Source organism: Dendronalium sp. ChiSLP03b, from assembly GCF_034531165.2.
In the GTDB taxonomy this organism is placed as follows: domain Bacteria; phylum Cyanobacteriota; class Cyanobacteriia; order Cyanobacteriales; family Nostocaceae; genus Dendronalium; species Dendronalium minutum.
Genome location: NZ_JAVRBR020000019.1, coordinates 1 through 44,797, shown reverse-complemented (window position 1 = coordinate 44,797; position 44,797 = coordinate 1). Strand labels below are relative to the sequence as shown.

The window sequence follows — 44,797 nt, the reverse complement described above, 5'->3', positions numbered from 1 at the left end:
CGCAACTGTACCGCCAGTAAAGTAATTTGGCGTTTTACTACTGAAGACGCGCGTGTCAAACTTAAACATCTTTATCCAATTTTTGAAACCGATGAAACAGGCGATTCTAATGCAACATTTTAGCCTTGACACGCCACTACTTTAAGTAGCGCGAGTACGTTCTTATTTATCGCCTATTGTATTAGGAATCCATCTCAGCTAATTCTAACCAACGTTCGGTTGCCACATCGATTGCTTGCTTAAGCTTTTCCACTTGTTCGTAGAGTTTTTGCACTTGGGTGTAATTTCCAGGAGAGACATTTGTTAGTGCTTTTTCTGTTTCTGCTTTCTCATCTTCTAACTGAACAATTTTACCTTCCAATTGCTCGAATTCCTGCTTTTCCCAATTGGATAGTCTGCGTCGCTTTTTATTTTCGGTATTTTGCGGTGAAGACGTAGCTTTTTGAGCTTCTACATCTTTTAATTTTTCCTTAGTGTTTGCAGCAAGCTGCTGTTCTTCTTCGGCTTTTTTGTAATCGAGATAAACTGAGTAATTACCTGGATATTGCCGCAAATTTCCACCTTCTTCTAAGGCAAAAATTGTGTCTACAGTGCGGTCGAGAAAGTAGCGGTCGTGAGAAACTGCAATTACACAGCCAGAAAAGTCTTCTAAATAATCTTCTAAGACTGCTAATGTCTGGACATCTAAATCATTTGTCGGTTCGTCTAAAATCAAGACATTAGGCGCACTAATAAGAATACGCAATAAAAATAACCGCCGTTTTTCTCCTCCTGAGAGTTTATGAATAGGAGCATATTGCTGATTTCCTGGAAACAGAAACCGCTCTAACATTTGAGATGCGGTAATTTTAGTACCGTCGGCTATTTTGACAAATTCTCCTTCTTCTTTGATGTAGTCAATTACCCGCTGATTTTCATCTAAGGCTGTGAGTAATTCTTCAGAATGTTGGTCAAAATAACCGATGTGAATGGTAGCGCCAATTTCTACACTACCTGAGTCTGGTTGAACGCGCCCAGTAATGATATCCATAAGGGTGGATTTACCCGCACCGTTACCGCCAATAATCCCAATGCGGTCTTCTGGACTAAATTCGTAAGTAAAATTATTAATTAGAGTGCGATCGCTATAAGCTTTCGATATATTATTCAGTTCAATAACTTTCTTGCCAATACGACGACTAACTGTAGAAATATCAACTTTACCTTGAGCTTGTTTAAACTCAGTTTCTCGCATCGCATGAATGCGCTCAATTCTGGCTTTTTGTTTCGTACTCCGAGCTTTTGGGCCGCGTTTTAGCCATTCGAGTTCGCGCCGCAACACACCTTGATGTTTGCGTTGACTGCTAATAGCAGATTCTTCCGCTAAAGCTTTCTTTTCTAGATAATATGAATAATTGCCCGTGTAAGTGAAAATATCGCCTCTATCTATTTCAATAATACGATTAGTGACTCGATCCAAAAAGTAGCGGTCATGGGTTATTAATAAAAGTGCGCCGCGAAAACGATTCAAATAACTTTGCAACCATTCCACAGAAAGAGCATCGAGATGGTTTGTTGGCTCATCCATAAGCAAAACATCTGGTTCTGATAGCAAAGCTGTTGCTAGAGCAATACGCTTGCGATAGCCTCCTGATAAAGTACCAATGAGCGCGTTAAAGTCAGAAATTCCTAATTTGCTGAGGATGATTTTGGCATTAGTTTCCAATTCCCAAGCGCCAGTCGCATCCATACGCTGCATTACCACGGAAAGACGAGACATCAACTGACTATCTTCAGGATAATGAGCCAGTTTATCAGTCAGTTCTTCATACTCACGTACTAGAGTTATATGTTCGCCACTGTCAGCGAAAACTTGCTCTAAAACTGTGCGATTTTCGTCTAATTCTGGCTGTTGAGGCAAGTAAATTATTTTAGAACCAGAGTTGAAAAGAATTTGACCGCTATCAATTGGTTCTAGTCCAGCAATCATCTTTAATAAAGTTGATTTACCAGAACCATTTGTACCGATTAAGCCAACTTTATCAGTAACATCTAGACTAAAATTAGCATCTTTCAAAATTTCTTTGATACCAAAGTCTTTTTTTACTGACTGTAGTGTAATAATACTCATAAATTTTAGTCATTAGTTATTAGTCAGTAGGCAAGGTATATATCTTACCTACTTTTTCCAAATTTTAGACAAATAAATCGAGGGGTAAATGTCCATACAATTCATTTATTCCCTCTTCATTGTAAGACTGGCAAGACACTAAGACTCCGCGATGATGTCCGGAGTAGGAGTCGAGATGACATAGACCATTTTTACCATTTAACTTGATATAAACTGGGCCTTCTACTGTCGGTAAATTGCTTGGGGCTTCATAACCAAAAGCATGAGAATAAGTTTTCATAGCAAGTATGCCTTCTTCTGCTGTATCGGCACAAATTCCTAATATTTGGTAATCAGAAAGACTTGTAAGCAAAATTAAGGCACGACGGGTTAACGCTTTTTCTGATGGCTTGAGGATAGGTGCAATATCTAAACAATTGAATTTAATCAGAATTTTTTTTGCTTCTGAGGTTGTGAAATTGTCGTGATTGGGAGTTGACATAAACTTAGTTTATTATTTCCTGAGTTTGCTTTTGTGTCTGAGGTAGGCACAGCCCACTGTATTTAATATTATTTACTCCAACTAGGGTTGGTTTGAAATATTCCCTAGGTTGAAAAGAAAAGGTACACTACTTTGTGATTCACCACCCATAACAAGCACTTTTGGCATTTGTGCGCCGCCAGTCTTCCAAGCTTCAATTGCTTCTTTTTGCAGAACTAACTGTCCGCCTTGAGCTTTAAGTGTCTCTGCTAAGAGTCTTTGAGCTTCTGCTTTCCCCTTGGCGCGATTAATTTCTGCTTGTGCTTCTTGTTCTGCTTCTCGTGCTACATAAACGGCTCTTTGTGCCCGCTGTTCAGCTATTTGTTTTTCTTCTACTGCTCTGGCAAATTCGGGCGAGAAAGTTAAGTCAACTACGCTAGTGTCTAACACAATTATCCCATATTTATCTAAGCGATCGCCTAAAGCATTATCAAAGTCTTCTTTCAATTCACTGCGTTTGGTAATTGCTTCTTCTACTGTTCTTCTAGCGGCTGCGATTTTGAATGCTTCTTGTGTCTGAGGGGCAATTATTTTCGAGACAATATTTTCTAAAGTTCCTTGTTTTCTTCTCACCTCAACTACCTGGGTGGGATCGAGGCGAAAGTTAATCGCAAATCTCGCCGATAAATTTTGCAAATCTTTTGTGGAACTTTCTGCTGGCACTTCAAACTTTTGCACCGTCAAATCATACACATCGATCGCTGAGATGAAGGGTGGTTTCACGTGAATTCCCTCTAGTAAAGCCCCATCTCTCGCCTTACCCAAAATACTGATTACTCCTGCTTGTCCTGGGTTGATAATAATAAAAGAATTTAAGCTGATAATCGCAACTATTGCCAATACAATTCCCAAAACTGTAGTTTGCCAATTTCCCAATTGCTGATTTTTCAAGTTATTCCCTCCTTTTTTAGCTGCGAGTCTGTATTATGTTGGCATGTCCTACGCCTACTACAGGTAGGGTCAAGACTACAAAAGTGCGATGTTTCCCGATCTCGTGGTAATATCAGTTGCACGCAACTGCAAATGGCTGTGGCTACAGTATTAAAATCTCATCGTTTATCAAGAAGGCGTAATTCAGCGCATCCACTCCAGCGCCTACTTGAGTATGGACAACAGTATCGTAAACACATTTGGCTGGCTATTGGTTGTTCCATCCTAAATAAACTCTTTGATTTGGCACCACCCGCATTAATTGGAATTGCGGTTGATGTAGTGGTAAAACAGCAGGATTCTATCATTGCTCAGTTGGGAATACGTGATGTTTTTGGGCAATTTTTAATTATTTCCCTGCTCACTGTCATCATTTGGATACTAGAATCGGCTTTTGAGTACGCATACGCTCAACTTTGGCGCAACTTGGCACAAAATATTCAGCATAACCTCCGTCTGGATGCATACAACCATCTGCAAGATTTGGAATTAGCTTATTTTGAAGAACGCAGCACTGGCGGTTTGATGTCTATCCTCAGTGATGATATCAACCAACTAGAGCGTTTTCTGGATGTGGGAGCAAATGACATCATCCAAGTTGTCACAACAGTAATCATTATTGGTGGAGCCTTCTTTGTTTTGGCTCCTAGTGTAGCGTGGATGGCGCTGTCGCCGATGCCATTTATCTTGTGGGGTTCTTTTGCTTTTCAACGCCTCTTGGCACCTCGCTACGCTAAGGTGCGGGAAAAGGTAGGTTACTTGAATGCGCGGTTGGTAAATAATTTAAGCGGTATCACTACTATTAAAAGTTTCACCGCCGAAAATTACGAAACTTCACGTTTAACAGAAGACAGTGAAGCTTACAGGCAAAGTAACGCCAAAGCAATTAAACTTTCTGCTGCATTCGTACCCCTGATTCGGATGTTGATTTTGGTGGGTTTTACGGCATTACTGCTGTATGGCGGTATGGCGGCGGTTGCTGGAAAAATGTCTGTAGGTACTTACAGTGTATTGGTATTTTTAATCCAGCGCTTGTTGTGGCCTTTAACCAGATTAGGCGATACTTTTGACCAATATCAACGAGCGATGGCTTCTACTAATCGCGTGATGGATTTGTTGGATACTCCTATCGCTATTCATCCAGGTAATATAGCTTTACCTGTGGATACTGTACGCGGTGAAGTTCAATTTAAAGATGTGACTTTTGCTTATAAAGATAGATTTCCTGTGATTAAAAATCTGTCTTTGAATATTCCCGCAGGTAAAACCATAGCAATTGTTGGTTCTACTGGTTCTGGTAAAAGCACTTTAGTCAAACTTTTATTGCGGTTGTATGAAATAAAAACCGGCGCAATAACTTTGGATAGCATCGACTTGCAAGATTTGAGATTGCAAGATTTACGCCGCTGCATTGGTTTAGTCAGTCAAGATGTATTTTTATTTCATGGCACGGTAGCAGAGAATATCGCTTATGGTACTTTTGATGCCACAGAACAAGAAATCATCACGGCTGCTAAAGTTGCTGAGGCACACGAATTTATTCTCAGACTGCCTCAAGGTTATGAGACAATCGTGGGAGAAAGAGGACAAAAGTTATCTGGTGGACAAAGACAAAGAATTGCGATCGCTCGTGCAGTATTGAAGAATCCGCCCATATTGATTTTGGATGAAGCGACCTCAGCAGTAGATAATGAAACAGAAGCCGCAATTCAGCGATCGCTCGAACGGATTATAGTTGATAGAACTACAATTGCGATCGCGCATCGTCTTTCTACTATCCGCAATGCCGATTGTATTTATGTCATGGAACACGGACAATTAGTAGAGTCAGGAACCCATGAACAATTGCTGGATAAAAATGGTATTTATGCCAGTCTCTGGCGCGTGCAGAGTGGTTTGAGATAAATTTCACGCAGAAGCATAGAGACTCTAAAATAAACTTTATGTCTTTTTTAATTTTTAATTGCTTATGTTGTTTGGTACTACCCAGCCGGAATCAGGAGATAACAAGTGGCGCAGCCAGTTAGATAAATTTGTTAAAGAAAATCAGCGAGAATTGGCGGCGCTGTTTTGGGGATTGTGGTTAGAAAATGGCAATAGCCAGGGTACTATCGGCATTGATTTGCAACCGACTCCACATTTTGTTTATTGTCCTAAAGAGGCGATAGAAAAACTCAATGATAAAGTTGAAAATCGGTTGCAAGAAATTTTAGGAATTGTCGAGAATCATCAACCAGAAGTGGAAGTTGTGATGATTGGTATTGGTAAGGGTGAAATTAAGCTAATTCAGTTTGCACCCGAACCAGCGCCGCCAAATTGCTTTGAAGAAGCTGGTAAAAATGTGGATGAGTTATTAGAAGTGTTGGAACAACGTATGAGTGAGGAATTAAAGTTTTAATGGGCTGAATCTTCAAGTTGGTGGGTGCAAGCGAAATTTATTTGCATAGCAGAGTTGTTTTTAATCTTTAAGCTTTTCAAAATGAGTCGTAAGATTTTAGATATTATTCTTATTGGCCCAATTAGTACAGGTAAAAGCACGCTTGGAGAACTCATCGCCCAAAAGTTAGATATTCCGCAGTGTTCTATGGACGATGTACGATTGAATTACTATAAAGAAATAAATTACGATGAGAAATTAGCAAAGCAAATAAGAGAAAAAGAAGGATTCCATAGTATTTATCGTTATTGGAAACCCTTTGAAGCATACGCAGTTGAAAGAGTGCTTTCTGAATATAGCAATTGTGTTATTGATTTTGGTGCAGGTCATTCTGTTTATGAAGATGATGAACTTTTCAAACGGGTGCAACAAGTTTTAGAGCCATATATCAATGTCGTGTTGATTCTTCCTTCTCCAGATTTAGAAGAATCTATCCAAATACTCAATAAACGCAATGGCGGGATTGTTAGTAACGGCTTTGACTTTAACGAACATTTTGTCAAGCATCACTCAAATCACGATTTAGCAAAATTCGTGGTTTATACAAAAGATAAATCGCCTGAAGAAACACGAGACGAGATACTGAAAAGTGTAAAACTTTAAAACTGATTACTTGTTTTAAAATCTGAAGTCCTCTTCTGTATTTGTGATATTTTTAGCAAACATCTTCTGTGCTAGGCCATAATCCAGCAATGAGTATCTATAAAATTTTCTGTTTTTAACGCAAAGGAACGCAGAGAAAAATTGTGCTTCTCTCTGCGTTTAGGAGTTAAATTGGTGGTTATTGTATTAAAATCTGACGGATTAGAATACTCATTACCTCATCTGGGTTAGCGGTTGGGAGTAGCGGACTCCAGTCTCCAGTGCTGGCGTAACCAATCACATGCAAACGGTGAATGGTACTGGTGACAGCTTTCGGAGAACCAATTAGTAGATGTTTCAGCGGTTCTCTTTTGGGCGATAGATTTTGAGGAAAATTTAGAGTAGGTGTATTGAAATTTTCGCCACGCAAGTATTGTTGCCGCTTGAATTGGACGAAATTTTGATACTCTACAAATAATTGTACTTGTGTCATCATTGTAGTTATCTCCCATTGTGGAGGTTTGGTGAAAGGCGATCGCAGACTCCTGACCGAGGGCGATCGCCTTTCTTTTACATGTTAATTAAAGTATAATTTTATACCTTTGTCAATACCCTATTCAAAAAAATAAAATTTAAAAATAGGCGATCGCTCTCTAAAATTTACAAGCACAAGAAAGCGATCGCTGTCTTGATTTGCCAAGAAACGTTATATTTAAGTAAAGAATTTATGTAAGGAAAGTGCGTAATGGCTAGCGTTACCATCACTACCAAAGGAGAAGTAATAATTCCTAAAGAAATTCGGGATTATCTTAATCTTGATATAGGTAGTAAGGTTGATTTTGTCATTGATGAAAATGGGACAGTCAAACTAATTCCACTCAATGTTCCCGTTCAAACTTTGTCCGGCATTTTACATCGTCCGGCAATGAAAAGTGCGACTTTAGAAGAAATGGAAGCAGCAATCCAAAAAGGCGCAAGTGATTGGAGTTGATACAAATATTTTAGTACGCTACCTCACAAAAGATGATGAAAAGCAGTGGAAACAAGCTGCTGAAATCATCGAAGCGGGAGAGCAATGTTTTGTAGCGAATATAGTTCTTTGTTAGTTGGTTTGGGTTTTACGAGGAAAGCCTTATGAATTTAGTAGAGAAGAAATTAGCAATACTATAGAGTTAATGCTGCAATGTTCAGTGTTTGAGTTAGAAAATCGCTCTTTAGTTTATCAAGCATTACAGCGATTTAAGCAGGGAAAGGCAGATTTATCCGACTATTTAATCGGCGAGATCGCTCAACACAATGGTTGTAGTTCAACAGCAACTTTTGACAGAAAGTTAAGAAGCGAAAAAGGATTTAATTTATTTTAATAATGCTTATTTTGCAATAGGCGATCGCTCTCTACAATTTACAAGCACAAGAAAGCGATCGCCACTCGTTCTACAATTTAGGTGGAGCGATAGCTGTAGTACAATGCAGTCATTTAGAGAGATAATTTGATGTTAGGTCTAGAGTAAAGCGATCGCATCTCATCTTATACTTGCAGCGGGCGATCGCACTTTATTCTACAATTTAGCCGGAAGAATCGCCCCCAGAACAACATCATTCCACCTCAGAACAAAAACATTTTCGTTTAAAACAGGAACGTTCTTGTTTGGAACACGAACGTTCTCGCTTGGAACAGGAACATTCTTGTTCAGAACACGAAACTTTGAGTTCAGAACATGAAACTTCGACTTCAGAACGCGAAACTTTGAGTTCAGAACGCGAAACTCGGAGATAAAAGCTTGATTGATGAGGTTGGGAACTTAAATTTTACTGTTGTGAGGTAAGAGAATCGCGCAAATATGCTAAATTTTCACGCACAGTCACAGTATTAGGATGATTTACCCCTAACTGTCGCTCAAAAATATCTAAAGCTTGTTGAAAAAGGGGTTCGGCTTCGCTGTATCTGCCTTGGGAGTCGTAGAGTAACGCGAGGTTGTTGAGGCTAGTGGCGACATCTGGGTATGATTCGCCCAGTAGTTTGCGCCTCAGTGCTAAAGCTTGGACGAACAAAGGTTCTGCTTCGCTGTATCTGCCTTGGGAATTGTAGAGTAACGCCAGGTTGCTAAGGCTAGTGGCGACATCTGGATGTGATTCGCCCAGTAGCTTGCGCCTAAGTGCCAAAGCTTGTTGATAAAGGGGTTCAGCTTCGCTGTATCTGCCTTGGAATTTGTAGAGTCCCGCGAGGTTGTTGAGGCTATTGGTGACATCTGGATGTGATTCGCCCAGCAGCTTGCGCCATAGTGCTAAAGCTTGTTGAAAAAGGGGTTCGGCTTCGCTGTATCTGCCTTGGGAATTGTAGAGTCCTGCTAGGTTGTTAAGGCTATTGGCGACATCTGGATGTGATTCACCCAGTAGCTTGCGCCTAAGTGCTAAAGCTTGTTGTAAAAGGGGTTCGGCTTCGCTGTATCTGCCTTGGGAATTATAGAGTAACGCGAGGTTGTTGAGGCTAGCGGCGACATTTCGATGTTCTTCACCCAGCAGCTTGCGGTAAAGTGCTAAAGCTTGTTGAAAAAGGGGTTCGGCTTTGCTGTATCTGTCTTGGGAATTGTAGAGTAACGCGAGATTGTTGAGGCTAGTGGCGACATTTTGATGTTCTTCACCCAGTAGCTTGCGGTAGAGTGCTAAAGCTTGTTGAAAAAGGGGTTCGGCTTCGCTGTATCTGCCTTGGGAATTGTAGAGTAACGCGAGGTTGTTGAGGCTAGTGGCGACATCTGGGTGTGATTCGCCCAGGCGTTTTTTCGTGATTTCTATACACTGCTCATACCAAGGTGCTGCTTTATTATACAATCCTTGACCTTGATAAAATCGAGCGTTGCCGAGGAATGACCAAATTAAATCTTCATCGCTGACGTATTGAATCAGATTATTCGCTACTTCTGTTATGTGAGGTATGGCAGGGGAAACAGTGTTGATTTGTTCAAGAGTCGGGGAAAAAGGAATCTCTTGGGCAACTGCTACCATTACTTTGCAAAGACTTCGCTTTAATTCCTCTGCCTGTTCTAAACCTGTAAGCTTATATTGGAAAAACTCGCGCAATAGTGGATGCAATTGGTAAACTCCCTCATCTTTGCGCTGGAGTAGATGCAAATTCAATAACTTATCATCCCGAATTTCCTCTAACTCTTCCTCGTCTGACTTTGGTAAACACTGTTCTACCAAATCCCAAGGTATAGGCGCGGGTGCAAATAAACTCAATAAACAGCCCAACTGCTTATCATCGTCGTTTAATTCCTGCCAACTCAACTCAAAAGCGGCTAACACACCTCGTTGTGCTGTCATGTCGCCTTCTGGTTTATCCAAGGCGGCTTGTTCTAGTCGCTTTTTCTCCAACCGTCGCAACATTTCTGTTAAAGAAAGGTCTGGTTTTCGCTTCAGATATCGCCCGACTAATTCCAAACCCAAAGGCAAATATCCCAACCACTCACACAACTGATTTGCAACAGCTAATTCTTGCTCAATTCGCTGTGGTGTTTCTTTAAAAAATGACTTTAATAACTCCAGCGCCGCTTCTGGTTGCAATACATCCAGGGATAATTGCTTAATAGATGCTCCCAAGTATTGGCGCGTGGTAATCAACACTTTAAACCGGGAAGATGACGAGGGTAAATAAGGCTTAACCTGCTGATATTCCCCAACATCGTCTAACACTAGCAGCACATCGCCCTCACGCCAATGCCGCCAGCAGTATTGCACTTGTGCCAAAACATCCAAACCTTCTGGTAGGTTTAAATCAAGCACAGTTCTGGCAAACTGCACAACTTGAATGCTCACATCACCAGCTTTTGCCAGCAACCAGCAAATTCCACCCTTGTAAGTTTCGCAGTGATTCCTGGCATATTGTAGGGCAAGTTCTGTTTTACCAACTCCACCCATACCAGCAACAGCAGCTATCACCACCTGTTCGTTTTCCTGCAAAAGCTGGTGGAGATTTTGCAATTCATCTTCACGTCCAACAAATTCCATTACCCCACTTAAGGGAATATTTTCGTAAAACGTCGGCTTGGGTTTAGCTTTTCTCGCTTCAGTACGCCGCACACCGGGTAATTCTTCTCTACGGTGTTGCCATTCTGCATCAAATTTCTTTAAGTTCCCGTCTTTGTCGCTTATGTCATGCCAAAGCTTCAACTGAAAGTGCCAGTTCTCCGAACCTCGCTCGTATTCGCGCTTATGTTCCAGAATGCTCAAAAAATCTTTGAGTGCATTTAGTGCTTGTCGGACTTGTTCTTTGGTTAAACCGCTAAGTTCCGCCAAAACTCTTAGCTGTGTCCTCACTATTACTTGCTTCGACGTTTCTGAGTTCAGGGCAATTTTGAAACGTTCGCTGTTTTCTATCTCATCATTGGCATAAGCCAACAACCTTTCTAACAGCAGCCTTACCCGCGCTTTGACTTCATCACCATAGCTAACACGCGCCATCAGTCATTCTTGCTCAAATTTGCGACAAAGTTTAGGGATTCCCCAAACTTAATCTAGCATCCCCAAACTCAAACCTCGGCAGATTCACGCATCACAGCCAACAGACAACGGCTTTTGCTTTCACGTACTACCCCAAATTTAGCGTTACTTCAGCGTTTAAGGTAAAGCGAATGAAAGCTAAGAAGCTGATGGCAATTTTGTTATTTCTGATTCCTCTAATTGCCGACTTGTTCATCCCCGGTTCAGGTATTGTGATTGAGTTAGCCTTCCTGATTTGGGAATTGCTGGAACCGGAGGAAATAGAGGAGGGTGATTTTGAATAAATAATATTTGAACGCAGAGTCACGCTGAGGAAAACGCAGAGTGACGCAGAGAAATACTGTGGTTTTCTCTGCGTAGCTTTTTAATTTATTAGCTGTGCCACAGTTTGTAGAAATCTGGATAATTCATATTCTCAGCACAATGCCAAATGATATTAAACACAGCCTCATAGCGGTAAGAGCTATTTTTGTAGAACTGTTCGCTCAGATTGTCTTTTAAAGAGATGAGTGTTTGTGGCAACTGTTCGCTTGGTAGAATTTTTGTCAAACTATCAGCAACCTTAATAAGGCAAGCTCCATAAGATAATTGAGTGGTTGCTTGGTTATTGAAGCAGTTTTTCTTGTCATCATCTTGCGTAAAGGTTTGAATGAATTGGATAAGAGTGGGGATAACTTCGTTGAGTTTCTCTTGTACGAGTTTGTCGTATATATGGAGTTGTTCTAAATTATGAACTGCATCCATCAGAATTGATTCATTTTTATACGGCTCGCTTTCTAGTATTTGGCATAAAGTCGCGATCGCCTTTGGATTACCCGGATCGATTGTTGCTAGACTATCAGCTGCATCCAAGCGCACGGATTCATCTTCCGTGGTTTGGAGTAGGTGGGATAATGTACGAATCGCCACCGTATTACCTGGCTCGAATTTTCCTAGATAAAAAGCAGCTGGAAGACGGAGAAATTCGTTTTCAGTATTATCTATTATTTCTAACAGAGACGCGATCGCATCTTGATTGCCAGGAGCAATTGTTAACAGATTCTCAGCAACGGAATCTATTAAATACGCACTTGCTGAAGTTGCAATGATATTAACTAATGCCTTCAGCACAGCTTGGTTACCTGGATCGATTTTCCATAAAGCACAAGCTGCGTCATAGCAAATTCTATCACCCTGGTTTGTCTGTAAAAATTTACTGAGAGAAGCGATTGCCGTTTGATTACCTATGGCAATTTTTCCTAAATCTAAAAGCGCTAAGTAACAAATTTCCTTACTCAGTGTTGTTTCTATGATTGGGATTAACGAGGCGATCGCAGTTTCATCACCAACTAATATTTCTCCAGGATTTTGATTTGTCTGGCAGCATGGGTATTCATTCTCAACAACTGGCATTAACGCCAAAGCTGCGATCGCACTTTGATTACCTGGATCGAGTTTTCCTAACTTCTCGGCTGCAAGTTTCAAAATTAAGCGACTTTCAGTAGTATGAACCAAATAGACAAAAGCAGCGACAACCCGTTTTCTGTCGGTTAATTCCAGCGTTTTTCTTGCCGCCTTCACCAAAGGTTGTGGAAGTATCTGCCAATCTTGCTTATCCTGCCGAAAATAACCATAACTCCATTTGAGCAGTTGTTCGACAATAGCATCACCCAAACTGCATTCTGGGAATTTAGCTATAGCCTCAGCCGCCAGAAAGTAGGCGCGATAGCGATAAAAGTCGCCGCAACCGCCATCAAAATCTATTAAAGCCTCGATAAAACCTTCTTTTTGCTCCTTAGCTACATCCTCTCGGCTGAACCAGTGGAGAATATTTGCTTTCCACTCCGGCTCAAAGATGCGGTAAGTACCTTGATTTAGATTGCTGCGATCGCTATTAAAGAAATACTGCCAATCATCCATTGCCTCCTACCCACTTCAACATGTGGGACGAAAGGGACATAAATGAGTCTTACTACATCAGTTGGCTGACTGTCAAGCCTACACGCGATGAGTGCACCAAATTTACCGTTGTCTTAGCATTAATGATGAAAATTATAAAAGCTTATCTTTTGTCATATTCTTTACAATGAAATCAGGTTTTATTCACTTTCCCGCAAGAGGCAATTTCAAAGCCAAAACATCAACTAATGCAATTTGATACCCAACTGCTACCACGCATTAATGCCAAATCCCAGAGAGAAAATGGTAAACAATATTATGTAGACGACCGGGGAAATCGTTTCCCTAGCGTTACTACAATACTTAATGCCACCAAACCACAAGCAGACCGTGACAGATTATTAAACTGGAAAGCGCGTGTTGGTACAGAAGAAGCTACCCGCATTACTACAAACGCCAGTCGTCGGGGAACGCAAACACACAAACAAATTGAGCGCTACCTCTTAGGTCAAAACCCTATTTGTCCAGAAGCGAGTCTTCCTTATTGGGAAAGTATCAAGCCAGTTTTAGAAGAAATCGATACAGTTAGACTCGTTGAAGGCTCAGTTTTTCATTATGATTTGAAGTATTCCGGCAAACTTGATTGTATTGCCAACTATCAAGGTATTCCCTGCATTTGCGAGTGGAAAACGTCAGACAAACCCAAAGGTTCAATTGAGCATTTATACGAACATCCACTGCAACTGACAGCATACATGGGAGCAGCTAACCAGTATTATCGAGATTATGGAATTCAGCTAAAACATGCTTTGTTGGTGGTAGCAATTCCAGAAACGCCAGCCGAGGTGTTTTTGTTTGAACCAGCACTCATCAAAGATTACTGGAATCAGTGGGAAAAAAGAGTGGCTGAGTATTGGGAACGCAGAAGCGTTTGGGGTTAGTAACAAGTAAAAAATAATCTCATATTGACTCAAAAAAAGCAGCAGGTGAAATGCGAAAGAATTCGGCGAGTTGACGAATATGGTTAACTGTCAATTGTCGTTGCCCACTCAAAACTTCAGATACAATGGACTCTGTTTTAAAAATAGGAACTAAATCTTTTTGCCGTAAACCAAATTCAACTATCAAAGCTTGCAGCAATTCAACACCATGAATACCAAGTATAGAATGATGTTTTTCTTCGTACTCATTAACTAGAGTACCTAAAACATTGAGATAGTCTTGTTCATCTGCTGTTAATTCACCTTTATCAATAAGAGAATCAATTACTTTTTGCGTAGCCAAGAATTCTTCCTCAGAAGCTATAGGACGAGGAGGAAAGGATTTAAGTAATTCAATATAAGGATTAGTGCTAGGTATTCCAGGGATCATTTTTCCAGTCCTCTTTGTCATATTCTGCATGGGTGATACCAATTCGTAATTCGTAATTCGTAATTCGTAATTAAGAAAGTCCCATTTAGTCTAGGTTTCTGGGTTTGGATCTGTATCATTATTTTTGGGAAATGGTATGAGGACATGGCGGATAAAAACTTTTTGATACTTGTAATCTACAAGAGTAATGAGCCGATAGTTATTTCCGCCTATGTTAAAAACTGTCAGATTACCAACTTGATCTGCTGAGGGAAATGTTTGGCGTAACTCTACAAAGTTTAGCCATTCAGCTAACGATGTGAGTTTGTACCATAGCCGCAAGCTTGTTTGTGCATTAGAATGAACTTCCCAGAACTCTGACAGTCTGGAACGGGTAATTATATGCATCATTTTTTAGTGGGTGGGCTTGCGGCGGAGACCACTTTGTTATCTTAACAAATTGCGAAGATTATTAATATATTATGCTCAAATTTGAATAATATTTATATGATCTTTTAGACATTCCAAAAAATTAGTGTCCTGGAGATTCTTAATATTACTACGTCAATCTATTACTGCTAGCACAGCTTTCGGCAATAATTTGTCTTTAAACCAAACAATTCTTGCAGGGACATCATTTAATTTAACCCCTGCCTTTTCAAGATTCAACCGTTCTGAAATTGCTAAAATCAAATCGTCACGTCCAGCACGCCGCACTTGGGAAAACTTCTTTTGTAAATATTCTGGTCGCCAATAACCGACAATTTCTAATAAGAAGTCACGACCATCAGGATGTACTAACCGAAAATCGGGAATCATCACACTACCAGGAATCGGAACTAAATCAACTTCTCGCTCTAATATCCAGTCAGTTTTCAGCGCATCCCATTTATCAGCAAAAGATGCTTCTAGCATACTATCGTAAGGCTTACCTTTGGAGTAGTGTGATACTAAACCACATTCAGAATTGAGAGTAAAACGCCCAGTTTTCCAAGTATCGGTGTAGACATCACGAGTTTGCAAAATAGCCGAAAGACTCCATTTTGTCACATGAAGTAAAGCAGGAATGAGTTTAGCGATCGCCAGCCCATATCGCGTACTAGGATTAAATAAACTAGTCGGCCCATCCACCGTAATTGTAAACCCGTGGTCAGCATCGCCCTCAATATAAGCCATAAGTTGAAACAACTTGAGATAGCGAAACAACAGCTTATATTCTCCTGGAACATTGCGATGAGCATTTAAAATTAGTTGACTCGCTTTATAAAATATTCCCTGTACCTGAGACAAGTTATATCTATTTAATAAATCTACTGCTGGAGGTGCATCAAAAGCAGTTAAAATTTTATTTTCAGCTAAGTCAGCATATAATCCACTACGAACCTGTTCTAGTAAAATTTCTCGCTCTAATTCTTGACTTAACTCATCAGCAAGTTTAAGCAGAGTAACTTGAGTTGATTCATGGCTAGGAACCGATTTTGCAGCTAAAGCAAACACTCTTTCTCTTAATATTTGCGGTTCTAAAGGACTCACCACCTCAAACGTACAAAAACTACTTTTTAAAATATAAGCTAAACCCCGCTTCACTCGATAATCCGTTGCATCTCCTTCCAAATCAGAAAGTAAACGCTCAAGCTCACCTTGAGTCTTACCCATTGCAGCTTGAAAACAAGAAATTAATTCATTTGCTAACGCCAAATTTTTATCATCAATCTTCAGTCTCTTCGGGATGATTTCTTCTCCGTTTTGGCGATGACTCAGTAACTCCGTTGGTAACATTTTTCTGATTATTTTTTGCTTTTGAATTCTCGACTGAATAATTAATTTCTAACTGTTCCGCAGCTTTAGAATTTTTTCCCTTACCACTCCCATATACAACCTGCAAATTTCCTTTCTTTTTCCTTTCTCCCCCTGCTTCCCCTACTCCCCCTGCTCTCCTCTCCCCTCTCCGCCGCGCCGAAGTTCCCTCTTCGCTCGTATCCTCTGCCACTACCTCATATAAAATCGCTTGCTTATTTTCAACATTTCCCTTCCGCAAAACCCTCCCCAAACGTTGAATATACTCCCTAGTCGAACCAGTACCAGATAAAATAATTGCCACAGAAGCTGCTGGCACATCAACCCCTTCATTCAACACATGAGAAGCAATCAAAGTATTGTATTCACCTTCCCGAAATTTTGTTAATATTTCATGCCGTTCTTTCACAGGAGTTTGATGGGTAATTGCCGGAATTAATAACTGTTGAGAAATGCTGTAAACTGTGGCATTATCAGCTGTAAAAATCAAAATTCTTTGCGGAAAATGTTGTGCAAGTAAATCAGCTAAAATTCGCAATTTTCCATCAGTACCCAAAGCAATCTCTTTAGCTTCGCGGTGCGCTAACATAGCTCTACGTCCAGCCTGCGATCGCGCACTCATTTGCACGAACATCTGCCAACCTTGAATACTCCCTAAAGAAATTTTCGATTGCCTTAAAAAATCATTGCGAGTTTGAATTAACTCGTTATATCTTTCTCGCTCCTGTTGCGATAACTTAACCTTAATTTGGACAATTTCGTGTTCTGCTAACGCCTTTCCCGCCAAATCTTCAGCGCGTTTGCGATATACTTCCGGGCCAATCAAAATATTTAAGTCTGCATGTTTGCCATCAGTGCGTTCTGGAGTAGCCGAAAGTCCTAAACGGTAGGGTGCGATCGCATATTCGGCAATTACCCGATTAAAATCTGTTGGTAAATGATGACACTCGTCAAAAATTATCAAAGCATATTGATTGCCTAACGCTTCCGCATGAATTGCCGCACTGTCATAAGTTGCAACTAGAATTGGAGTCTTATCCCGCGAACCACCCCCCAGCAACCCTACCTCCGCATCCGGAAACGCCGCCACCAAGTGTGCATACCACTGATGCATCAAATCCAGCGTTGGTACCACAATTAACGTACTGCGCGGTGTCGTCTGCATCGCCATTTGTGCTAGATAAGTTTTTCCTGCCGCCGTAGGAAGTACAACTACCCCTTGCCTTCCCGCCAACTTCCAAGCTGCTAAGGCTTCACTTTGGTGGGCATAAGGTTCCATTTCCAAACCCGCAACCAAATCTAGCGGATAAAATTCCTTTGCTTCATCGACAAAGCTAACCTCCTCTGCTTGTAGTGCTTCCACCAACGAACGGTATCTAATCGCCGGAATCCGAAATTTTTCTACTCTATCATCCCATGTAGCATAATCCATCCAACCTTTGCCGCGTGGTGGTGGATGCAAAATTAACGTACCGCGATCGAAAGTTAATGTAGGAGTGCGAGCCATTTTGATTAGGGATCGGGGATTGCGAAGAGAAAAGGTAAAAGCGTCAGGGGTAAAGGTAAAAGAAATTCGTTTTTCTTTTAACATTTCCCTATTACCCAGTCCTTTGATTACTAATAACGCAAAAAGTGCATAATTCCTGCAAGCAACTGAAAACTGACAACTGACTAATAAATGTTGACTCTTACCTCTTTAGATAGATTCACGGCCAATAATTGTTATCTGTTGATTTTCCAGATGCAAAATAGGTGTTGGGCGATCGCATTGTCTAGCCAATTTTGGGAATAATCCCTTCAGCTAGCTGCACCAAAGGAGAAGCCACCTTGAAAGGAATACAACCCCGGCTCAGGCTCTATGCTGTGACATTGTTGGCTGTTGGTAGCGCATTTCTACTAACATTATTGCTACAACCACTACTGACACCAACTATTTTTCTGCTATTCTTTGCTGCTGTGGCAGTTAGCGCTTGGTATGGCGGTATGGAAGCCGGACTCTGGGCTACAGCTTTATCTAGTTTAGTCGTTAGCTACTTTTTTCTAGAGCCAGTGTTTTCGCTTTTCGTTTATAGCTTAGACAGCAAGTGGCGTTTAGTCTTGTTTGTCATGGTAGCAACACTCATCAGCTGGCTGAACTCAGCGCTACGTATTGCTAAACAGCGTCTAGAAGAGAGTATGCAGAAGCTACAGGCAAGCGAGAAAAAGTTTAGATGCTTGGCAGAGTCCGATATTATTGGAACGATCGTAGCTGATATGAGCGGCGCGATCGTTGAAGCTAACGATGCTTTTCTGAAGATGGTAGGTTACACGCGCCAGGATATGCTAGCAGGAAGGGTGCGATGGTGCGATATGACACCTCCAGAATATCTGGAAGCAGACAATCGCTCCATTACAGAACTCAGAACCACAGGTGTGTGTCAGCCTTTTGAAAAAGAATATATCCGCAAAGATGGTAGTCGTGTACCAGTCCTCCTGGGTTCTGCCTTGTTAGAAAATAATCAACAAATTATCGGTTTTGTGCTCGATCTAACCGCTCGCAAGCAGGCAGAAAACGCCCTGCGTGAAAGCCAAAGCAGATATCGTGCCTTAGCTGATGCCACTATCGAAAGCGTTGTAATTCACGAAAACGGTATAGTTTTAGATGCCAACCCAGCTTTTGCCAGAATGTTTGGCTACGAAATCTCCGAAGTGATTGGCATGTCGGTGACAGACTTTTTAACACCAGAATCTTATAAAAGTTGCCAGGACGATATGCAATCTGGTGACGAAAAATATTATGAAGTGACTGCCTTAAAGAAAGATGGCACAAATTTCTTCTTGGAAGTAGTCGTCAAAAGCTACACATACCAAGGTCGTCAGGTAAAGGTATCAGCCGGACGTAACATCACCGAACGCAAGCAAGCAGAAGCTGCACTGCGAGAGAGCGAAAAGCGCTTCCGCAGGCTAGTAGAATCAAATATTTTTGGCGTTGCCTTCAGTAACTTCAATGGTGGCTTTCACTATGCCAACGACTATTTTCTCAACATGGTGGGCTATAGCCGTGAAGAAATGCTGGCAGGCGAAATGCGCTGGGATACCATGACACCACCAGAATACTTAGATTTGAATGCAAAAGGATTAGAAGAACTCTTAAAGCATGGAGTTGCTACTCCTTTTGAAAAAGAATACATTCGCAAAGATGGTAGCCGCGTCCCCATCTTAATCGGTGTTGCTTTATTACAGGAACCTTACGATCGCCACCAAGAGATTATTACCTTTTGTCTGGACTTAACTCAACAGCAAGCCGCGCTGCAAGAACGTCAACGAGCAGAACAAGCCTTGCGTCAACGAGAAGAAGAACTGCGGCTGATTACCAATGCTGTACCCGTTTTTATTTCCTATGTCGATACCCAGCAACGCTACCGCTTTAATAACAAAAAATACGAAGAATGGTATGGAATTAGTGCCTCAGAAACTTATGGCAAGCACATTCAAGAAGTTGTAGACGAAACAGTATATCAGTCCATTCGTCCTTATATAGAACGGGTATTGTTAGGAGAACAAGTCACTTACGAAACCCAACTACCTCATAAAGATGGGACAATCCATTATGTAACTATCACTTACGTTCCCCAGTTTAACCAAGAGGGAACAGTAGAAGGATTTGTAGCGTTAATTAGCGATATCACAGAGCGCAAACACTCAGAAGCAGCACTAAAAGCAAGTGAAGAACGATTTCGCAAACTCACAGAAAAAGTCCGCGTAATTCCTTGGGAAGTAGATGCTACCACAGGAAATTTTACCTATGTAGGGCCGCAAACTGTTGAGATTCTCGGTTATCCCCTAACAGACTGGTACGCCGATAAATTCTGGGAGGAACACATACATCCAGAGGATCGGCAGTGGGCGATCGAGTATTGTATAGAATCTTCTCTGACATTAGATAATTATGAATTTGAATACAGAATGTTGGCAGCAGATGGCAGAGTTGTCTGGCTGTATGACATCGTAAATGTCGTGCGGAATGGCGATACACCGCAGCAACTACATGGGTTCATGATTGACATTACCGATCGCAAGCTCTCAGAGCAAGAGCGCGAACAACTACTACAGCGCGAACAAGCAGCACGCGCCTCAGCCGAAGCAGCAAACCGGATGAAGGACGAGTTTTTAGGCACACTCTCTCACGAACTCCGGACTCCTCTCAACGCCATGCAAGGCTGGACACAGCTACTCAGAAGCCGCAAATTTAATGAAACCACCACTGCCCAAGCACTAGAGACAATCGATCGCAATACTAAATCGCTAGCACAATTAATTGAAGATGTTTTAGATGTTTCGCGGATTATTAGAGGTACACTCCGCCTGAATACTTATCCAGTAGAACTGATACCAGTTGTAGAAGCAGCAATTGATACAGTACGTCCAGCAGCTGACGCTAAAGAAATTCGCATTGAGTGTAGATTTGACCCTGCTATTGGGGTAGTAATGGGCGATGCCAACCGCCTGCAACAGATAGTCTGGAACCTCCTTTCTAACGCTGTCAAATTCACATCTAAAGGCGGAATAGTGACCGTGCAACTAGAGCGAATTAATTCTCGCGTGCAAATTCGGGTGAGCGATACGGGAGGGGGAATTGCTCCGGAATTCCTGCCCTACGTATTTGAGCGCTTCCGCCAAGCTGATAGCTCAACTACGCGATCGCATGGCGGGCTAGGATTGGGGTTAGCGATCGTCCGCCACTTAGTAGAATTACATGGTGGTACAGTCTGCGCTGAAAGTCCAGGAGTTGGACAGGGAGCAACGTTTATCGTCACTCTACCAATGAAAGCCATTGCTGTAGATATCTCTAAACCAAAGCAGCTCTTACCCCTCAATAGCAGTGAAGATTCTAATAGCTTGCCAACCCTTAACGGCTTACGAGTGCTTGTCGTCGATGATGAGCCAGACACCCGTCAGTTACTCACTACAGTTCTGGGACAATATGGCGCACAAGTCATGGCAGTTACATCTGCTTTCGAGGCAATAGATGCCCTGCAAAAATTCCATCCCGACATACTTGTGAGCGATATTGGTATGCCACAAGAAGATGGCTACGCCCTGATTCGCAAACTCAGAGCGCTTTCCCAAGAGCAAGGAGGACGGATTCCCGCAGTAGCGCTGACAGCATATGCTAGGGCGGAAGACCGCACACAAGCCTTATTAGCAGGCTTTCAACTTCACGTCCCTAAACCAGTCAACCCCACCGAGTTAGCAGCCGTAGTTGCCAATCTTGCTGGACGTACTTGATTAGCAGTATTTTTAGCATAACTACTGGGTGAGAGAGAAAATACAGTCCGGCAAAGATTAGCTGATAGTTGCTTTGTTATTTGGCCAGTCTCTTACTTTTGGTCGCTTTTTTTCCTGAGTTTTGGGCTGCTCACTTCAACTTCTCTGTGCCTAAAAAGGAAAAACCTGCTCCCCCCTACTTTCCCCATCCCCCATCCCCTTGCCCCTCAGACTGAAACAAGAATTTTAAGCAATACTGGTACAGGAAGGAATATTTACACAAAATCCAAAAATGGCAATTCAACTAAGTGATAAGCCTTTGTTAGAGTGGGCGGGCGATACTTTGGCAATTGGATTATTTGAAGATGCAGTAGAGCTAACTGGTGAACTAGCGACTTTAAATGAGAAGTTGGCTGGAGTCTTAAAAGAACTGATTGCTGAAGAAGAATTTACAGCCAAAGCCAACAGCACCGTCTTTACCCGTGTGGCTGCTGGGAACCTAATTCGTAAAGTCATTTTAGTAGGTTTGGGCAAACCAGAAGCGCTGAAGCTAGACTCAGTGAGACGCGCTGCTGCTGCTGCTGCTAGGGTAGCCAAAAAGCAAAAAAGCAAAACTCTCGGCTTTAGTTTTCCATTATGGAACAACGATCCGGCGGCAACTGCCCAAGCGATCGCTGAAGGAACTCAATTAGCGCTTTATCAAGATATTCGCTTTAAATCAGAGCCAGAAGATAAAGGGCCACAAATCGAAACTGTAGATTTACTAGGTTTTGCTGGACAAGAAGCAGCCATTACCCGTGCTAATCAAATCGTTTCGGGGGTAATTTTGGCACGGCAGTTAGTAGCAGCGCCAGCCAACGAAGTAACACCTATTACTTTGGCAGAAACCGCTCAAGCGATCGCCACTGACCACGGTTTACAAGTGGAAATTCTGGAACGGGAAGACTGTGAAAAGTTAGGTATGGGAGCTTTTTTAGGAGTTGCCCAAGCTTCTGACTTGCCACCAAAATTCATTCACCTGACTTACAAGCCAGAAGGTACACCCAAAAAGAAACTAGCAATTATTGGTAAAGGTCTAACCTTCGACTCTGGTGGACTCAATATTAAAGGTGCTGGTAGCGGCATCGAAACCATGAAAATTGACATGGGTGGGGCAGCAGCTACCTTGGGTGCAGCCAAAGCAATCGGGCAACTCAAGCCAGATGTTGAGGTTCACTTTATCTCAGCGGCGACTGAGAACATGATTAGCGGTCACGCCATGCACCCAGGTGATATCCTCAAAGCCTCTAACGGCAAAACAATAGAAGTGAACAATACCGATGCTGAGGGACGTTTGACCCTAGCAGATGCCTTAGTGTTTGCCGACAAATTAGGTTTAGATGCGATCGTGGACTTAGCCACCCTGACTGGTGCTTGTGTCATTGCCTTGGGCGACGATATTGCTGGTTTGTACACTCCCGATGATGCTGTAGCTTCCCAGCTAGAAAAAGCTGCTGAAACTTCAGGGGAAAAGCTTTGGCGAATGCCAATGGAAGAAAAATATTTTGAAGGATTGAAATCTGGCATTGCGGACATGAAAAACACCGGGCCGCGTCCAGGTGGTTCCATTACCGCTGCCCTTTTCCTCAAGCAGTTTGTCAAAGATACGCCTTGGGCACACTTAGATATTGCTGGCCCAGTCTGGACAGACAAAGAAAATGGCTACAACGGCGCGGGAGCAACTGGCTACGGCGTTCGGACATTGGTTAGCTGGGTACTGGGGACTGGCGACTAGGGACTGGCGACTGGGAAAGAAAAGAGCACAGAGATCGTTCTTTACCTTTTTCCCTACTCCAATCGCCGATCCCCAATCCACAGTCCCCAACAATTCGTGCTATCTTGGGCTTGCCGCCAAAATCTGTTGCAATAGTAACAAACGAGATTTGGCAGTCAGAAAGTTACGGTTTTTCAGCAAAGCCATCTGGTAAAATTTGTAAGGTTTCTAGAAGCTCTAAGCAATGGGATCGACTTGCGTACGGATAGCAATTGACGCAATGGGAGGGGATCATGCACCCGGTGAAATCGTTGCTGGCGCATTGCGAGCAATGGAAGAACTGGGTGTGAAAGTCTTGTTGGTGGGCGATCCCCAACAAATTGCGGCTGCCTTACCGCCAAAAACAAATTTGGCCCAGGTAGAGATCGTTCCTGCCCAGGAAGCGATCGCAATGGATGAGGAGCCTTTAAACGCTGTGAGGCGCAAACGGAAGGCTTCTATCAATGTGGCAATGGATTTGGTCAAGAATCAACAGGCAGATGCTGTGTTTTCTGCTGGGCACTCTGGGGCAGCTATGGCAGCAGCTTTGCTCCGCCTAGGACGGTTGCCAGGAATTGACCGCCCAGCGATTGGAACAGTTTTTCCCACGATTATAGCTGGCAAACCAGTACTGATACTTGATGTCGGCGCAAATGTAGACTGTCGCCCGAAGTTTTTAGAACAGTTTGCTGTCATGGGGTCGATTTACAGTCAGTATGTTTTGGGTACACCCGAACCCAAAGTAGGTTTGTTGAATATCGGTGAAGAAGACACCAAGGGAAATGAGGTAGCTCTGCGCGCTCACCAACTGCTGCGGGAAAACTCCCAAATTGCTTTTATTGGTAATGCCGAAGGACGTGATGTGCTTTCTGGTAACTTTGATGTGATTGTGTGTGATGGCTTTGTCGGCAATGTGTTATTAAAATTTGCCGAAGCAGTCGGAGAAGTAATTCTGCAAATCTTGCGCGAAGAATTACCACAAGGATTGCATGGTCAAATCGGCACAGCACTTTTAAAACCCAACCTGAAGCGCATCAAGCAACGAATGGATCACGCGGAACATGGTGGTGCTTTGCTTTTAGGCGTGGCTGGAATTTGTTTTATCGGTCATGGTAGCTCTCAAGCACCTTCGATTTTTAATGCCATTCGTATGGCAAAAGAAGCTGTAGACAATCAAGTGCTGCATCGACTCCAGTCTCAATATGAAATGCTACAGCAAGACAATGGTTAGCAATCAGCACTAAAAAGTCAATAGTCAATAAGTCACAATCAATAGTTAAGCTGTCGTGCATTTAACTTGCACTATTTGCGGTTGTCAGGATACTCTACCTACAACAGATTAGTTTTTTAAAGAATACCAATTAATTTTTAGCTAATGACAATGACCAATGACTAATGACAACTGTAGAGATGCGACACCAGTCGCGACAACGGGGAGCCACTGTGGTCTTGGGGTTTCCCCAAGTAGAGCAAGTGGCGTGTGAACCCCACGCCAGTTCTCTCAAGTCGGCAGAGCCTTTCGGCAGTCGCTCATGGGGGAAACCACGCCACTTGCTTCAAGTCGGCAAAGCCGCCCAACGCAGTGGCTCCCCAAGACCGCGCTGCCTCACCACGAGACTGGCTCCGCAACGCGCTGGCTCATTAATCGCGTCTCTACTTAATGACTAATAACTAAAAGCTGATAGCTTCGGAGGGTAGGAGTGGAAAAGTTAGGCATAGCGATTACAGGAAGTGGCTCGGCGATACCAGAAACTGCCGTTGACAACCAAGCATTAACTCAACTAGTTGAAACATCAGACGAGTGGATTGCTACAAGAACGGGAATTCGTCAACGACGTTTGGCAATGGCAACTGAATCCTTGAGTACACTTGCTGCCACTGCTAGCAGTCAAGCGATCGCCGCTGCCGGAATTCAAGCAACCGATCTAGATTTGATTTTGCTGGCGACATCCACCCCTGATGACTTGTTTGGCACAGCTTGTAGGATACAAGCTGAACTAGGAGCAACCAAAGCAGTAGCCTTTGACCTAACAGCTGCTTGCTCTGGCTTTGTGTTTGGTCTGGTAACAGCTGCCCAATACATCAGAACAGGAGTTTACCAAAATGTACTGCTGATAGGAGCAGACATACTCTCTCGTTGGGTTGATTGGACAGACCGTCGTACTTGTGTATTATTCGGTGATGGTGCTGGGGCAGTTGTCTTACAGGCAAACGATCGCGATCGCTTATTAGGATTTGCACTCAGAAGCGATGGTACTCAAAACCATTACCTCAACCTTGCTTATACAGCCTCTTCCCAAGATTTGATTCCAGACGTAAATGTTGCCAAAGGCAATTACCAGCCCATTACCATGAACGGCAAAGAAGTTTACCGCTTTGCTGCCCAAAAAGTCCCAGAAATCATCGACAAAGTTTTGTTTCAAGCTAACCTTAGTGTCGATCAAATAGATTGGTTACTATTGCATCAAGCTAACCAGCGGATTTTAGATGCCGTTGCCCAACGTCTAAATATTCCAGAACATAAAGTTATTAGTAATCTTGCTAATTACGGCAATACCTCTGCCGCCTCTATTCCCCTAGCGTTAGATGAAGCTGTACGACAAGGCAAAATTAAACCGAATGACATCATTGCCACATCCGGCTTTGGTGCCGGTTTGACTTGGGGGGCAGCAATTTTTCAATGGGGAAAATAGAAACTTGTTAGTTGTCAGTTGTCAGTTGTTAGTTGTTTTTTCCACTGATCGCTGACCACTGATCGCTGACCACTGACCACTGACCACTGACCACTGACCACTGACCACTGACCACTGACTAATGACTAAAACTGCATGGGTGTTTCCCGGACAAGGTTCTCAAGCGCTGGGAATGGGAATAGACTTGTTAAATATACCTGCCGCTAAAGACAAATTTGCCCAAGCCGAGGCAATTTTGGGCTGGTCTGTAACAGAAATCTGCCAAAGTGAAGAAGAAAAGTTATCACAAACGCTCTACACTCAGCCAAGTTTATATGTAGTTGAAAGTATTCTTGCTGACCTGCTTCGGGAACGGGGACACCAGCCAGATTTAGTTGCTGGTCACAGTTTGGGAGAATATACTGCCCTTTACATTGCAGGTGTCTTTGAGTGGTCGGCTGGTTTACATCTGGTAAAGCGTCGTGCCGAACTCATGGATAGTATCTCCGGTGGGATGATGGCAGCTTTGATGAACTTTGACCGCAAACAGTTAGAAGAAGTCATTGCTCAAACACCTGATGTTGTGCTGGCAAATGATAATAGTTCGGCTCAAGTAGTAATTTCAGGCACGAGCGAGGCTGTCCAAGCGGTGATGTCTCAAGTGAAGGCAAAGCGTGCTATTCCCTTGAAAGTTTCTGGAGCATTTCACTCACATTTAATAGCAGCAGCGGCTGCGGAATTCCAAGATATTCTAGAATCTGTGGAATTTCAGCCAGCTGTTGTGCCAGTTTTGTCTAATGTCGAACCAATTCCGTCTATTGATGCTGATATTTTAAAGCAGCGCCTGAGCAAACAAATGACTGGTTCGGTACGGTGGCGAGAGATTTCTCTGCAATTACCAGCCAATGGCATTGAGCGAGTAGTGGAAATTGGGCCTGGTAAAGTGCTAACTGGCTTGATAAAACGTAGTAGCCCTGACTTAATATTAGAAAACATCCATAGTGCTGCTAATTTGCCTGTGTAATTTTTTATTTTTTTAGGACTTACGCTCACCACTTATTTCAAGATACATGTGAAATAGGTAACTCAATTACAAACTCAGTTCCTACTCCTAAAATGGAGTTGCAACTCAATTTACCTTGATGCTTTTCCTTAACGATTTGTTGTGCGATCGCCAGTCCTAATCCCGTTCCCTTACCGACAGCTTTAGTAGTAAATAAATGGTCAAATATTTTTTGTTTGACTTGTTCATTCATTCCTTTACCATTATCAGCAATGGCTATTTTAACCTGATTATTTTCTACTGAAGTTGTAATTGTAATTTGGTTGGGCTTGGCTTGAATATCCTCAAAACTCCGACCTGTATTTGATTCATCCAACGCATCAATGGCATTTGCCAGGATATTCATAAAGACCTGATTCAATTGTCCAGGAAAACAATATATTTTCGGTAAATTGCCATACTCAGTTATCACTTCAATATTCGGTCGTTGTTCGTTAGCTTTGAGGCGATGTTTAAGAATTAAAATTGTACTATCAATACCTTCCTGGATGTTAAATGCCACTTTGTAATCTTTATCAGCACGGGAGAAAGTACGGAGACTGGTGCTGATATTTTTGAGGCGATCGCACGCCATTGTCATAGAATCAATTATCTTGGGTAAGTCTTCTAAGCTATAATCTAGGTCAATTTCTTCGGCACGATCGAGAATTTCACTGCCCGGATTGGGTAGACTTTTTTGATATAGCCTGAGATGTTCAACGATATCTGCGATGGTAGGTTTAGCTTGTTTTAGACTAGCGGCAATAAAGGCCAAAGGATTATTCATTTCATGGGCTACCCCTGTAACTAAGTTGCCCAGTGCTGACATCTTCTCACTTTGAACGATTTGTAATTGAGCTTGTTGCAAATCTTGCAATGCTTGTTGGGCTTGTTGATAAAGTTGAGCGTTTTCTAAAGAGATTGCTGCTTGGGAAGACAGTAGGTTAATTATGCTGAGGCGCTCTTTAGTAAATACCCCTTGAGTTAGTTGATTTTCTAGGTAAATAAGCCCTACTAAATGCCCTTGATTAATAATAGGAGTACATAAAACACTCTGGGGTTGATGTTCCAATATATATTGCCCAATTAGACCAGGGATATCTGTTTGGCAATTATCTATTACAACCGTTTGCTGGGTATTTTTTACGTAGTTGATAATTTTGACAGGAATATCTTGACAATTGTCTAGTGATTGTGGCTCAAGAATAGTTTGTATCTCAATCTGGGAATTTACTCCATGATTGACAAAGGTAATTGCCCTAACTTCCCAAGTATCACCTAAGGGAAGAATTAGTACAGATTTTTTCGCGCCAGAGTTTTCGAGGATAATGCGGGTAAGACTAGCAACAAGTCGATCTAATTCCAGAGAACTGGAAATAGCTTGAGCGGCTTTGAGGGCAGAGGTAAAATCTAGAACATCGGAAATACTGCTACTGGCAGTGCTAGAAGTGCGAGTAGATGAGGAATTTCCACGAAGGGCAATAGTTTCTAAAGGGTTGATATTGATTCGTTGCTGTTGCAGGATGGCTTGGAGTAGCTGGGGATAGCATTTTTCTAAATCCTCCACTTTGGCTTTTGCTCCCCAGTAAGCGTAGCGGTAGTATGCTTGGTGCATATATGCTTGAGCAACTTTTTCTTTGCCCCACTCAAGGTAAAATTTAGCTGCAAGCTCATTGCTAATTGCTTCTTCTTGGAGGTATTGGTTTTCTTGGGCGAGTTGAATGGCGCGATCGTAATGTTCAATTGCTTCTGCTTTATTGCCTAAGACTCTTTGTTTTTCAGCCTCAACTAAATGCCATTTATGCAGATGATTCATGGGAGCATGTTGCGCCCATTGGTGCAGAGTGGTTTGATGGATTTGTACCTGGGCGATAATTTCGGCTTGCTCAATTTCTGGATGGGTGGGAAATAGTGCTAGGTGCGTCAGGGCTGCATAGAAATGGAAAATCGGAACAAAAATCAATCCTGATACTCCGAGCAAATACTGCTTACCTTGGTCAATGTAGTCGATCGCAGCTTTGTAGTCACCAAAAGAATAGGCAAGCAATAGTTTGTAGACATAGACTTCGGCCATCACCGTGACTTCATTAGCCTGGCGATGCTTGGGAAGCATCACCGTTTCATCGTAGATAGTGCCGCTTAAACAATCCGGTTGAATGCGGTTTTCCCTGAAGTTCTGTGCCGCCTGCCGCATAATATTTACATAGGACTGGGCAGAATGTTGCTTCACTCGGCCTAAGGCAGCGTTGTAACCTGCTATTTCTGACTCTAAATTGTTGAGTTCAACGCCACTCCAAAAGCCCGCATAGCTGTGACAGCATACGTTATAGCCAGCATGTAAAAAATCACCAGTTTCCATACCAGACGTAAAACCAGTTATCAGTGTTGGTATCGTTGCCCTTAAAGCTTCTTGGCGATGCTGAATAAATCCGCCAAACAAAATGAGAATTGTGGATTTCAATTCCCGCACATTGAACCGATCTAGCAATGAGAGTGCCAATTGCCCAAAGCTATAGCCTGTTTCGACCTCTCCCAAAAAAGCACACAATACCATTCCGTGAAGTACATACCCTACCGTAGAGGCAGGCGGATTGCCAAATTGCAGCGATAGACTCACCATTGTGGAACTAACTAAGGGCAACAAACCCGGTATTCCCTGAAAAACAGGTGCAAACAACATTCCTAACAGTTGCATGGCTGCCTGTGCTTGGGGATCGGTCATCACGGGTAGGTCAGCTAGTTCCTCAATCTGTTTGCCTTCGAGTTGACTGGCAAGGACTTCTAGGGCTTTACCAATCTCAGCATCATTTGGCTCGATGGGTAGCTCAACCCCCAATTGTTTTAGTGCATCTCTGCCGACTGCAATGGCTTCTAAGTGTCTGCTTTGGGCTGTCTGGGCAGCGATTTGAATTTCGTAAATTTTAACTTTGTCTAAAATAGTATGGGCTGATTGCAAAACCAGTGCTGCTATCTGTTCCATCCCATCAAAGTCAGCATTTAAATAGGCAACTTCGGTAGCCGCAACATAGAAGTTGAGGGTCAATGCATACTGATTTTGCCAGCAGTCTGACTGTAGTAGCTCGATTCCTGTTTGGAGATAGACCCTTGCTGCTGCGTAGGCTGTAGAACTTCTGGCCTTACTTCCGGCTTTTAAGTTCAGTTGAGCTAATGTTTCCCGTTCCCTCGGTTGAACGATTGACTCTTGTCCTTGGTTCAAATGCCCGACAATATCAAACAGTTTTTCGTCTTGCTCGCTCGCAGATAAATTTTCGAGGAGTAACTGTCCAATTTTGAGATGAGTTGCTGTTTTTTGACGATCGGGAATCAGAGAATAGGCGGCTTGTTGGACGCGATCGTGTAAAAATTTATATTTAGCTAATTGTTTGCTGGTATTCCCATTTTCCAGCACCAATTTATCATTATCTTCTCCCTGATAAAACTTATAAACATCACTAATTGGTAAAATTAAACCTTCTTGTAAGGCTTTCCACAAACCAGCAGCTGTTTCAATTTCCGATGTTTGGGAAACAATTGCCAAAGTTGCTAAATCAAACTGATTGCCAATACAAGCAGCTAACTGCAATATGTGTTGAGTTGATTGTGGCAGTTTGCGTAATTGAAAAGCCATAAAGGTGACAATATCATCTGTAACTGCTTGCTGATTCACCTGTATCATGTCACATTGCCAACAACCTAATTCAAATGCAAATTGAATCAATTTATCTTGATGCAATGCTTTGAGAAACTGCGTAGCAAAAAATGGATTACCTTTAGTTTTCTGAAATACTAATTGAGAAAGTGGCAATGCCAAATTTTCTGTACATTTAAGTGTATCAGCAACTAACTGATTCACTTGTCCTTGACTCAAAGGTGTTAAAGTAATCGTATTAATTGTTGCTTGTGCTTTTTCGATTTCATTCAAAGTCAACATTAATGGATGTGTTTGATTGACTTCGTTATCACGATATGCACCAATTAAGAAAAGATGCCCTGTATCAGCCATTAATAGCTGCATTAATTTTAGCGATGCCGAATCTGCCCATTGCAAATCATCTAAAAACATCACCAATGGATGCTCGGCAGTAGTAAAGACTTGGGTAAATTTTTGAAATAATAAATTAAATCTATTTTGGGCCGCAGTTCCTGATAAATTGGGTGTGGGTGGTTGTTGACCAATAATTCTTGATAATTCGGGGATGACTTCAATAATTACCTGACCGTTCTCACCTACAGTCTCTAAAATCTTGCTTTTCCATTGCTGGATTTGAGCATCGCTTTCTGTAAGCAATTGCCCCATTAAATCTCGGAAAGCTTGCACAAATGCCGAAAAGGGAATGTTCTTTTGAAATTGGTCATATTTTCCTTTGATAAAATAACCGTGTTGCCGCACAATCGGTTTATGAACTTCGTTGACAACCGCCGTTTTTCCAATACCTGAAAACCCAGCGATCAACATCATTTCTGTCGCCCCAAGGCTAACTCTTTCAAATGCTTGAAGTAGGGTTTCTATTTCTGCTTCTCTTCCATAAAGTTTGTCGGGAATAATGAAGCGATCGCACACATCCCTTTGTGCAATCTCAAAACTCTCAATTTTACCAGTTTCTTTTAGCTGAGTTAAACAAGTTTCTAAATCAAATTTCAGTCCTAATGCACTCTGATAGCGAGCTTCAGCATTTTTTGCCATCAATTTCATCACAATAGCTGACAGCACTTGCGGAATTTCTTCTTTATTCCCTAATGCTGGAGGCATTTTAGCAATATGACAATGTATCAATTCCATGGGATCGTTTGACTCAAAAGGTAACTCTCCTGTGAGTAATTCATAAAAAGCTACACCCAAAGAATAAAAATCAGTCCGGTAGTCAATTCCCCGATTCATTCTTCCTGTTTGTTCTGGGGAAATATACCCGAGTGTCCCTTCTAAAACATTGGGACTAATTAGGGTTTGGGTTTCTCGTGGCAGCAAAGATGCAATACTAAAATCAATTAATTTAACTTGTTTGGTTTCTGGATTAATTAAAATATTGGCAAGTTTAATATCTTTATGAATAATGCGATCGCGATAAAGTATATCTAAAATGTTGCACAAGGCGATCGCCACTTGTAAAAACTCCATTAACGATGGTGCTGTTTCCCCTCTCTCCCTCAATTCTTTCAAAGAAATTCCGCCAAAGTCTTCCATCACTAACGCATAGCCATTTTGGTACGGTTCTAGGCTATAAGTTTGGACTATTAAGGGTGAGTTAAGATTTTTGACAATAGTGTACTGATTGCGAAACTGCACCAGTTCGCTGAAACTAGGATAAGGATTTTTTAGGAGTTTAATTACTACAGGTCTGTGGTCAGTTTTTCGATATCCTCGATAAACTAGGGTTCTAGAACCATTGTAGATTTCTTCAATTATGTGGTATCCGGGAATACTGACTAGAGTGCTAATCATACTGATAAATCTAGAAAATTTCTGGATTTAGTATTCCCAGATGGGTAAAGTAATTCATAGTAGAGGCGCTAAACATTACGTTTCTATAGCTTTTTCGTATTTGCTTTGGGCGTTGCGATCGCTTATGCTAAATCTAATCTAAATCTAATGTGAATTACTTTCTGTGGTTAAAAGTCGCGAACCTTTTATTAGTCTGGCACTTTACCACGCCTTTAAATGGTCGGTCGTCAGCCCCATGCTTCATGCTTACTTTCGGGGTCAAATTCATGGTGAGGAAAATGTCCCTCGATCGGGGCCACTGGTAGTAGTGAGTAATCATGCTAGTTACTTTGATCCACCGATTGTTTCCAATTGTGTACGTCGTCCAGTAGCGTACATGGCTAAAGAAGAGTTGTTTGAGATTCCGGTTTTGGCGCAAGCGATTAAACTGTACGGTGCTTACCCAGTGAGTCGGGGAAATGCCGATCGCACTACCATCCGTGCAGCTCTAGAGTATCTTGAAAATAACTGGGCTGTAGGTGTTTTTTTGCAAGGGACTCGCACCCCAGATGGTAAAATAACAGACCCTAAAAGAGGTGCAGCGCTGCTGGCCGCAAAGGCAAAAGCACCACTATTGCCAGTAAGTTTGTGGGGTAGCGAAAGAATTTTGGAAAAAGGCTCGAAAATACCTCGTGCAGTTCCCCTGACTATCAGGATTGGTCAGTTGATAGATGCTCCTAGTTCTACTAATAAAGAAGAATTGGAGGCCATCACACAAAAGTGTGCAACAGCGATCAATGATATGCATGATTTAGGGCGCTAACTGAGAACCTCATAATAAATATGCTTTAAGGGGGTAGCGATCGCCACTGTATCTCTGTATGTTTAATAACAGTGTCTTCTATAAATCAAGCAATTTGTGCTTGGGGAATACAAACAAATAAATTATCCCGCTTGAAGTTGTTGAATGTTAACTGTCAGAAACTAACAATTACAATAGGGTATTTTTTTAATTGAAAATTTCTTCAATGCATCAGTAAGTATTCTTAATCCAAAATCTAAAATCCAAAATTAATATGAGCGGCTTTGAAGCCAAGAATATTTGGGATAAATTAAATAATTTAGCATTAGTCCGCTTTTTGCTGTTTTTTGCCTCTGGCTGGGCATTCGTGCAGCTTTTAGCGTACTTTGAGGCAGTCATCGTTATTTTTACATTCGCTGCAATTTTAGCTTTTTTACTCAGTTATCCTGTAAAATGGCTGCGGCATTTTTTACCCCATGGCATAGCAGTTATTGTAGTCTTCTTGCTCAGCATTGTGATTCTTGGTGGTCTGGCAATTACCGTAGGCTTAGCGATTTTATCCCAAGGACAACAACTAATTGATAGTATAACTGCATTTTTAAATTCTTTAGTGCCTTTAGTAGAACGAATAGAAGCTTTTTTCCAAAGCCGTAATCTTCAGATAGATTTAAGTGTCATTGAAGAACAATTACGAAATCAAGCTGTATCAAATCTTGTGACTAGTTTGGCTATTTTACAAGGATTTCTCACGAATTTTGTAACTTTTATCTTGATTGCAGTTGTAGCTTTTTTTATGCTATTGGATGGAGAAAAGCTTTGGAACTTTATTTTAAAAATAGTACCAAAGCAGCGCCGCAATAAATTTACGAATATTATCAAACGAGCCTTTTTAGGATTTTTTCGAGGTCAGTTGTTATTGAGTTTATTTCTCACAACTTCGACTTTCCTAATTTTCTTATTATTAAATGTACCTTTTGCCTTAGTGTTATCAGTCATAGTCGGCATTATTGACATCATTCCTGGCATAGGAGCAACATTAGGAATTGGCACAATTACTTTAGTTGTTTTGTCTCAAGGTGTTTGGTTAGCATTGAAAGTCTTGGCAGCTTGCATCATACTTCAGCAGATACAAGATAACTTGATCGCACCACGAATTATGCAAGATGCCCTCAACCTGAATCCCGTAGTAGTATTTTTTGCTTTGTTAGTAGGTGCAAGAGTAGCAGGTTTACTAGGCGTTTTTATTTCTATTCCTATTGCTGGAGTAATTGTCTCTTTGTTTGAGATTGATGAAATGAAAGCGGAGGTATAGTTAAGTTAGGAGTAGAGACGCAATTAATCGCGTCTGTTAGGAGTTAATAATTAATGTAAAATACTCTGTAAACCAATACAAATTGGGGATTTATGTCGTCGGATTTAAGAGCAGAATTAACAGAAAGCGTAGATGAGGCAGAATGGGAGTGGCTAATTCCTCATGTACAACGGGATGCGGTGATTGTGGTGGCGCTGGGGCTAGATTTGCTGGATGTGGGAGAAGCAATTGTTAACGATAATACTTCATCAGTGCAACAGTGGATTGACGAGCAATTAATTGCCAAACCCACCACAGCACAGATAGGAGAATGGAATAGCGATCGCACTAAGCGATTTCATACCTTGATCGTCCAGCCTTATGTTCTAGTACAAGAAATAAACTGATGACTGTTAACGGTCAATAGACTGCTTATTTTGATCGTCCGCACCAGTGTATCCAGTTGCCACCCAAACTAAGGCCCTAACACCATCACGGATAGATTTTTCCACGGGTTCAGAGGATTGTTTTGAAGGAACTGGCACTGGTTTAAAATCAATACCCCGACTACCTAAAACTATCTCGCCAATGACACAGGCACGGCGCATATGGTAGTCAGAAGTAACTAAATAAACACTCTTAATACCGCGAGCTTGCAAACGATCTACCAAAGTAGTAAAATTTGTAACAGTATCTACCGCTTCATAATCCAAGTGTAAACGTTTGGGATCGATACCAGCTTTAGCAAACACCTTTTGGGTGTATCTAGGTGGGCTACCACCAGAAATCCATATTGGTAAATTTGGATGCTGGCGAGCAAAACTTGCCGTAAACCTTTCTCGTTCTAGACGTTTGGTTGAACCACCCAACACAACTACTGCTTGCGGTTGTATGGGTTCGTTTTGCGATTCTTTGTATCCCAACCACATTAACAGCGGCAAGGCAAGAACCATAAACCGAATTGATTTACCTGTGAACAATAGATTATTCTTCAAGGCTCTATGACTTTATCTGCTGAGACAGAATTTCCTCTAAAAACATCTAAACAACTTTGTAGGCAGCAGATTTATAAAAAATCTGCCCAAATAGGATGGCTATTTTTTGGTTAAGACGCGATTGAAGGCGTATTTGCCATTTCGGCTAATTGATGCACTATCCTACACTGGAACGGATAATTCATCAAATACTTCCGGCCACTTTCTTTATTTAATTGTGTTTTAACGACGGGACTGGCCAGATTCGAACCGGCGACCTAGCGCTTAGGAGGCGCTCGCTCTATCCAGCTGAGCTACAGCCCCAATTACGAAGCACATACAATAATAGCAGTAGTTTTAGCTAGACTGCCAAGAATTGTCCCAAGAACCGCCGCCTATTTCTAAACCACAAAGAGAACTTTGTGCTTTCAGGATTATTTGAGATTTTCCATCACTTATTTTTCGCAACTCCAAATTTAACTTGCCTTGCATGGTATCTCGACAACAGAATCTTAAACCGTCTGCTGTCGGCGCACGCAGGGGTGTACCAGGTAGATGCGTGGTTCCTGTCAACTCAATCTCGTAGTTTAGGTTGCGTGCTTGCATTTGCCATCTGCCCCAAGGCTGAATATCCCATTTGACTGTTGAATTCCAGGGAACGAATTCGTAAAACTTGCCTTGATAGTGCAAGCCAATCATTGCAACAGATTCCATCCACCACAACACACCGCGCCGTCCGCCACCAGCAGTTAATGCCAAATCTGGTTCATCATCAAAACTATTGCAATTTAGCCAAAACCATTTTTGAGGAAAAGCACCGCCCCAATTTTTTTCTCCGTAAGCTGGCGCATTGGTAAATTCATAGATTTTGCCATTCCAATCAATCCAACCGCTAGCCAAGCCGTGTGCCATCAAAATTTGCCATCCTGGTTCAAAAATTTGTAAAAATGAAAGCCAGCCAGCTGTTGATTGCTGAATGCTATTTTGATTGCCCCAGCCATACACTGGTTGAATTTCATACTGCCAGCGGCAATAATGATTAGTGGTGCGATCGCGAATTATTCCTTGATTTAAAGTAGCTGTGGCTTGATAGCCTTCTTGCACGTGACGCTCAAACTCTGCTGGTAAAAGGTAAATTGCTTGAGTGTTTAAGTCGGTTTTACCCCAATGACCCAAGCCTAAAACATCTCGACTACCCCAAAACTGTGTCACATCAGGAAATGTACGGCACAGATACTCATCATTCGGGCCAAGGACTTGGGCTGCACCACCACTATATCGTTTACTCCCGATGGGATCTTCGATGGAGTACATAAAAGCAAAGGTTTGACCGCATTCTGGCAAAGTTACGCGATAATACCAACCTTCAAAAAAGCGACGGCTACTACCATCCCAATGGTAGCCGCTATGAGGTGTTTGAGTTAGCTGCAAAGGTTTTACGGGAATTATTAACATAGATTTACATAGTTATATATTCTCATATGCGCGATGTCTAACGACAAGCCGCCACGTTCACACCTCGATATCGATCGTGCTTACGAAATTCTAGGACTAACACCTGGAGCATCGCCAGCACAAGTAAAGCAAGCTTACCGTAAGCTGGTTAAAATTTGGCATCCCGATCGCTTTTTTGACCAAGAGCAAAAACAGGAAGCAGAGGAAAAAATCAAAACAATCAATGCAGCTTACAACAAGCTAAGGTCTGAAAGTCCACCCGAAAATCCAACTGTTGTAAATCCATCTCCCCAAAAAAATCCCACAACAATATCTGTCAATCGCTGGGATGCGGAAACTTACTATAATTCCGGCGTGGACAATGCCACCAAAGGATTTTATCAGGAAGCGATCGCAGACTTTAGCCAAGCAATCCGTCTCAACCCTCGCTATATTGAGGCATACAAGTACAGAGGGCTGGTTTGCTCCCAACTGGGATATGAATATAGAGCCACTTCCGATTTAAATAAAGCCGCACAGCTAGAACTGGATTTGACTACTCACAAAACTGCTTCTAGATCGCCAAAATCAAGACGGTCACAGCGAATAGAAATTGTCTCTAAGCCTAGACCACTTGCTGTTGTGGAAAGGTTGTGTCAGAAAATCAAAAGATTATTGAGACTTAACAGATGATTTTGAGTGTTGACTGTCAAAAGTCATCACTCAAGACAAAATATTACTGTTCCAGATTACCTTTACAATTTATTCATTAAAAATATTGCAAGCAATACAATTTCTTTAAATTTGCTGCAATCAAATAATTGCAGCAACTATCCAGATTAATAACTATCAAATAGCCATTAATCAAGCCGATAAACAACAAAATTTTATCAAAAATTACTTCTTTTGATGCGATTATATCCTTCCTCCTGATAGAGCAAAATAAGCAATTACAGAGGTTAGCATAAAGCATATCTAAAGTTCAATAACAATAAAACTTTAGATAAATATAAAACTTTAAAATCTTTGGATTTGTTTGAACTCAAATTGAGGAGTGAAATCAAAAATTATGGCTATTCCTAATAATCAGCAAAACGAAAACAGTGAAATTAGGCAAGAATCTTACACTGGGACTGACGGTAATACCCACACCCACGTGACGCGAACGAGTGAAACAGTTAATAACAGGACAGATAATCCCAACTCTTATCAGAATGGTTACGTACAGGGTCGCAACAATGAGCGCAACTACCAGCAAGCTTATCTAGCTGAGCGTGACAATGAAAATGCTGGGCGTGGGCTGCTGTTGGGTATTATCCTGACCTCCCTAGTTACTTTAACTGTAGGTGCGGTCTGGTACTTCAACCAACGCAACAATGCAACAGTTGACAATGTTGACAAGACTACGCCGGTTCTGGTTCCTGTACCGAGTAATAGTACTCCAACTCCTAGTCCATCTCCTCAATCAAAAACCACAATTATTGAAAGAACTAGAGAAGTACCTGTTCCAGTTCCGGTGCCGCAACAGCAGGTTTCGCCTCCACCTGCATCTTCCACACCGAATATTAACATTACTGTTCCACCCCAGCAGCCCGCAGCAGAAAAAGTGCCTTCTGCAACCCAGACCACCCCTAGACAGACACAAAGCCCAACAAGTCCCAGTAGTAACTCTTCTACTCCAGAGAGTAAGAGCGATACCTCTGATACCACTTCACCTCAAGGAATAGACCAATCAAACGGTACATCTAATAACGGTTCTTCTACCACTGGTGATACTACTAGTACAGGTGGCTCTGCTCAATAACAGCTTCTCAATTCTGATGCCCGCTTGATACTACCGATTTTTACAGGGGTAGTACCAAGTGGGACAATTTTTAAGAAAGATTTCTAAATTATTGCGACAAATTAATGGTACTCAAGTTTAGTAAACATATAACCCATGTTTAAAATAGGATGCTAAATTAAGAGCAAGGTACAAAAAGGTTAAAAACTCGTTAAACAAAACCTTGAGATTGGAGCCTGTACCTCCTGCTCTAATACCCTTGCAATCATCATTCGATTGACGCATCTTGTGAAAGTGTTTTCGCCTTGAGTTTATTGATTTTTTGGAGGTTTTTGAACGTACAGCCAGAAATGCCTGCCTATTGGAATTGATGATGCTCAATACTCAATAGAATGATTGCAAATATTGTCCACCTTATCTGAGTTATATTTCCTCTGTTTTTTCAATTTCCTCGAACTATTGCATATTTAATAAACCGCCAAAAGCTGCTGATATGTATCCATCGTAGCTTTTGGCGGTTATAGTATGAGTAAAAAAAATTTATAATCCAGAGTTTTTAGTTCTCGACTATTGACTATCTAACGTGATTACAGTGACTTCTGGCGGACAAAATAGCCGTCCTGGTCGATAAGTTCCCAGGCCACGATTGACATATAATTGATTATCGGCTACTTGGTGGAAGCCTTGTGCCCACTCCCAATATCGCACTACTTTTGAGCAATCTCCTAGTAAAAATGGCACCCAACGCCGTAGTTTTTTAGGGAGTTGTTTTAGCAGCTTTTTGTAATGGAAGACTACAGGGCCAATACCTGGTATTACAATATGACCGCCGTGGGTATGACCAGATAGTTGCAAATCTACTCGCCATTGTTCCAATATCTTGGCAGTATCCGGATTGTGAGATAAAACGATGCGGGGTATGGTGGGATCTAACTGGTTCATGACTGGTGCGGGGTTAAATTCCCGCGACCAATAATCAGCTAGTCCTACTATTGGTAATTCTTGCCCTAATGGATAGGCAATTTCATTCCAAAGGACATTAATCCCAATGCTTGTAAACGCTGATGTAACTTCCTGTTTAGAGTGATTGTAGTGGATGTCATGGTTGCCGAGTACGGCATAAATGCCATAGCGACTTTGTAGATGTTTGAGTCGCAACACAAGCTGGTGAATCGGCGTGGGATCGTCGGTTACGTAGTCGCCGGTTAATAGAATTAAATCTGGTTCAGCTTCGTTGGTGGCTGCGATCGCATTTTCTAACATTTCCTCTGACAGCCGCAAACCATCATAGTGAAAATCCGATAACTGTACCAGTTTTGTACCTTGTAAAGATGTTGGAAGTTCCGCAATCTTAACCGTTAATTTATCTACACTTAAACAACCTGTAAACAACCAGTGCATAGTGCGACAAAGACTCCTCATACCAGCGTTTACAGCTTATCAAAAATCAAAATGTATCTTGAGTAAATACAAAAATCTAATTGTAACCTACTCACTTTGTAGCGTAATTACTGTAACTTCTGGCGGACAAAATAAGCGTCCTGGAAGATAAGTTCCCAAGCCACGATTGACATATAACTGATTTTTTCCGATGCGATGCAAACCCTGGGCCCATTCCCAATGGCGTAGTACAAAGTAATCTTTTCTCAGAAATGGCAAGCGACGGCGTACTTTTAAGGGGATTTTTGGCAAGATATTTTTGTGATAGGGTAGCATAGGCCCAAGTCCAGGTATTGCAATTTGACCGCCATGAGTGTGACCAGATAGTTGCAAATCTACTCGCCATGCTTGCAATATCTCGGCCGTATCTGGATTGTGCGATAGAACAATACGGGGTGTGGCAGAGTCTAGCTGGTTCATGACTGGTTCGGGATTGAATTCCCGTGAGTAACGATCTGCCAGTCCTACTAATGGTAATTCTTTTCCCCATGGATAAGCGATTTCATTCCAGAGAACGCGCACCCCAATGTTAGTAAGTGCGGCTGTTACTTCGGTTTTTGCATTTCTATGACGGATATCGTGATTACCCAATATGGCATAAGTACCATAGTTGCTTTGTAGATGTTTGAGTCGCAGCGCCAGTGTATGAATAGGTTCTGGGCTTGTAGTTACATAATCACCAGTCAATAGCACTAAATCGGGTTTTGCTTGGTTGCTAACTGCGATCGCTTTTTCTAACATTGCTTCCGACAACCGCAAACCATCATAGTGAAAGTCTGACATCTGCACCAACTTCTTACTTTGTAGAGATGCAGGTAAACCTGCAATTTTAACCGTTAATTTATCTACACTCAACGGCCCAGATAATAACCAGTGCATAATGTGCTTTGTAAACCTTAATAATAGCGCTTACAGCTTAGCTAAAAATTATGCGATCGCCTGTGGCAACCACGACACTTCTTGAAAAATTCATTAAGGGCTGTAGATTTCATTGAGTCTAATTTGGAATTTTGATACCCAGCGCTTTAAATAAGTGTTGTAATTAACTATATTTAAATTATTGATTGTTATCAACTATACTTAAGTGTACGAGCTTCTTATCTTGAACTAAAACAGCGAAAGTTTTTTATGTCGTTACCTTTGGAACCACAATTTATTCAAGATTTTACTCATTTCGAGCAGCATGTAGCAAAACTTATTTATAGAGCAGGCTGGACAGTTGAAACTGCCAAGCCCAACCAGGTTGGTTATGATTTGGTTGCGAGTAAAGAAAATCTGGTTGTCGCTGTTCAGGTGAAATGGCTAAAAAGTAATGTGGCAGCACCACAGATTTTAAAATTTGCTGATTTTTTGGATTCTAACGAAGGTAAAAAATTTAATTTTGGTTGGTTCATAACCACAAAAGGCTTTAGTGGCCCAGCGTTATCATTAATTAGATCGTGGAATAAGGATACTAAAATCCGCTGCGGCATTGCCCATGAACATAAATTAGTTAGTGTTAATGGTTTGAAAGATATAGCTGATGGAGAGAATAACGGAATAACAACCTCAGACAATGAAGATAATATTTCTAAAAAACTTTATTTTGGAATTTTTACTTGCAAAGGTGGAGTCGGAAAAACAACTGTAGCAGGACATTTAGCAGGAGCATTAGCACTGCAAGGATTTAACGTGGCTCTTGTAGACTTAGATCCAGAACAAAATCTGCAAAAGTTAGTGGGTGATGGCGTTTTCGTGCCTAATCCAAATGGTGTTGGTACTACTATACAAGTGTTTGATGGGCTTGATTGGCATGAAGATGCTGCTCGTGATTGTCAAATAGTAATTTGTGATTGCTCACCTGCATTAGAGCGTAATCCTAAAAAGCTAGTTGAGCGGTTAGATTACTGCATTATCCCAACAACCCTAAATCCCTTAGGAATTAACAAGCATGGTAAAGTTATTCAACAGACAGTTCACGAAATCCGTCAAATCAACAAAAATGCTCATTTATTTGTCGTAGTCAATAACTTTAAAGATCCAGGAGTTAAGCGTTTCAAACTGTTGAAACAAGTATATGTTACAGCTTATGATGAAATTAGTAAAATAGACAATAAATTTCATTGCATAGATCCAGAAGAAGTTTGTATTAGAGCTAGTGACCTACTTTATTACTGGGGTATACATATACTCGAAAACCCAGACAACCTTGCTAGTAGATTAGCATTTGACCTAATTGGTGGTAGATGCTACCCGCGTGAGGATTTTATAAGTTTAGCTGATTACATTGAAAGAGAAGCTGGCATAGGAATTCTAAGGACTAGTTAAAATGTCTAAGACAGAGACTACAACGACTTCTTACGAATGTAATATGTTTATTTACTACATCAACACTTAAGTTTGTAATTGAGACTTTTATAGTAAGTCTATCTTGTGTACAAAGCGTTAGCAGTTGAAAAGCGTTATCAAATATTGGGTCTTTGGAGATAGGTATTACAGCTAAATATAGTGTGTCTCTAGGAAGATACTCTGAACTTCTCTTTGTGTTTGAATTGGCACACAACTATATGTAATTAAGTAATAGCTGGCGTACAAGGAGAACAGATGTCAGGAACTACGTCAAATTCAGAAATGATATACCGCGTACTCGGCAATACACAAAAGAGGGTTTCCGCGATCGGATTGGGTGGTTGGCACATCGGCTTGAAGCACGTTGATGAAGAACTGGGTATCCGGATTGTTCGCACAGCAATTGATCGCGGCATCACTTTTATGGATAACAGTTGGGATTACAACGGTGGAGTTAGCGAGATTCGCATGGGGAAAGCGCTGCGTAATGGCTACCGAGATAAAGTGTTCCTGATGACAAAAATCGATGGTCGTTCTAAGAAAGAAGCAGCAAAACAGATTGACGAATCACTGCAACGCCTGCAAGTAGATTGCATCGATCTCGTTCAGCACCACGAAATTATTCGGTATGAAGACCCACATCGAGTTTTTGATGAAGAAGGGGCGAATGCTGCCTTTATTGAGGCGCGCCAAGCTGGCAAGCTGCGATACATTGGCTTCACTGGGCACAAAGACCCCCACGTTCATCTGCATATGCTGGAAGTTGCAGCCGATCGCGGGTTTAAGTTTGCTACAGCTCAGATGCCGCTGAATGTCATGGATGCACACTACCGAAGCTTTGAGAAGCTGGTTGTGCCAGAACTAGTCAAACAAAATATCGGCGTTCTGGGGATGAAAAGCATGGCAAATGGGATTATTTTAAAATCAAATACTGTAACGCCAATTGAGTGTCTACATTATGCTCTGAATTTGCCCACATCAGTTGTGATTACGGGAATTGACAGCTTGGAAATTCTGGAGCAAGCCTTTGAAGCAGTGCGGACATTCCAACCAATGAATGAGGAAAAAGTGCGATCGCTGTTAGCAAAAACTGCAAAAGCAGCATCACGCGGCGAGTTTGAGCCATTCAAAACTTCATCCATTTTTGATAGCACTGCCCAAAATCCTGATTGGCTGGGAGAAGAACCACAGCGGCTTCAGCAGTTGTTGCCAACATGAGCGCGGAGTTTTTGAACAAATCCTATTGATGCGTTACACAGAAACTTGTTAAGCGATCGCATTGATTAATTATTTCCTCCGTCTCTGTTGTTTAACTGCATAACCGTAAGGCACAGGCCAGTTCGGTTCATCATCCAAGTCGCACGGGCACGAATTGACCAGTATGGGTCGCGGAGTAATTCTCGACCGATGAAAACTAAATCCGCACACCCACGAGTAATTACTTGGTTGGCATACTCAGCATCAGTTATCATCCCTACCGCTCCTGTCGCAATCCCAGCTTCTTCGCGGATTTTGGCAGCAAAAGGCACTTGATAACCTGTCTGCACGGGAATCTTAGCATGAGGTACTAAAGCACCTGTGGAAACATCGATCAAATCAACGCCGCGATCGCACTAACGTCAAAGCTCAACTTGAGAGCGATGGCTGAACCACCCTCTGTTGCAGCACAATATTAGGTTGCTCTAGACTTAGAGAGATATTATGCAGTCTGTAACTACTATGAGCTATCGCGATATTATTACGATTGAGCCAGATAAGCGAGGGGGTAAGCCCTGTATTCGACGAATGCGAATCACAGTATACGATGTTCTGGGATGGTTGGCTGCTGGTATGTCCCATAGCGAGATTTTAGAAGATTTTCCGGAATTGACGGAAGAAGATATTAGAGCCTGTCTAGAATATGCTGCTGATCGCGAGCATCGTTTAGTTGCCTCTCTACGAGACGCTACGCGAACGGCAGGTGATGTTTGAAGCTACTTTTTGATCAAAATTTAAGCCGTAAGTTGGTGAGCCGATTGGCAGATATTTTTCCTGATTCCAGCCACGTTCAGTTTCATGGGCTGGCAGAGAAGACTGATACCGAAATATGGCAATTTGCTAGAATGAACGACTTTTGTATCGTGACTCAAGATGCAGACTTTGTGGAAAGAAGCCGCCTGTATGGTTTTCCGCCTAAAGTTGTTTGGCTACGCTGCGGGAATGTAGCAACTAACCAAGTTGAAGCTCTAATTCGGTCTGGAGTAGAAGCAATTCAAGAGCTTCTGAATAACCCAAATCTGCATTGTCTAGAACTCTACTAACGTCAACTATAAAAGTATTGTTGGAGTTTATCCAATACGGTTCGGTTAAGCTCAAAACCAGGTAGACTGAGGGTTGTCACCCAAGTGTACTAATGTTGAATGCAACTCAAAGAATTCTTACTAATTTCACCAGTAATTGAATCAGGTACAGTACTCAAAGCTTTAGAAACAG

Annotated in this window: 38 protein-coding genes, 1 tRNA gene and 1 pseudogene; 23 read left to right on the top strand and 17 right to left on the bottom strand. The window is 41.8% G+C overall.

All coding sequences use genetic code 11. The features are described 5' to 3' along the window. Positions 1-181: 181 nt before the first annotated feature. The 3 genes from RMY31_RS05845 to RMY31_RS05835 all read right to left on the bottom strand — a co-directional run bounded on the left by RMY31_RS05845 (position 182) and on the right by RMY31_RS05835 (position 3,521). Entirely contained in the window at positions 182-2,110 is a 1,929-nt protein-coding gene (locus RMY31_RS05845; protein WP_409877434.1) for an ATP-binding cassette domain-containing protein, read from the bottom strand. A gap of 64 nt (positions 2,111-2,174) precedes the next feature. After that, positions 2,175-2,591 (bottom strand): DUF1824 family protein, encoded by a 417-nt coding sequence (locus tag RMY31_RS05840; RefSeq protein WP_409877432.1) that lies wholly within the window; start codon positions 2,589-2,591, stop codon positions 2,175-2,177. A gap of 81 nt (positions 2,592-2,672) precedes the next feature. Beyond that, a complete protein-coding gene (locus RMY31_RS05835; RefSeq protein ID WP_409877431.1) occupies positions 2,673-3,521 on the bottom strand; it encodes a prohibitin family protein in 849 nt (282 codons plus the stop codon). Between the two features lie 132 nt (positions 3,522-3,653). Between RMY31_RS05835 and RMY31_RS05830 the strand changes: the two genes are divergently transcribed. The 3 genes from RMY31_RS05830 (at position 3,654) to RMY31_RS05820 (ending at position 6,600) form a co-directional block, all read left to right on the top strand. Next, positions 3,654-5,465, top strand: coding sequence for an ABC transporter ATP-binding protein (locus tag RMY31_RS05830; RefSeq protein WP_409877429.1), 1,812 nt, complete (start codon positions 3,654-3,656; stop codon positions 5,463-5,465). Positions 5,466-5,529: 64 nt separating this feature from the next. Beyond that, a complete protein-coding gene (locus RMY31_RS05825) occupies positions 5,530-5,958 on the top strand; it encodes a hypothetical protein (protein WP_409877427.1) in 429 nt (142 codons plus the stop codon). An 81-nt stretch (positions 5,959-6,039) separates the two neighbouring features. Beyond that, entirely contained in the window at positions 6,040-6,600 is a 561-nt protein-coding gene (locus RMY31_RS05820; protein ID WP_409877425.1) for a shikimate kinase, read from the top strand. A gap of 178 nt (positions 6,601-6,778) precedes the next feature. Here RMY31_RS05820 and RMY31_RS05815 read toward each other — a convergent pair whose 3' ends face one another. Continuing rightward, positions 6,779-7,075 carry a hypothetical protein gene (locus RMY31_RS05815; protein WP_409877423.1) on the bottom strand — a complete coding sequence of 99 codons (297 nt, stop codon included), beginning with the start codon at positions 7,073-7,075 and terminating at the stop codon, positions 6,779-6,781. Positions 7,076-7,324: 249 nt separating this feature from the next. Between RMY31_RS05815 and RMY31_RS05810 the strand changes: the two genes are divergently transcribed. The 3 genes and pseudogenes from RMY31_RS05810 (at position 7,325) to RMY31_RS05800 (ending at position 8,356) form a co-directional block, all read left to right on the top strand. Continuing rightward, the gene (locus RMY31_RS05810; RefSeq protein ID WP_409877421.1) at positions 7,325-7,570 is read left to right on the top strand and encodes an AbrB/MazE/SpoVT family DNA-binding domain-containing protein; all 246 of its coding nucleotides are present in this window, start codon (positions 7,325-7,327) and stop codon (positions 7,568-7,570) included. Next, a pseudogene (locus tag RMY31_RS05805) lies at positions 7,557-7,943 on the top strand (PIN domain-containing protein). The gene RMY31_RS05810 and the pseudogene RMY31_RS05805 overlap by 14 nt, the downstream one beginning before the upstream one ends. Before the next feature lie 284 nt (positions 7,944-8,227). Next, complete coding sequence (locus tag RMY31_RS05800; protein ID WP_409877419.1) at positions 8,228-8,356, top strand: hypothetical protein; 129 nt, start codon at positions 8,228-8,230, stop codon at positions 8,354-8,356. Between the two features lie 32 nt (positions 8,357-8,388). Here the strand turns inward: RMY31_RS05800 and fxsT are convergent, their stop codons facing one another. Beyond that, positions 8,389-11,037 carry an FxSxx-COOH system tetratricopeptide repeat protein gene (gene fxsT / locus RMY31_RS05795; protein ID WP_409877418.1) on the bottom strand — a complete coding sequence of 883 codons (2,649 nt, stop codon included), beginning with the start codon at positions 11,035-11,037 and terminating at the stop codon, positions 8,389-8,391. A gap of 170 nt (positions 11,038-11,207) precedes the next feature. Here fxsT and RMY31_RS05790 point away from each other — a divergent pair, with 170 nt between their 5' ends. Continuing rightward, positions 11,208-11,360, top strand: a complete 153-nt coding sequence (locus tag RMY31_RS05790) for a hypothetical protein (RefSeq protein WP_322665135.1) — start codon at positions 11,208-11,210, stop codon at positions 11,358-11,360. An 88-nt stretch (positions 11,361-11,448) separates the two neighbouring features. On the opposite strand, the gene RMY31_RS05785 is transcribed toward RMY31_RS05790, so the two are convergent. Further along, complete coding sequence (locus RMY31_RS05785) at positions 11,449-12,975, bottom strand: HEAT repeat domain-containing protein (RefSeq protein WP_322665132.1); 1,527 nt, start codon at positions 12,973-12,975, stop codon at positions 11,449-11,451. Positions 12,976-13,202: 227 nt separating this feature from the next. Here RMY31_RS05785 and RMY31_RS05780 point away from each other — a divergent pair, with 227 nt between their 5' ends. Next, a complete protein-coding gene (locus RMY31_RS05780; protein ID WP_322665130.1) occupies positions 13,203-13,895 on the top strand; it encodes a PD-(D/E)XK nuclease family protein in 693 nt (230 codons plus the stop codon). 19 nt (positions 13,896-13,914) lie between these two features. Here the strand turns inward: RMY31_RS05780 and RMY31_RS05775 are convergent, their stop codons facing one another. The 4 genes from RMY31_RS05775 to RMY31_RS05760 form a co-directional block, all read right to left on the bottom strand. After that, positions 13,915-14,325, bottom strand: a complete 411-nt coding sequence (locus RMY31_RS05775; RefSeq protein ID WP_322665128.1) for a transcriptional regulator — start codon at positions 14,323-14,325, stop codon at positions 13,915-13,917. Positions 14,326-14,415: 90 nt separating this feature from the next. Further along, a complete protein-coding gene (locus RMY31_RS05770) occupies positions 14,416-14,715 on the bottom strand; it encodes a type II toxin-antitoxin system HigB family toxin (RefSeq protein ID WP_322665126.1) in 300 nt (99 codons plus the stop codon). Positions 14,716-14,868: 153 nt separating this feature from the next. Continuing rightward, on the bottom strand, positions 14,869-16,083 hold the full coding sequence (locus RMY31_RS05765; protein WP_322665124.1) for a DUF790 family protein: 1,215 nt from the start codon (positions 16,081-16,083) through the stop codon (positions 14,869-14,871). Then, positions 16,013-17,608, bottom strand: a complete 1,596-nt coding sequence (locus RMY31_RS05760; protein WP_322665139.1) for a DEAD/DEAH box helicase family protein — start codon at positions 17,606-17,608, stop codon at positions 16,013-16,015. The genes RMY31_RS05765 and RMY31_RS05760 overlap by 71 nt, the downstream gene beginning before the upstream one ends. Before the next feature lie 320 nt (positions 17,609-17,928). Between RMY31_RS05760 and RMY31_RS05755 the strand changes: the two genes are divergently transcribed. The 6 genes from RMY31_RS05755 (at position 17,929) to fabD (ending at position 26,836) form a co-directional block, all read left to right on the top strand. Further along, entirely contained in the window at positions 17,929-21,369 is a 3,441-nt protein-coding gene (locus tag RMY31_RS05755) for a PAS domain S-box protein (RefSeq protein WP_322665122.1), read from the top strand. Positions 21,370-21,640: 271 nt separating this feature from the next. Then, a complete protein-coding gene (locus RMY31_RS05750) occupies positions 21,641-23,122 on the top strand; it encodes a leucyl aminopeptidase (protein WP_322665120.1) in 1,482 nt (493 codons plus the stop codon). A 223-nt stretch (positions 23,123-23,345) separates the two neighbouring features. Beyond that, positions 23,346-24,371 (top strand): phosphate acyltransferase PlsX, encoded by a 1,026-nt coding sequence (gene plsX, locus RMY31_RS05745; protein WP_322665118.1) that lies wholly within the window; start codon positions 23,346-23,348, stop codon positions 24,369-24,371. A gap of 164 nt (positions 24,372-24,535) precedes the next feature. Beyond that, positions 24,536-24,808, top strand: coding sequence for a hypothetical protein (locus RMY31_RS05740; RefSeq protein WP_322665116.1), 273 nt, complete (start codon positions 24,536-24,538; stop codon positions 24,806-24,808). A gap of 32 nt (positions 24,809-24,840) precedes the next feature. Further along, positions 24,841-25,833 (top strand): beta-ketoacyl-ACP synthase 3, encoded by a 993-nt coding sequence (locus RMY31_RS05735; protein ID WP_322665114.1) that lies wholly within the window; start codon positions 24,841-24,843, stop codon positions 25,831-25,833. A 121-nt stretch (positions 25,834-25,954) separates the two neighbouring features. After that, entirely contained in the window at positions 25,955-26,836 is an 882-nt protein-coding gene (gene fabD / locus RMY31_RS05730; protein WP_322665112.1) for an ACP S-malonyltransferase, read from the top strand. Between the two features lie 37 nt (positions 26,837-26,873). Here the strand turns inward: fabD and RMY31_RS05725 are convergent, their stop codons facing one another. Then, positions 26,874-32,294, bottom strand: a complete 5,421-nt coding sequence (locus RMY31_RS05725; RefSeq protein WP_322665110.1) for an AAA family ATPase — start codon at positions 32,292-32,294, stop codon at positions 26,874-26,876. Positions 32,295-32,457: 163 nt separating this feature from the next. Between RMY31_RS05725 and RMY31_RS05720 the strand changes: the two genes are divergently transcribed. The 3 genes from RMY31_RS05720 to RMY31_RS05710 all read left to right on the top strand — a co-directional run bounded on the left by RMY31_RS05720 (position 32,458) and on the right by RMY31_RS05710 (position 34,773). After that, positions 32,458-33,096 carry a lysophospholipid acyltransferase family protein gene (locus tag RMY31_RS05720; RefSeq protein WP_322665108.1) on the top strand — a complete coding sequence of 213 codons (639 nt, stop codon included), beginning with the start codon at positions 32,458-32,460 and terminating at the stop codon, positions 33,094-33,096. A gap of 253 nt (positions 33,097-33,349) precedes the next feature. After that, complete coding sequence (locus RMY31_RS05715; RefSeq protein WP_322665106.1) at positions 33,350-34,387, top strand: AI-2E family transporter; 1,038 nt, start codon at positions 33,350-33,352, stop codon at positions 34,385-34,387. Positions 34,388-34,479: 92 nt separating this feature from the next. Then, positions 34,480-34,773: a DUF2288 domain-containing protein gene (locus tag RMY31_RS05710; RefSeq protein ID WP_322665103.1), complete on the top strand. Its 294-nt coding sequence runs from the start codon at positions 34,480-34,482 to the stop codon at positions 34,771-34,773. A gap of 6 nt (positions 34,774-34,779) precedes the next feature. On the opposite strand, the gene RMY31_RS05705 is transcribed toward RMY31_RS05710, so the two are convergent. From RMY31_RS05705 to RMY31_RS05695, 3 genes are all read right to left on the bottom strand, one after another. Continuing rightward, positions 34,780-35,319 carry a YdcF family protein gene (locus RMY31_RS05705; RefSeq protein WP_322665101.1) on the bottom strand — a complete coding sequence of 180 codons (540 nt, stop codon included), beginning with the start codon at positions 35,317-35,319 and terminating at the stop codon, positions 34,780-34,782. Between the two features lie 271 nt (positions 35,320-35,590). Next, a tRNA-Arg gene (locus tag RMY31_RS05700) sits at positions 35,591-35,664 on the bottom strand. A 33-nt stretch (positions 35,665-35,697) separates the two neighbouring features. Beyond that, positions 35,698-36,795, bottom strand: coding sequence for a tocopherol cyclase family protein (locus RMY31_RS05695; protein ID WP_322665099.1), 1,098 nt, complete (start codon positions 36,793-36,795; stop codon positions 35,698-35,700). 33 nt (positions 36,796-36,828) lie between these two features. On the opposite strand from RMY31_RS05695, the gene RMY31_RS05690 reads away from it, so the two are divergent. Together RMY31_RS05690 and RMY31_RS05685 are read left to right on the top strand one after the other, a co-directional pair. Next, positions 36,829-37,467 (top strand): J domain-containing protein, encoded by a 639-nt coding sequence (locus RMY31_RS05690; protein WP_322665097.1) that lies wholly within the window; start codon positions 36,829-36,831, stop codon positions 37,465-37,467. A 376-nt stretch (positions 37,468-37,843) separates the two neighbouring features. Beyond that, positions 37,844-38,578, top strand: coding sequence for a hypothetical protein (locus RMY31_RS05685; RefSeq protein WP_322665095.1), 735 nt, complete (start codon positions 37,844-37,846; stop codon positions 38,576-38,578). A 546-nt stretch (positions 38,579-39,124) separates the two neighbouring features. Here the strand turns inward: RMY31_RS05685 and RMY31_RS05680 are convergent. Together RMY31_RS05680 and RMY31_RS05675 are read right to left on the bottom strand one after the other, a co-directional pair. After that, on the bottom strand, positions 39,125-39,958 hold the full coding sequence (locus RMY31_RS05680; RefSeq protein WP_322665093.1) for a metallophosphoesterase: 834 nt from the start codon (positions 39,956-39,958) through the stop codon (positions 39,125-39,127). A gap of 87 nt (positions 39,959-40,045) precedes the next feature. Continuing rightward, positions 40,046-40,876: a metallophosphoesterase gene (locus RMY31_RS05675; RefSeq protein ID WP_322665091.1), complete on the bottom strand. Its 831-nt coding sequence runs from the start codon at positions 40,874-40,876 to the stop codon at positions 40,046-40,048. A 249-nt stretch (positions 40,877-41,125) separates the two neighbouring features. Between RMY31_RS05675 and RMY31_RS05670 the strand changes: the two genes are divergently transcribed. Further along, positions 41,126-42,304, top strand: coding sequence for an AAA family ATPase (locus RMY31_RS05670; protein ID WP_322665089.1), 1,179 nt, complete (start codon positions 41,126-41,128; stop codon positions 42,302-42,304). Positions 42,305-42,580: 276 nt separating this feature from the next. Continuing rightward, positions 42,581-43,543, top strand: coding sequence for an aldo/keto reductase (locus RMY31_RS05665; protein WP_322665086.1), 963 nt, complete (start codon positions 42,581-42,583; stop codon positions 43,541-43,543). A 65-nt stretch (positions 43,544-43,608) separates the two neighbouring features. Here RMY31_RS05665 and RMY31_RS05660 read toward each other — a convergent pair whose 3' ends face one another. Continuing rightward, positions 43,609-43,920, bottom strand: coding sequence for a hypothetical protein (locus RMY31_RS05660; RefSeq protein WP_322665085.1), 312 nt, complete (start codon positions 43,918-43,920; stop codon positions 43,609-43,611). A 124-nt stretch (positions 43,921-44,044) separates the two neighbouring features. Between RMY31_RS05660 and RMY31_RS05655 the strand changes: the two genes are divergently transcribed. Next, complete coding sequence (locus tag RMY31_RS05655) at positions 44,045-44,296, top strand: DUF433 domain-containing protein (protein WP_322665137.1); 252 nt, start codon at positions 44,045-44,047, stop codon at positions 44,294-44,296. Next, positions 44,293-44,625 carry a DUF5615 family PIN-like protein gene (locus tag RMY31_RS05650; protein WP_322665083.1) on the top strand — a complete coding sequence of 111 codons (333 nt, stop codon included), beginning with the start codon at positions 44,293-44,295 and terminating at the stop codon, positions 44,623-44,625. The genes RMY31_RS05655 and RMY31_RS05650 overlap by 4 nt, the downstream gene beginning before the upstream one ends. The last annotated feature ends 172 nt before the right edge of the window (positions 44,626-44,797 follow it).

Excerpts from the sequence above, each read along its gene's own strand:
- RMY31_RS05845 (WP_409877434.1), bottom strand. The coding sequence starts at position 2,110 with ATGAGTATTATTACACTACAGTCAGTAAAAAAAGACTTTGGTATCAAA.
- RMY31_RS05840 (WP_409877432.1), bottom strand. The coding sequence starts at position 2,591 with ATGTCAACTCCCAATCACGACAATTTCACAACCTCAGAAGCAAAAAAA.
- RMY31_RS05830 (WP_409877429.1), top strand. The coding sequence starts at position 3,654 with ATGGCTGTGGCTACAGTATTAAAATCTCATCGTTTATCAAGAAGGCGT.
- RMY31_RS05825 (WP_409877427.1), top strand. The coding sequence starts at position 5,530 with ATGTTGTTTGGTACTACCCAGCCGGAATCAGGAGATAACAAGTGGCGC.
- RMY31_RS05820 (WP_409877425.1), top strand. The coding sequence starts at position 6,040 with ATGAGTCGTAAGATTTTAGATATTATTCTTATTGGCCCAATTAGTACA.
- RMY31_RS05815 (WP_409877423.1), bottom strand. The coding sequence starts at position 7,075 with ATGATGACACAAGTACAATTATTTGTAGAGTATCAAAATTTCGTCCAA.
- RMY31_RS05810 (WP_409877421.1), top strand. The coding sequence starts at position 7,325 with ATGGCTAGCGTTACCATCACTACCAAAGGAGAAGTAATAATTCCTAAA.
- fxsT (WP_409877418.1), bottom strand. The coding sequence starts at position 11,037 with ATGGCGCGTGTTAGCTATGGTGATGAAGTCAAAGCGCGGGTAAGGCTG.
- RMY31_RS05790 (WP_322665135.1), top strand. The coding sequence starts at position 11,208 with ATGAAAGCTAAGAAGCTGATGGCAATTTTGTTATTTCTGATTCCTCTA.
- RMY31_RS05785 (WP_322665132.1), bottom strand. The coding sequence starts at position 12,975 with ATGGATGATTGGCAGTATTTCTTTAATAGCGATCGCAGCAATCTAAAT.
- RMY31_RS05780 (WP_322665130.1), top strand. The coding sequence starts at position 13,203 with ATGCAATTTGATACCCAACTGCTACCACGCATTAATGCCAAATCCCAG.
- RMY31_RS05775 (WP_322665128.1), bottom strand. The coding sequence starts at position 14,325 with ATGATCCCTGGAATACCTAGCACTAATCCTTATATTGAATTACTTAAA.
- RMY31_RS05770 (WP_322665126.1), bottom strand. The coding sequence starts at position 14,715 with ATGATGCATATAATTACCCGTTCCAGACTGTCAGAGTTCTGGGAAGTT.
- RMY31_RS05765 (WP_322665124.1), bottom strand. The coding sequence starts at position 16,083 with ATGTTACCAACGGAGTTACTGAGTCATCGCCAAAACGGAGAAGAAATC.
- RMY31_RS05760 (WP_322665139.1), bottom strand. The coding sequence starts at position 17,608 with ATGGCTCGCACTCCTACATTAACTTTCGATCGCGGTACGTTAATTTTG.
- RMY31_RS05750 (WP_322665120.1), top strand. The coding sequence starts at position 21,641 with ATGGCAATTCAACTAAGTGATAAGCCTTTGTTAGAGTGGGCGGGCGAT.
- plsX (WP_322665118.1), top strand. The coding sequence starts at position 23,346 with ATGGGATCGACTTGCGTACGGATAGCAATTGACGCAATGGGAGGGGAT.
- RMY31_RS05740 (WP_322665116.1), top strand. The coding sequence starts at position 24,536 with ATGACAACTGTAGAGATGCGACACCAGTCGCGACAACGGGGAGCCACT.
- fabD (WP_322665112.1), top strand. The coding sequence starts at position 25,955 with ATGACTAAAACTGCATGGGTGTTTCCCGGACAAGGTTCTCAAGCGCTG.
- RMY31_RS05725 (WP_322665110.1), bottom strand. The coding sequence starts at position 32,294 with ATGATTAGCACTCTAGTCAGTATTCCCGGATACCACATAATTGAAGAA.
- RMY31_RS05715 (WP_322665106.1), top strand. The coding sequence starts at position 33,350 with ATGAGCGGCTTTGAAGCCAAGAATATTTGGGATAAATTAAATAATTTA.
- RMY31_RS05710 (WP_322665103.1), top strand. The coding sequence starts at position 34,480 with ATGTCGTCGGATTTAAGAGCAGAATTAACAGAAAGCGTAGATGAGGCA.
- RMY31_RS05705 (WP_322665101.1), bottom strand. The coding sequence starts at position 35,319 with ATGGTTCTTGCCTTGCCGCTGTTAATGTGGTTGGGATACAAAGAATCG.
- RMY31_RS05695 (WP_322665099.1), bottom strand. The coding sequence starts at position 36,795 with ATGTTAATAATTCCCGTAAAACCTTTGCAGCTAACTCAAACACCTCAT.
- RMY31_RS05690 (WP_322665097.1), top strand. The coding sequence starts at position 36,829 with ATGTCTAACGACAAGCCGCCACGTTCACACCTCGATATCGATCGTGCT.
- RMY31_RS05685 (WP_322665095.1), top strand. The coding sequence starts at position 37,844 with ATGGCTATTCCTAATAATCAGCAAAACGAAAACAGTGAAATTAGGCAA.
- RMY31_RS05680 (WP_322665093.1), bottom strand. The coding sequence starts at position 39,958 with ATGCACTGGTTGTTTACAGGTTGTTTAAGTGTAGATAAATTAACGGTT.
- RMY31_RS05675 (WP_322665091.1), bottom strand. The coding sequence starts at position 40,876 with ATGCACTGGTTATTATCTGGGCCGTTGAGTGTAGATAAATTAACGGTT.
- RMY31_RS05670 (WP_322665089.1), top strand. The coding sequence starts at position 41,126 with ATGTCGTTACCTTTGGAACCACAATTTATTCAAGATTTTACTCATTTC.
- RMY31_RS05665 (WP_322665086.1), top strand. The coding sequence starts at position 42,581 with ATGTCAGGAACTACGTCAAATTCAGAAATGATATACCGCGTACTCGGC.
- RMY31_RS05655 (WP_322665137.1), top strand. The coding sequence starts at position 44,045 with ATGAGCTATCGCGATATTATTACGATTGAGCCAGATAAGCGAGGGGGT.